The 55814-nt window shown below is 49.2% G+C and carries 70 protein-coding genes (2 of these 70 running past the window's edge); 14 read left to right on the top strand and 56 right to left on the bottom strand.

Translation table 11 applies throughout. The annotated features are described in order from the left end of the window. The 5 genes from BLW33_RS03920 to aroB form a co-directional block, all read right to left on the bottom strand. Nucleotides 1-2483, bottom strand: the 5' portion of a protein-coding gene (locus BLW33_RS03920) for a pyruvate carboxylase (RefSeq protein WP_090305360.1). 946 nt of this gene lie to the left of the window's left edge; the window shows 2483 of its 3429 coding nt (coding positions 1-2483); the start codon lies at nt 2481-2483; the stop codon falls past the left edge of the window. 183 nt (nt 2484-2666) lie between these two features. Then, nucleotides 2667-2963 (bottom strand): chorismate mutase, encoded by a 297-nt coding sequence (locus tag BLW33_RS03915; protein ID WP_176966614.1) that lies wholly within the window; start codon nt 2961-2963, stop codon nt 2667-2669. After that, nucleotides 2939-4039, bottom strand: a complete 1101-nt coding sequence (aroC, locus tag BLW33_RS03910) for a chorismate synthase (protein WP_090305392.1) — start codon at nt 4037-4039, stop codon at nt 2939-2941. The genes BLW33_RS03915 and aroC overlap by 25 nt, the downstream gene beginning before the upstream one ends. Then, nucleotides 4017-5318, bottom strand: a complete 1302-nt coding sequence (aroA, locus tag BLW33_RS03905; protein WP_090305354.1) for a 3-phosphoshikimate 1-carboxyvinyltransferase — start codon at nt 5316-5318, stop codon at nt 4017-4019. The genes aroC and aroA overlap by 23 nt, the downstream gene beginning before the upstream one ends. A 14-nt stretch (nt 5319-5332) precedes the next feature. After that, on the bottom strand, nt 5333-6403 hold the full coding sequence (gene aroB / locus BLW33_RS03900; RefSeq protein ID WP_090305351.1) for a 3-dehydroquinate synthase: 1071 nt from the start codon (nt 6401-6403) through the stop codon (nt 5333-5335). A 254-nt stretch (nt 6404-6657) separates the two neighbouring features. On the opposite strand from aroB, the gene BLW33_RS03895 reads away from it, so the two are divergent. After that, nucleotides 6658-7254, top strand: coding sequence for an HdeD family acid-resistance protein (locus tag BLW33_RS03895; RefSeq protein ID WP_090305348.1), 597 nt, complete (start codon nt 6658-6660; stop codon nt 7252-7254). Nucleotides 7255-7267: 13 nt separating this feature from the next. Further along, nucleotides 7268-7756 carry a MarR family transcriptional regulator gene (locus BLW33_RS03890; RefSeq protein ID WP_090305345.1) on the top strand — a complete coding sequence of 163 codons (489 nt, stop codon included), beginning with the start codon at nt 7268-7270 and terminating at the stop codon, nt 7754-7756. Nucleotides 7757-7815: 59 nt separating this feature from the next. On the opposite strand, the gene BLW33_RS03885 is transcribed toward BLW33_RS03890, so the two are convergent. Genes BLW33_RS03885 through BLW33_RS03875 form a run of 3 tightly spaced genes read right to left on the bottom strand, consistent with a single transcriptional unit; the run spans nt 7816 to nt 10610 of the window. After that, nucleotides 7816-9153: an HdeD family acid-resistance protein gene (locus BLW33_RS03885; protein WP_090305342.1), complete on the bottom strand. Its 1338-nt coding sequence runs from the start codon at nt 9151-9153 to the stop codon at nt 7816-7818. Nucleotides 9154-9187: 34 nt separating this feature from the next. Further along, entirely contained in the window at nt 9188-9943 is a 756-nt protein-coding gene (locus BLW33_RS03880; protein ID WP_176966613.1) for a class B sortase, read from the bottom strand. Between the two features lies 1 nt (nt 9944). Beyond that, nucleotides 9945-10610, bottom strand: coding sequence for an HAD hydrolase-like protein (locus BLW33_RS03875; RefSeq protein WP_090305337.1), 666 nt, complete (start codon nt 10608-10610; stop codon nt 9945-9947). A 177-nt stretch (nt 10611-10787) separates the two neighbouring features. Here BLW33_RS03875 and BLW33_RS03870 point away from each other — a divergent pair, with 177 nt between their 5' ends. The 3 genes from BLW33_RS03870 (at nt 10788) to BLW33_RS03860 (ending at nt 14349) form a co-directional block, all read left to right on the top strand. After that, on the top strand, nt 10788-11693 hold the full coding sequence (locus tag BLW33_RS03870; RefSeq protein ID WP_090305334.1) for a PLP-dependent cysteine synthase family protein: 906 nt from the start codon (nt 10788-10790) through the stop codon (nt 11691-11693). 159 nt (nt 11694-11852) lie between these two features. Continuing rightward, the gene (locus BLW33_RS03865; protein WP_090305331.1) at nt 11853-12425 is read left to right on the top strand and encodes a LemA family protein; all 573 of its coding nucleotides are present in this window, start codon (nt 11853-11855) and stop codon (nt 12423-12425) included. A 16-nt stretch (nt 12426-12441) separates the two neighbouring features. Next, complete coding sequence (locus tag BLW33_RS03860; protein ID WP_090305328.1) at nt 12442-14349, top strand: DUF2207 domain-containing protein; 1908 nt, start codon at nt 12442-12444, stop codon at nt 14347-14349. 253 nt (nt 14350-14602) lie between these two features. Here BLW33_RS03860 and BLW33_RS03855 read toward each other — a convergent pair whose 3' ends face one another. The 45 genes from BLW33_RS03855 to BLW33_RS03650 form a co-directional block, all read right to left on the bottom strand. Further along, a complete protein-coding gene (locus BLW33_RS03855; protein ID WP_090305325.1) occupies nt 14603-15517 on the bottom strand; it encodes an N-acetylmuramoyl-L-alanine amidase in 915 nt (304 codons plus the stop codon). Between the two features lie 2 nt (nt 15518-15519). Beyond that, a complete protein-coding gene (locus tag BLW33_RS03850; RefSeq protein WP_090305322.1) occupies nt 15520-15855 on the bottom strand; it encodes a phage holin in 336 nt (111 codons plus the stop codon). After that, nucleotides 15856-16164: a hypothetical protein gene (locus tag BLW33_RS03845; RefSeq protein ID WP_090305319.1), complete on the bottom strand. Its 309-nt coding sequence runs from the start codon at nt 16162-16164 to the stop codon at nt 15856-15858. A gap of 68 nt (nt 16165-16232) precedes the next feature. Further along, nucleotides 16233-16379 carry a hypothetical protein gene (locus BLW33_RS14075; protein WP_176966612.1) on the bottom strand — a complete coding sequence of 49 codons (147 nt, stop codon included), beginning with the start codon at nt 16377-16379 and terminating at the stop codon, nt 16233-16235. Nucleotide 16380: 1 nt separating this feature from the next. Further along, nucleotides 16381-16725, bottom strand: a complete 345-nt coding sequence (locus BLW33_RS03840) for a hypothetical protein (RefSeq protein ID WP_090305316.1) — start codon at nt 16723-16725, stop codon at nt 16381-16383. Between the two features lie 10 nt (nt 16726-16735). Then, entirely contained in the window at nt 16736-17137 is a 402-nt protein-coding gene (locus tag BLW33_RS03835; protein WP_090305313.1) for a gp53-like domain-containing protein, read from the bottom strand. A gap of 9 nt (nt 17138-17146) precedes the next feature. Then, the gene (locus tag BLW33_RS03830; protein ID WP_090305310.1) at nt 17147-17374 is read right to left on the bottom strand and encodes a hypothetical protein; all 228 of its coding nucleotides are present in this window, start codon (nt 17372-17374) and stop codon (nt 17147-17149) included. Nucleotides 17375-17378: 4 nt separating this feature from the next. After that, nucleotides 17379-19262, bottom strand: coding sequence for a hypothetical protein (locus BLW33_RS03825; protein WP_090305308.1), 1884 nt, complete (start codon nt 19260-19262; stop codon nt 17379-17381). A gap of 15 nt (nt 19263-19277) precedes the next feature. Continuing rightward, entirely contained in the window at nt 19278-19529 is a 252-nt protein-coding gene (locus BLW33_RS03820) for a hypothetical protein (protein WP_090305306.1), read from the bottom strand. 12 nt (nt 19530-19541) lie between these two features. Further along, nucleotides 19542-20711 carry a siphovirus ReqiPepy6 Gp37-like family protein gene (locus tag BLW33_RS03815; RefSeq protein ID WP_090305303.1) on the bottom strand — a complete coding sequence of 390 codons (1170 nt, stop codon included), beginning with the start codon at nt 20709-20711 and terminating at the stop codon, nt 19542-19544. Next, entirely contained in the window at nt 20702-21313 is a 612-nt protein-coding gene (locus BLW33_RS03810; RefSeq protein WP_090305301.1) for a hypothetical protein, read from the bottom strand. The genes BLW33_RS03815 and BLW33_RS03810 overlap by 10 nt, the downstream gene beginning before the upstream one ends. A gap of 11 nt (nt 21314-21324) precedes the next feature. Continuing rightward, the gene (locus BLW33_RS03805) at nt 21325-22173 is read right to left on the bottom strand and encodes a phage tail family protein (protein ID WP_090305298.1); all 849 of its coding nucleotides are present in this window, start codon (nt 22171-22173) and stop codon (nt 21325-21327) included. Next, nucleotides 22166-25000 carry a peptidoglycan DD-metalloendopeptidase family protein gene (locus BLW33_RS03800; protein WP_090305295.1) on the bottom strand — a complete coding sequence of 945 codons (2835 nt, stop codon included), beginning with the start codon at nt 24998-25000 and terminating at the stop codon, nt 22166-22168. Before BLW33_RS03800 ends, BLW33_RS03805 begins: the two co-directional genes overlap by 8 nt. After that, complete coding sequence (locus BLW33_RS03795) at nt 24997-25203, bottom strand: hypothetical protein (RefSeq protein WP_176966611.1); 207 nt, start codon at nt 25201-25203, stop codon at nt 24997-24999. The genes BLW33_RS03800 and BLW33_RS03795 overlap by 4 nt, the downstream gene beginning before the upstream one ends. Before the next feature lie 104 nt (nt 25204-25307). Continuing rightward, nucleotides 25308-25814 carry a hypothetical protein gene (locus tag BLW33_RS03790; RefSeq protein ID WP_090305289.1) on the bottom strand — a complete coding sequence of 169 codons (507 nt, stop codon included), beginning with the start codon at nt 25812-25814 and terminating at the stop codon, nt 25308-25310. 17 nt (nt 25815-25831) lie between these two features. After that, nucleotides 25832-26416 carry a hypothetical protein gene (locus BLW33_RS03785; protein ID WP_090305286.1) on the bottom strand — a complete coding sequence of 195 codons (585 nt, stop codon included), beginning with the start codon at nt 26414-26416 and terminating at the stop codon, nt 25832-25834. Nucleotide 26417: 1 nt separating this feature from the next. Continuing rightward, complete coding sequence (locus BLW33_RS03780; protein WP_090305283.1) at nt 26418-26786, bottom strand: hypothetical protein; 369 nt, start codon at nt 26784-26786, stop codon at nt 26418-26420. Continuing rightward, nucleotides 26779-27261, bottom strand: a complete 483-nt coding sequence (locus BLW33_RS03775; protein WP_090305280.1) for a hypothetical protein — start codon at nt 27259-27261, stop codon at nt 26779-26781. The genes BLW33_RS03780 and BLW33_RS03775 overlap by 8 nt, the downstream gene beginning before the upstream one ends. Before the next feature lie 4 nt (nt 27262-27265). Further along, nucleotides 27266-27592, bottom strand: a complete 327-nt coding sequence (locus BLW33_RS03770) for a phage head completion protein (RefSeq protein WP_090305277.1) — start codon at nt 27590-27592, stop codon at nt 27266-27268. 1 nt (nt 27593) lies between these two features. After that, on the bottom strand, nt 27594-27911 hold the full coding sequence (locus tag BLW33_RS03765; protein WP_207647800.1) for a phage head-tail connector protein: 318 nt from the start codon (nt 27909-27911) through the stop codon (nt 27594-27596). A gap of 42 nt (nt 27912-27953) precedes the next feature. Further along, a complete protein-coding gene (locus BLW33_RS03760) occupies nt 27954-28967 on the bottom strand; it encodes a N4-gp56 family major capsid protein (protein ID WP_090305271.1) in 1014 nt (337 codons plus the stop codon). Between the two features lie 14 nt (nt 28968-28981). Beyond that, on the bottom strand, nt 28982-29596 hold the full coding sequence (locus BLW33_RS03755; RefSeq protein ID WP_176966610.1) for a phage scaffolding protein: 615 nt from the start codon (nt 29594-29596) through the stop codon (nt 28982-28984). Nucleotides 29597-29990: 394 nt separating this feature from the next. Next, nucleotides 29991-31355, bottom strand: a complete 1365-nt coding sequence (locus tag BLW33_RS03750) for a phage minor head protein (RefSeq protein ID WP_090305264.1) — start codon at nt 31353-31355, stop codon at nt 29991-29993. After that, nucleotides 31330-32778 carry a phage portal protein gene (locus BLW33_RS03745; RefSeq protein ID WP_090305261.1) on the bottom strand — a complete coding sequence of 483 codons (1449 nt, stop codon included), beginning with the start codon at nt 32776-32778 and terminating at the stop codon, nt 31330-31332. The genes BLW33_RS03750 and BLW33_RS03745 overlap by 26 nt, the downstream gene beginning before the upstream one ends. Before the next feature lie 11 nt (nt 32779-32789). Further along, complete coding sequence (locus BLW33_RS03740; protein ID WP_090305386.1) at nt 32790-34052, bottom strand: PBSX family phage terminase large subunit; 1263 nt, start codon at nt 34050-34052, stop codon at nt 32790-32792. Further along, nucleotides 34036-34479, bottom strand: coding sequence for a terminase small subunit (locus BLW33_RS03735; protein WP_090305389.1), 444 nt, complete (start codon nt 34477-34479; stop codon nt 34036-34038). The genes BLW33_RS03740 and BLW33_RS03735 overlap by 17 nt, the downstream gene beginning before the upstream one ends. Nucleotides 34480-34542: 63 nt before the next feature. Then, nucleotides 34543-35103: a hypothetical protein gene (locus BLW33_RS03730; protein WP_090305259.1), complete on the bottom strand. Its 561-nt coding sequence runs from the start codon at nt 35101-35103 to the stop codon at nt 34543-34545. Then, on the bottom strand, nt 35087-35983 hold the full coding sequence (locus BLW33_RS03725) for a hypothetical protein (protein ID WP_090305257.1): 897 nt from the start codon (nt 35981-35983) through the stop codon (nt 35087-35089). The genes BLW33_RS03730 and BLW33_RS03725 overlap by 17 nt, the downstream gene beginning before the upstream one ends. Before the next feature lie 137 nt (nt 35984-36120). Beyond that, entirely contained in the window at nt 36121-36621 is a 501-nt protein-coding gene (locus BLW33_RS03720; RefSeq protein WP_090305254.1) for a DUF1492 domain-containing protein, read from the bottom strand. Next, complete coding sequence (locus BLW33_RS13970) at nt 36618-36812, bottom strand: hypothetical protein (RefSeq protein ID WP_143032581.1); 195 nt, start codon at nt 36810-36812, stop codon at nt 36618-36620. Before BLW33_RS13970 ends, BLW33_RS03720 begins: the two co-directional genes overlap by 4 nt. Further along, nucleotides 36793-36984, bottom strand: coding sequence for a hypothetical protein (locus tag BLW33_RS03715; RefSeq protein WP_090305251.1), 192 nt, complete (start codon nt 36982-36984; stop codon nt 36793-36795). Before BLW33_RS03715 ends, BLW33_RS13970 begins: the two co-directional genes overlap by 20 nt. Further along, nucleotides 36971-37189, bottom strand: a complete 219-nt coding sequence (locus BLW33_RS03710) for a hypothetical protein (RefSeq protein ID WP_090305248.1) — start codon at nt 37187-37189, stop codon at nt 36971-36973. Before BLW33_RS03710 ends, BLW33_RS03715 begins: the two co-directional genes overlap by 14 nt. Further along, nucleotides 37189-37530: a hypothetical protein gene (locus BLW33_RS03705; protein ID WP_090305245.1), complete on the bottom strand. Its 342-nt coding sequence runs from the start codon at nt 37528-37530 to the stop codon at nt 37189-37191. The genes BLW33_RS03710 and BLW33_RS03705 overlap by 1 nt, the downstream gene beginning before the upstream one ends. A 156-nt stretch (nt 37531-37686) precedes the next feature. Continuing rightward, nucleotides 37687-39072 (bottom strand): SNF2-related protein, encoded by a 1386-nt coding sequence (locus BLW33_RS03700; protein WP_090305242.1) that lies wholly within the window; start codon nt 39070-39072, stop codon nt 37687-37689. Further along, nucleotides 39069-39386, bottom strand: a complete 318-nt coding sequence (locus BLW33_RS03695; RefSeq protein WP_090305239.1) for a PDDEXK family nuclease — start codon at nt 39384-39386, stop codon at nt 39069-39071. Before BLW33_RS03695 ends, BLW33_RS03700 begins: the two co-directional genes overlap by 4 nt. Nucleotides 39387-39708: 322 nt before the next feature. Next, nucleotides 39709-42132 carry a virulence-associated E family protein gene (locus BLW33_RS03690; protein WP_090305236.1) on the bottom strand — a complete coding sequence of 808 codons (2424 nt, stop codon included), beginning with the start codon at nt 42130-42132 and terminating at the stop codon, nt 39709-39711. 2 nt (nt 42133-42134) lie between these two features. Next, entirely contained in the window at nt 42135-44102 is a 1968-nt protein-coding gene (locus BLW33_RS03685) for a DNA polymerase (protein ID WP_090305232.1), read from the bottom strand. Between the two features lie 42 nt (nt 44103-44144). Further along, complete coding sequence (locus BLW33_RS03680; protein WP_090305229.1) at nt 44145-44945, bottom strand: DUF2815 family protein; 801 nt, start codon at nt 44943-44945, stop codon at nt 44145-44147. 13 nt (nt 44946-44958) lie between these two features. Beyond that, nucleotides 44959-46107, bottom strand: coding sequence for a DUF2800 domain-containing protein (locus BLW33_RS03675; protein WP_090305226.1), 1149 nt, complete (start codon nt 46105-46107; stop codon nt 44959-44961). Beyond that, the gene (locus BLW33_RS03670) at nt 46104-46604 is read right to left on the bottom strand and encodes a hypothetical protein (RefSeq protein WP_143032580.1); all 501 of its coding nucleotides are present in this window, start codon (nt 46602-46604) and stop codon (nt 46104-46106) included. The genes BLW33_RS03675 and BLW33_RS03670 overlap by 4 nt, the downstream gene beginning before the upstream one ends. After that, nucleotides 46601-46981 (bottom strand): hypothetical protein, encoded by a 381-nt coding sequence (locus BLW33_RS03665; RefSeq protein WP_090305220.1) that lies wholly within the window; start codon nt 46979-46981, stop codon nt 46601-46603. The genes BLW33_RS03670 and BLW33_RS03665 overlap by 4 nt, the downstream gene beginning before the upstream one ends. A 145-nt stretch (nt 46982-47126) precedes the next feature. Then, on the bottom strand, nt 47127-47309 hold the full coding sequence (locus tag BLW33_RS03660; protein ID WP_090305217.1) for a hypothetical protein: 183 nt from the start codon (nt 47307-47309) through the stop codon (nt 47127-47129). An 83-nt stretch (nt 47310-47392) separates the two neighbouring features. Then, entirely contained in the window at nt 47393-48373 is a 981-nt protein-coding gene (locus BLW33_RS03655; RefSeq protein ID WP_090305214.1) for a hypothetical protein, read from the bottom strand. After that, nucleotides 48370-48519 (bottom strand): hypothetical protein, encoded by a 150-nt coding sequence (locus BLW33_RS14070; RefSeq protein ID WP_176966609.1) that lies wholly within the window; start codon nt 48517-48519, stop codon nt 48370-48372. Before BLW33_RS14070 ends, BLW33_RS03655 begins: the two co-directional genes overlap by 4 nt. Continuing rightward, entirely contained in the window at nt 48516-48707 is a 192-nt protein-coding gene (locus BLW33_RS03650) for a hypothetical protein (protein ID WP_090305212.1), read from the bottom strand. The genes BLW33_RS14070 and BLW33_RS03650 overlap by 4 nt, the downstream gene beginning before the upstream one ends. A gap of 116 nt (nt 48708-48823) precedes the next feature. On the opposite strand from BLW33_RS03650, the gene BLW33_RS03645 reads away from it, so the two are divergent. Further along, nucleotides 48824-49015 (top strand): hypothetical protein, encoded by a 192-nt coding sequence (locus BLW33_RS03645; protein ID WP_090305209.1) that lies wholly within the window; start codon nt 48824-48826, stop codon nt 49013-49015. Nucleotides 49016-49027: 12 nt separating this feature from the next. On the opposite strand, the gene BLW33_RS03640 is transcribed toward BLW33_RS03645, so the two are convergent. Further along, nucleotides 49028-49216: a hypothetical protein gene (locus BLW33_RS03640; RefSeq protein WP_090305204.1), complete on the bottom strand. Its 189-nt coding sequence runs from the start codon at nt 49214-49216 to the stop codon at nt 49028-49030. 125 nt (nt 49217-49341) lie between these two features. Here BLW33_RS03640 and BLW33_RS03635 point away from each other — a divergent pair, with 125 nt between their 5' ends. After that, nucleotides 49342-49509: a YjzC family protein gene (locus BLW33_RS03635; protein WP_090305201.1), complete on the top strand. Its 168-nt coding sequence runs from the start codon at nt 49342-49344 to the stop codon at nt 49507-49509. 167 nt (nt 49510-49676) lie between these two features. Here BLW33_RS03635 and BLW33_RS03630 read toward each other — a convergent pair whose 3' ends face one another. Next, complete coding sequence (locus BLW33_RS03630; protein ID WP_090305198.1) at nt 49677-49907, bottom strand: helix-turn-helix transcriptional regulator; 231 nt, start codon at nt 49905-49907, stop codon at nt 49677-49679. Between the two features lie 162 nt (nt 49908-50069). Between BLW33_RS03630 and BLW33_RS03625 the strand changes: the two genes are divergently transcribed. From BLW33_RS03625 to BLW33_RS03595, 7 genes are all read left to right on the top strand, one after another. Then, nucleotides 50070-50768, top strand: coding sequence for a LexA family transcriptional regulator (locus BLW33_RS03625; protein WP_090305195.1), 699 nt, complete (start codon nt 50070-50072; stop codon nt 50766-50768). Nucleotides 50769-50816: 48 nt separating this feature from the next. Beyond that, complete coding sequence (locus BLW33_RS14500; RefSeq protein ID WP_341456143.1) at nt 50817-51716, top strand: hypothetical protein; 900 nt, start codon at nt 50817-50819, stop codon at nt 51714-51716. A 78-nt stretch (nt 51717-51794) separates the two neighbouring features. Further along, the gene (locus tag BLW33_RS03615) at nt 51795-52121 is read left to right on the top strand and encodes a hypothetical protein (protein WP_176966608.1); all 327 of its coding nucleotides are present in this window, start codon (nt 51795-51797) and stop codon (nt 52119-52121) included. A 126-nt stretch (nt 52122-52247) separates the two neighbouring features. Next, the gene (locus tag BLW33_RS03610; RefSeq protein WP_090305189.1) at nt 52248-52433 is read left to right on the top strand and encodes a type II toxin-antitoxin system HicA family toxin; all 186 of its coding nucleotides are present in this window, start codon (nt 52248-52250) and stop codon (nt 52431-52433) included. A 34-nt stretch (nt 52434-52467) separates the two neighbouring features. Beyond that, on the top strand, nt 52468-52887 hold the full coding sequence (locus tag BLW33_RS03605; protein WP_090305186.1) for a type II toxin-antitoxin system HicB family antitoxin: 420 nt from the start codon (nt 52468-52470) through the stop codon (nt 52885-52887). Nucleotides 52888-53050: 163 nt separating this feature from the next. Further along, a complete protein-coding gene (locus BLW33_RS03600; RefSeq protein ID WP_090305183.1) occupies nt 53051-54103 on the top strand; it encodes a tyrosine-type recombinase/integrase in 1053 nt (350 codons plus the stop codon). Between the two features lie 383 nt (nt 54104-54486). Next, entirely contained in the window at nt 54487-55530 is a 1044-nt protein-coding gene (locus tag BLW33_RS03595) for a uroporphyrinogen decarboxylase family protein (RefSeq protein WP_090305180.1), read from the top strand. Nucleotides 55531-55599: 69 nt separating this feature from the next. On the opposite strand, the gene BLW33_RS03590 is transcribed toward BLW33_RS03595, so the two are convergent. Beyond that, nucleotides 55600-55814: the final stretch of an SEC-C metal-binding domain-containing protein gene (locus tag BLW33_RS03590; protein WP_090305178.1), read on the bottom strand. It continues 292 nt past the right edge of the window; only the last 215 of its 507 coding nucleotides appear in the window; the start codon falls outside the window, past its right edge — the gene reads right to left on this strand; the stop codon is at nt 55600-55602.

Raw genomic sequence — 55814 nt, 5'->3', positions numbered from 1 at the left:
ATTTCCAGCTTGTAGATTTCGGTGCTGCTGGAGGTCATCCCGGATTCAAACTTACTGTAGACGGGGCGAATGCCTGCCCAGTAATCCGAAAGCTGCTGGAGGTCATCCTCGTTTAGCCCGGTATCGTGGGAGGTATGGGCCAGGGCTGCCACCAGGGAGTTCAGGGAGGGCTGGGCTGTCAGTCCACTCATTCCAGAGAAAGCGGCATCGACAATGTCTGCGCCACCCACAGCTGCCATGATATTGGCCGCAACGCCGTTACCGGCAGTGTCGTGGGTGTGGAAGCGGACGGGCATCTTGACTTCTTCCTTCAGAGCTCGGATTAAGTTCCGGGCGGCTACTGGCTTACAAAGGGCGGACATATCCTTAATGGCTAGGATATGGGCCCCGGTCTTTTCGATTTCGTGGGCCATTTTGATGTAATAGTCCATGTTGTACTTGGTTTTGCTGGTATCCAACACATCCCCGGTGTAGCACATGGCTACCTCGGCCACTTTGCCTGTCTTTAAGACTTCTTCGATGGAGACCTTCATGCCCTCCATCCAGTTGAGGGAGTCGAAAATCCGGAAAACATCGATACCGCTGGCAGCGGATTCCTGGATAAACTTACGCACCACGTTATCGGGGTAGTTTTTATAGCCCACAGCGTTGGCCCCGCGGAGGAGCATTTGGAACATGATATTGGGGATGCGCTTTCTCAGCTCATCCAGACGGCGCCAGGGGGATTCCTTGAGGAAGTTATACGCCACATCGAAGGTCGCTCCACCCCACATTTCCAGGGCGAAGAGATCCCGGCCCAGGTAGGCGGTTTCCTTGGCAATCTTAATCATATCCCGGCTGCGCACCCGGGTGGCCACCAGGGACTGATGGGCATCCCGCATGGTGGTATCCCCCACCAATAGGCGTTTTTGACCGTGAATCCACTCTACCAGACCTTCTGGTCCCTTTTCGTCCAAAATTTGCTTGGTCCCTGTTAGGGAGACGTCTTCGGGAATCACTGGGATATCCGGTTCTTCGAAATCTGGTTTTTCACCCAGGGTTTCATTAACCACCATGTTCCCGATATAGCGAATGGCATTGTATTCCGGGCTGGTGGTTTCCTGGATATTGAACAGCTCCGGATGGTCGTCGATGAATTTGGTGTCGCAATTTCCTTTTTTAAATTCCTCATGCTCCAGGACGTTGATCAGGAAATCCTTGTTGGTTTCCACCCCTTCTACCTGCATTTCCTTTAGGGCTCGCAGGGCCTTTCTCCGGGTATCGTTAAAGGTCCGGGAGTAAGCGGTGGATTTCACCAGGAGGCTGTCGTAGTAGGGGGTAATTTCTGCCCCGGTAAAGCCATTCCCGCCATCTAAGCGGATACCGGCCCCACTGGCTGTTCGGTACACATCAATGGTACCGGTATCGGGCATAAAATGCATTTTGGGATTTTCGGTGGTGATGCGGCACTGGATGGCATATCCTCTGGTGCTGATTTGATCCTGGCTTTTAACACCCACTTCATCAGAATCCAGGGGATAACCCTGGGCCACCAGAATCTGGGATTGGACCAAATCGATGCCAGTGACCAGCTCCGTGACGGTATGCTCCACCTGAATCCGGGGATTCATTTCGATGAAATAGTGGTTCCCGTGCTTGTCCACCAGGAATTCGATGGTTCCGGCACTGCGGTAGTTAACCGCCTTGGCCAGACGCAGGGCATCATTACAGATGGCCTGACGCTGCTCTTCGGTGATGGCTAAGGATGGGGTAAATTCGATGATCTTCTGATGACGGCGCTGAATGGAGCAATCCCGCTCGAAGAGATGGACCACGTTGCCGTAGCGATCCCCAAGGATCTGCACTTCGATATGCTTGGGCTCTTCCAGATATTTTTCCACAAAAATAGTGCCGTCCCCAAAGGCCTTGGTGGCCTCACTGACTGCGGAGTGGTATTCCTTGAGGAGGTGCTTTTCCTCCCGGACGATCCGCATCCCCCGGCCACCGCCGCCAGCGGCTGCCTTTAAAATAATGGGGAAGCCCGCCACCTTGGCGAATTCTTTCGCTTCCTCATCGGAAGTAATGGGCTTTTCCACCCCGGGAATGGTGGGAACATTGCAGGATTTCGCCATAATCTTAGACTGAATCTTGTCCCCCATTTGTTCCATCATGGTGTGGGTCGGTCCAATAAAGGCGATGCCGGCTTCTTCGCACTTCCGGACGAAGACTGGGTTTTCAGACAGGAAGCCATAGCCTGGATGGATGGCATCCACATCCTTTTTAAGGGCTAAGGCAATAATTTTATCCATATCCAGATAGGCTTCCACAGGGCCGCCGGTTCCGGCGATCATGTAGGATTCGTCCGCCTTGGTCCGAAATAATGACATTTTATCTTCGGGCGCATAGATGGCCACGGTTTGGATTCCCAATTCCTGGCAGGCCCGGATGATTCGGATGGCAATCTCACCGCGATTGGCGATGAGTACCTTTTTAAATTTCTTCATCTTCGTTTCTCCTGATTTGGTTATAGTTTGCTTGAATAAATATTTAACATCCATTATAAACAAAACCCCTCCAAAAAGAAAGGGGTAAATGACATTCTGCGGGATGAAAGCGATTGTAAATTTTAAAAAGTTCTTCTTGAATCCTGTTATTTTTTATACAAATTGGTCACTCATGACCCCGCCTTATTCCGCACCATGGCTTTCATTGTTCTTTTTCTGAGTTTCAATCCACTGGGATTGAACCCTCTTACTCTGGTCCATGATAAAGTGAAGAAACTCGATGTAACAATTTTCAAATTCTGAATCTGTAAGAAACTTAAGGTTCTTCTCTACCACAGCTGCTTCCCGTTCAGAATCGAATATATTCTCATTATTATTGTATTTATATTCAGCAATAGTCATCACTAAGGCCATGCGCTGTTCGTACAAAGCGGCCATCTGTCGGTCTATTGCGTCTATTTTGCTTCGAATGGCATCCATTTTTCTGCTCCCATTAATGAATCTAAAATGCATAAAGCCGTGACTGCCTCCACCACCGGACAGGCTCTTACCACGATACAGGGGTCATGCCGACCGGAGGTACTATGCATGACCTCTTCCCCCGCTGCGATATCCACGGTATGCTGGGTGGCGGCAATGGAGGGGGTTGGCTTAAAGGCTACCCGGAAGACCAGGGGCATCCCATTGGTGATGCCGCCGTTAATCCCGCCGTTGTGGTTGGTGTGGGTGACCACCTCACCATCCTCCAGGTAAAAGGCATCGTTCATCTCCGAGGCCCGGGCCGCGGCCATGGCAAAGCCAGTTCCAAATTCCAGGCCCTTGACGGCTGGCACCCCAAATAAAATGGAAGCCAGCCGGCTTTCCATGGTGTCAAAAATAGGATCTCCCACCCCGGCGGGTAAGCCGGTGACAAAGCCCTCGATGATGCCGCCAACGGAATCCTCCTCGGCCATGGCATCTAAGATTTCATCTCGCATAGCAGCCTCTAAGCGGCTGTCGTATATGGGCAGCTCCGGGTGACTAAAGGTCATCTGTCCATAGGCCGCCACCGGAAGCTCCACTGCATCCGATACGCCACCAATGGCCACAATCCGGCTGCCGATGCCTACCCCTGGCTTCCACTGGGCCAGGACCTGTTTACACACTGCCCCGGCGAAGACCATGGGGGCGGTGAGCCGCCCGGAAAAATGTCCTCCCCCCCGGTGATCCTGGAAGCCCTGGTAGCGCCTGAAGGCAGTATAATCCGCATGGCCGGGGCGCAGGACATTGCGGTTGTAGTCCTTAGATTTAGTGTTGGTATTCGTGATGATACCTGTAAGAGGCGTCCCTGTGGTGCAGCCATTAAAGGTGCCACTGATGATTTCCACGGCGTCGGCTTCCTTCCTTGGTGTAGCCAGGTTTTTTCCACTGGCGGAGCGCCTAGCCATTTCCTTGGCGATTGCTCCCTCGTCCAGGGTAATCCCCGAGGGCAGCCCATCAATGACAACTCCCACCGCCGCACCATGGGATTCTCCGAACACGGATATTTTAAGATTATTTCCCCAGGTCGATCCCACTGGCTGCACCTCCTTTTTCATTCCATACCTCCCAGAATTCCGGGTAGGATTTTTTCACACAGTCCGGACGGGTCAGTATAATATCCCCATCACAGGCCACACTGGCCACCGCCGTGGCCATGGCGATGCGATGGTCGTTAAAGCTGTCCACCTGGCCGCCATGGAGCTTCTCCACCCCGATGATGATTAAACCGTCCGGGGTTTCCGTTACTTGGGCACCCAGAGTGTTTAACACCTCTCTGACAGCCGACAGCCGATCCGATTCCTTATAGCGTAGACGCTCGCCTCCAACGATTCGGGTTTCCCCCTCAGATAATGCCGCCAACACCGCCAGTACAGGCACCAGATCCGGACACTGGGCCACATCGATGGTGGCCCCTCGGGTGGCCCCGGGAGTGACGATCACACTCCCATCCCTCCGAGTGATTTGACCGCCCATTTGGGTGATGATATTGAGAATCGCCCGATCCCCCTGACAGGAGTCCTGGGGTAAATCCAAGGCTGTTAAGCCCTTTCCTAAAATGCCCGCCACCAGCCAAAAGGCCGCCTGGGAATAGTCTCCCTCCACTCGGAAATCCCCGGCACGGAAATGTTGATTCCCGGAAATGGTGAAGCGCTGATAATCCTCGTGCTGGATGGTGATGCCGAAGCGCTTAAGAACCTCCAGGGTAATATCCACATAGGGGATAGACTCCAGGGGTGTGGTCACTTCAACGGTGGATTCCCCAGGCAGCAGAGGCAGGGCATAGAGCAGGCCCGTAATAAACTGGGATGAAATATCCCCCCGGACCTTAAAGACCCCAGGGTATAGCTGTCCACTAAAACGAAGGGGTAGGGTTTTGCCCTCCGCCTCTAAGACATAGGGAATGCCCTGGGCGTTAAACATCTCAAAATAGGGTTCCAGGGGACGCTCTGCCAAACGGCCCTTTCCCACCACCCGGGTATCCTGGGCCTTTAAAGCCAGAAGGGGAATTAAAAAACGCAGGGTGGAGCCGGATTCGTTACAATCGAAGGTTTTCCCGACGGCATTGCGCTCAGAGGCCCCGGTAATGGTAAGGGTGACCCGGTGGGGTTCCTCTTCTTCCATGGTGATAACGGCCCCCAGAGCCTCCATGGCCTGGCAGGTTGCCCGGATATCCTCGGACAGCTGAACATTGCGGACGGTACTGGTGCCCTCCGCCAAGGCCGCTCCCATGACCATCCGATGGCTGACGCTTTTAGAAGGGGGGATGACAATGCATCCCCCCGGTGTTTGTGATATGATTTTTTGTGCTTTCACGATTGATCCTGTCTTTATGCTGTAAAAAGCTGGATGGCTTTACTTTTATGGATTTTTACAATCTCGGCCTTGCCAATTTTCGGCATGACGCAGAGATTTAAAACATCCCCCTCCATCTTTTTATCCGTATCTAAAATTTGGCGTACCCGGTCTAAATCCATCTCCGGCATTTCGTAGGGCAGACCATAGGTGTCGAAAATAACGGCCAGGTTTTCCAGGGCCTCGGGATCGGTAATCCCTTCCCGAACGGTCATTCGGGTAATATTGTACATCCCAATGGCCACCGCTTCCCCGTGGGAGTAGCTGCCGTAGCCAAAGTAGGTTTCAATGACATGGCCGATGGTGTGCCCGAAGTTAAGAATGCGCCGCAGGCCCGTTTCCTTTTCGTCATGCTCCACCACATTGCGCTTGATCTGTACGCATTTTGCCACAATGTCTTCCATGTCCTCCAAGAGATCCTCCTGGTACTGATAACCCAGCAGACGCACGAAGAGCTTTCCAGAGCTGATACAGCCATACTTAATGACCTCTGCCATCCCATCCATAAGGAAGTGATCATCTAAGGTTTCTAGAAATAGAGGGTCGATGATAACGCATTGGGGCTGCTTAAAGGCCCCCACCAGGTTTTTTCCGCTGGGGAGGTCCACCCCGGTTTTTCCGCCCACGCTGCTGTCCACCTGGGCCAATAATGAGGTGGGCATCTGGACGTAGTCAATCCCCCGGAGATAGGTCGCCGCTGCAAAGCCGGCAATATCGCCAACGACGCCGCCCCCAAGGGCGACAATGAGGTCGGACCTTGTCACGCTGTAGGCCACCAACTCATTGTAAATGCCTTCCACGGCCGCCAGGTTCTTGTTGCCCTCCCCGGGCTCCATCACAATACTGTAAACATTGCCTCCAAAACTCTTCATTTGCTTTTTAACGAGTCCCAGATAGTGTTTACCCACATTTTTATCGGTAATGATGACGATATTGCGGTACTTGCCAAACAAGCCATCCATTTCATGAAGGCGGTCCTTAATGCCCCGTTCGATGAAAATATCGTATTGATGCTCTTCTCCGGTGGTACAGGTTAATTTCTTCATCTAACTATACAACCTCTTTTCTTGATTAATTCACAAATGTGTAACTGATGTATACATAGCCTATTTTACTAGTATTCTACTATTAACAGTGCGCTTTTGCAAGGCTTCTGGGACAGCTCAATTAAAATAATCTGCAAAAATTTCTTTCTTAACAATTTCCCCATTCCCCTATTCTCCTTATGTAAAACATTTGCAATTTCCAGCTGAATCCAGTATGATTAAGGTAAATACATAATAGAAGGGAGATCGTTATTATGAATAAAAACAACGGTCCAATTGGAGAATTAGAAGAAGAAGTGTTATCAACTATTAAACACTGGTGGGTGATTCTCATCGTCGGTCTTCTCGCCATTGGCGTCGGTATCTGGATGTTATTCCGCCCTGGTTTGGCCTATGAGGCCCTTAGCATCGTCTTTGCCGTATCCTTCCTCATCGGCGGGATTGGCTCCTGCTATTTTGCCATTGCTAACCGGAAGAACACTCCAGCCTGGGGATGGAATCTGGTCTGTGGACTCCTTATCTTGGTCCTTGGCATTATCCTGGTGACCTCCCCTGGGATGTCAGCCGGCACGCTGATTTATTACGTCGGTTTTGCCATTGTCTTTGGTGGGTTTAATACCATCGGTTTGGCCTTTGCCCTCAAAAACGCGGGTAGCAGTAGTGGCTGGGGATGGAACCTCGCCCTTGGCATCATTATCATTATTTTAGGATTCATCCTGATGTTCTCACCACTTCTTGCCATTTTAACCATCGTCATCTGGAGTGGCATTGGCTTCATTACCTTTGGCGTTTCCTGCTGCGGTGCGGCCTACCACCTGTCAAAGGTAAAAGGAATCATGAAAAAAAGCTGAGGCCTGAGGGATCATGAAAAAAGAGAAGAAAAAGAGTAAAAGTAAAAAAAACAAGGAAAAACCGGTCGTTATTGTTCCGGAAACCGTGGTCCTTCGGAATAATTTTACGGATTGTGCCCTTAAACTGGCGACCCTGATGGAAATGCCCCTGCGCTTTGATGGGGATATTTATCTCTATCCCACAGAGGCTAAAACCCTGGAGGCTCTGGCCGATGCCGGCAGCCTCAACCTTACGGATCTCTCAAAAAAGATGGGTGTCTCTAAAAGTGCGGTTTCCAAAACCGTTGCCAAACTCCTGGATAAGCACCTGGTGGATAAGTCCACCCTAGGCCGAGCCATCCAACTGAAAGTAACAGACCGGGGACAGGCTTTTCTAAACCAGCTGGACAGTCTCTGGGCCGAACGTTTTATCGCCTTTGATACCAAGCTTGCTGATCTCTCTGAAAAAGAAAAGCAGGTCTTTAACAAGGTGGTGCTGGAACTTTATGAATATTTGCAGTAAAACTCACAAAACATCCCAAAAGCCAATGGCTTTTGGGATGTTTTGCGGTTTATCATTCTTTATATTACAGGCTCTTCTGTAATGGTCTCCTTGGCATACAGCACCCGCTCGTACACCTTGGTTCCCGGGGCCTCCAGCTCCTGCATCAGGAATTCATAATAGGCACCGGGAGTGACGATACCGGGAATGGCCGGTTTATCAAAACCCGTTCCCTCAAAGATGGAATCGGCCACCTTAACGCAATTGGTATCCACTGCAAAATAAGTTCGAAGGGTTCCCTTGGTAAATTTATAGAAGGCGGCTTGGTTCCCCTTGTAAATGACATCCGCCACATCGTCATAATCCCCTTCCGGGAGGAGGCCTTGCTCCGCCAGCTGGGTATCGCAATACCAGGGCACCATGTTTTCCTTCATTCTTTCAAAATTCCTTGCAATCTGCTTAAGCTCTTCATCGCTAAAAGCCACCTTGAAGGCATAAAGTACTTTCTCATCATGGTGGGTAGACTGGTAGAGATACCGCTCTCTGTTACAGCGGAATAGAACCCCATCGCTAATGGCTCCCCCTAAGCGATAGCTGTGGCCATCAAAGTTCCCGTAGGAGATGGCCTCATCCCCTAAAATCAGGTCGACATGTCCAAAGGATTCCATGAATTTCTTGGACAGATGAATAAGGATCTCCACATTGAAGGGATTGAGGGTTTTCTTCTCTGCCACGGTGATATTCTGGCTTTGCAGGAAGGCATTGGCATCTTCCGAAGCAATTTTATCATCATAGTCCTTGAGCAGCTTCCGGGGCAGCAGGGCCCCCACAATACTGGGTATGGCAATGCGCAGCTTACGCTGCATCTTCTTGGCTGCGGCAGACATGGCCAGCTGAGTTCTCTCTTCATTAAAGGTATCGAACAGGATGGTGATGCCGTACCAGATAATATAAATCCCAGCGACAATGCCAAAGGCCAGTATATTGGCGTAGTGGTTTGCCAAAAGAAAGAGTCCCAGGAGTAAGGTGATGATCCCTATAACAAAGTAGGCCCCATAATTGGGTGCCCCATCCTTAAAATAATTGAAGGCTGAGACTAATATCGCCACTGCATTGAAGAGGGTCCACACCGCAAAAACCAGAGGAATCCATCCCCCCAGATCCCAACGAAAATAAAATAGGATGGCTGCGGCAGCCAGCTCCACCACCGTCTCCAGGACCTGGCCCGTATTGCTCTTGTGCCGATTGATAAAGGCACCAACACCATTAATCACCGCCATGACCAGGATACCAACACTGATGATAACCGCCAGGGTATCCAGGGATTGGCGGGGTTTAATCACTAACAGGATCCCCACTGCAATAACCACTAAGCCCGCAGCCAGTCCCATGGCTTTTTGTTGCCAGCTTTTCTCCATTATGCTCTCCTCCTATTGAATTCCTGTTTAACTTCTATTTGACCCGCTTGGCAATAACGGCCAGACGCCCGTCACTTAAGCCTGTATTAAAAATACAGGTGGACAGGGTAATGATTTCATCCCCAGGTGCCACCGTCACATCAGTTTTGACAATACTGGCATCCTTCAGTCCCTGATAATAGGATTGAAATTGCTCCTGATCCGGGAAATCAATCTGTCGGTAATCTGTTTCCGCTTCCACCGTCAACACGGCAAAAATGGCCCAAGTGCCATCTCCTCCCAGCTCTGGGGGACGGTTGTAGGTAATGGCCCCATTCTTTTGGATAAAGGTGGGGTCTTTCACATAATTGAGGAGATCATCGAACATGACCGGGACCCCGCTGCGCATGGTGCTGTGTCCATAGACCACACTGTTTTGACTTTTGGGGTCCCACTGGTAGTCCATATCCAAAAATGGCGTTCCCCGCTCATCGTTGCTGCTGTCAAAAGCGGTGTACAGGTATTTGTTATTGTCCTTGGTCTGAACCACCGGGGTATCGATATTGGTGCCATCAATGGTAAGCCATCCGATGGTTTCTGGATTTTTTGCCCTCAGCGCATCCCAATCAATGGTTTTATCCGCCTTGGTGACCTGCATTTTTAAAATGGGTGTGTTGTTGGGGAAAAACTCTTTATATAACAACCAGGCCGCTGTCCCTAAAAGGGCAAGGACCACCAGTGCCACCACAATATCCATGATGACCCGGCCCGCCTTACGCTTCTTTTTAGGGGCCTTATCTATTTTTGCCATATTAATCTCCTTTAATCCACTGAAGCAGGGCGCCGTAGGAATCCACCACGGCAGTGGCTCCGGCTGCCACAAATTCTTCTGTCGTTCCATTGCCCCAAAGAACGCCGACACTGTCGATGCCCACATCCTTGGCCCCTTCAATATCCGTATACCGATCCCCCACCATGAGGGCGGTACTCCAATCCCCGGGTTCCGTCAACCCCTTGTCAAGGAGAAAGGATTTAATAATGTCCGACTTCACACTGCGCCCCTTTTCTGGGGCATAGCCATAGACATCCTCTGCCGTCAGGCCAATCCCGGCGTTTTCCACAATGGCCCGGGCACTTTTTTCCCCTTTGTTGGTACAGACCCCCACTGTGCAGCCCAGGTTAAGCAGCCTGGCAATGGCTTCCTCTGTTCCATGAAAAAAAGGATCGCCGTACATCAGGCCCTTTTCCACATAGGCCTCCTGATAATAGGCATACCCACGCACCACGTCTTCCGGACCAAATCCAAAATGATCCCCCAAAACTTCCTCAATGGGTGGGCCGATAATGGGTGCTGGATTGGTGATAATGGGTTCAGGGTGCCCCAGTTGCTCCAGGGCATATTCAAAGGAACGCCAAACTCCCTCCCGGGAATCCAGCAGGGTTCCGTCCAAATCAAATAGGATACAATCGTAGCGCATGGCTGCCTCCTTCTCTTGCTTAAACTGCCTTCTTTTTCCTCATTATAATATAGTCTGCTTCCGGTGACAAATCTTTATACAGAAATTCTTCGTCAATTTCTGTAAACCGTTGTTTTTATGCGGGGCTTTATACTATAATAAGAAAGAAAGATATTAATATTTGAAAGGATTTTGACTTTGAACACACGTGTTTACAACCATATTTTAGAGACTATTGGCTCGACCCCCATGGTCCGAATCAACCATTTATGCCCGAACCCCAACGTTGAAATTTTAGCCAAGGTCGAGGGCTTTAACCCCACCGGCAGCATTAAGGACCGCATTGCCCTGAAAATGATTGAACAGGCCGAAGCGGAAGGGGTCCTCACCACGGATAAGACCATCATCGAGCCCACCAGCGGCAATACCGGTATTGGTCTCGCCATGATTGGCGCTGTTAAGGGCTACCAGGTAGAAATCGTCATGAGTGAGGCCGTCTCCATTGAAAGGCGGAAGATGATCCAGGCCTTTGGAGCCACCGTCACCCTCACCTCCCCTGATGAAGGAACCGACGGTGCCATCCGTAAGGTCCGGGAGCTGGTTGCCCGTTATCCGGATAAATATTTCAATCCCGATCAATTCAGCAATCAATACAACAAGCTGGCCCATTACACCACCACGGCCGAAGAAATCTGGGAGCAGAGCCAGGGTAAGGTATCCCATCTGGTATCCTCCTTGGGGACTTCCGGTACCATTATGGGCATTGGCATGGGCCTGCGCCACCACAACCCCGAGGTAAAAATCGTCGAGGCTCAGCCGGTGGTGGGCCATTATATCCAGGGTCTTAAAAATATGGAGGAGGCCATTGTGCCTGCCCTTTATCAGCCCGAGGCCATCGACGAGCACATCATGGTAGAATCTGAAATTGCCTTTGATTACGCCCGACAGATTGTGAAAAAAGAGGGAATTTTTGTCGGTATGAGCAGTGGCGCGGCCATGTACGCCGCTGCAGAGGTGGCTAAAACCATTGATTCTGGCCTCATTGTAGTGATTTTCCCAGACCGGGGAGAAAAGTATCTCAGTACAGACTTATTCAAGCTTTAAGGTTTTTCTGGATATTTTAAAGTAATCGTGATATTATCATCTCAAAATCAACCTTTAGGTTGATTAAAATGGTGGTTCACTGTCGTATACTAAGAACCATCGGACCTTCCGAAACAGAGTGTCTGCTTCGGATATTTCAAACCAATTGGAGGTTTTATAATGAACGCCATTGCTATTGTCGTCATCGTCCTTGTGGCGTTGATCGTCCTGATCGGCCTGTGGTTCATGGGGACCCACAATACCCTCGTGAAGCTTAAAAACCAGGTGGAAGAAGCCTTCTCCACCATGGATGTGTATCTCAAAAAACGTTATGACCTCATTCCCAACCTAGTGGAAACCGTGAAAGCCTATGCTAAACACGAAGGGGATACCCTGGAAAAGGTGGTTGCCGCCCGAAATGCTGCCATGGGTGCGTCCAGCGGTAATCTCGATGATAAGCTCGCCAAGGAAAATGTCCTTTCCGGCACCTTAAAAAGCCTTTTTGCCGTAGCGGAAGCCTATCCGGATTTAAAGGCCAATACCAACTTCATCGATCTCCAGGAGCAGTTAAAGGCAGTGGAAGAAGATATTGCCAATGCCCGCAAATACTATAACGGCTCGGTGAAGAACCTGAATAATAAGATTGAAATGTTCCCATCCAGCATTGTCGCGGGGATGTTTGGCTTCACCAAGAAGCCCTTCTTCGAAATTGATACCCCTCAAGAACGGGAAAATGTGAAGGTATCTTTCTAAAAAAAAGGAGTATCTTATGAGACAAAAACGATTCCTACTCCTTGGCATCCTGGCGGCCTTTATTCTATTTTGGGGCAGTACTGCTTTTGCCGCAGAATACTACACCACACCGGATTATAAGGTCGATATGGCGGTCAATGAAAACCACAGCTACGATGTCACGGAAACCATCACCGTCTCTTTTACGGAACCACGCCACGGGATTTATCGTTATATTCCCCAAAGCGGCAGCTTCTACCGGGAGATTGACGGCAAAGGGGTTGAAAGCACCTATAATGCCGTTATCTCAAATATTCGGGTGGATGGCTATAATTATGACACCGATACCGAAAACGGAAATCTCGTCTTAAAAATAGGCGATTCGGACACCACCGTCGATGGAACCCAAGTCTATACGATCCATTATACCTGGGACCCCGGTGATGACAAAATTGATGGCTTTGACGATGTGTATTTTAACATCCTGCCCTACCAATGGCCCACTGCCATCGACCATGCCGCTTTTACTGTCCATATGCCAAAGGCCTTTAATGCCGGGGATGTCAATGTGTATGCCGGCAGCTACGGTGCCACCGATGGGAATGCCATCAGTTACTCCGTGGACGGAACCACCATCACTGGTGAAACTACTAAGGCCCTTACCGCAAACCAAGGGGCTACCCTGAATGTCCGTCTGCCCCAGGGCTATTTTGTCGGTGCCCGCACCGGCCTGGAGGGCGTTCCCTTTATCTACGGATCCTGTCTCATTGGGCTCATCGCCGGAGGAGTCCTGTACTTTCTCTTTGGTCGGAGCAAAAAGCCAGTGGAGGTGGTCAATTTCTATCCCCCCCATGACTTTACACCACCTCAAATTGGTACCATCATCGATGGACGGACAGACCGAAAGGACTTAGTTGCGGTCATTATGTATCTGGCGGATAAAGGTTATATGACCATTGAAGAAACCAGCAAAAGCACCTTTACCTTCCATCAACTCAAACGCCCTGGCGCAAAGGATGAACCAGATTTCATCCGTGAAATTTTTACGGGAATTTTTCCCTCTAAAGCATCACAGTCCGTCACCTCGGAATCCCTTAAAGGAACCTTCTATGAGTCTGTCAATGCTGCGACTGCTATGGTCGAAGGCTTCTTTACCGCTCCGGAGCATCAGCTTTTTACTGCACAATCCAAGATTGCACGGTTTGCAGTGGCCGCCATCATGGTCATCGTGATGGTGATCTTTGCCGGTGCTCAGACCTATGCCTCCGAAGGTTCGCTGAATCTCTTTATCCTCGCCTTTATTTTGGTAATTTCTGTCGGCTTCCCAGCCGCTAGCTTTTTATGCTTTTACAATACGGCGATTATTAACAAAAAGAGTTACAGTGGTGGTAAGCGTCTATTGATCAGCTTACTTTGGGCTGTACTGACGCTCATTCTTATCTCCCTATCCATCGTCATGAACAGCCTGCCCGCCAGTGTAGCTTTGGTCGCTTACGGCACGATTATGGCACTGGGTATCCTCCAGTTTTACACCTTAAGCCGAACAGAAACTGGAACCCTTTGGTATGGTGAAACCCTGGGCTTTAAGAACTTTATCGTCAATGCAGAAGCCGATCGAATCAAGATGCTGGTGGATGAAAACCCCAGTTATTTCTTTAATATCCTGCCCTATGCCTATGTTTTAGGAATTACCAATAAATGGGCAAAGAATTTTGAAGGTTTAACCATTGAACCGCCAACCTGGTATTATGGCTATAATACCTTTAATACCTTTGACTGTCTCCTATTTGCCAGTATGCTAAACCACAGCATGCGCAGCATGGCCAGTGACCTCATCACGGTTCCCTCTAATTCCGGAAGCGGTGGTTTCGGCGATGGCGGCTTCGGTGGCGGTGGCGGCTTTGGCGGCGGCGGCGGCGGTGGCGGCGGTGGTGGCAGCTGGTAGGACCGCCAGACAACGTAAAACGGCCATACCCCGCATTTGCACTTATGTTAAGACCATTTAGGATTTTTCTGGATTGATTGAAAATGACTATGTGATACACAAAAAACATACAAAAAATATACAATTATTTTTTAGTTAACCTACAAAAAACACACAATTTTAACCCCGGTCAATCGCCGGGGTTTTGTTTTTAAAATCATTTGTCTGCCTACTGCAATAAAAAAATCCCCCAGCCGAAGCCAGGGGAATCTACTTATGAATTCAACCACTTCTGGAACGCCAAAACAGACACCGGCCCGATGTAACCATCGGCTGGTACCTTCAAAAACGTTTGAAGCTTAACCGCAGATTCGAAGCCGAACCAGCCATCGTCATTTGCTCCAATGAGCCTTTGCAGAGCTGAGATAAAGGGGGACCCATCGCCATTATCCCATTCAAAGGTTCCGTAATCCTCGCAGATGTATTCCCGACAACTTTCAAGCTGACCGCTGATAACTCCATCCACTGGGGTTCCGAATTTATTCTGGGCCTTACTTGTGGTATCACTTCCCCACTTACCATCCTCTTCAATTTTTCCAGATGATTCAGGTTTGTTTTCGGGTTTAGATGGTGCGACCACTACAGATCCATCCAACTCTTTATAATTTTCGCCTGCTCTGTCCATGATACCGTATGCGATACAATTCCCAAAAAATCTTCCGTTGTCTTTCAAAAATTGTCCGTCATCATCAATGGACCCTGCTTCAAAAATCGTCGCTTCCATTAAGGTGCCCGTGACTTCGTAGTCATCCTGGTATCTATTGCCTTTGTCGATATAATCCATTCTGCTTGTTACAGCATTTCGAATATCCGCTCCAAGAGCCGCTCCGGCGTCGGAAACATAGAGTGCAAACATTCCAGATTCAGCTTTTTCCCAGTCTAGATGGATTGATACGTAGTGGGTGCATCCACGTTTATTCGCAGATTCAACACATTCGATGATGTTCATATCGTTTTCCGGATAATCTGTAACATAATCTTTCCCATTACTGACAAAAACTTCTAAAATTCCACCAACGATAATTTTGGCAATGTCCGCCTCAACATTGTTTTCCCAGACTGTTCCAGGATCCCATTTATTTTCAGTCGTGACTCCATGACCAATGGCGATAAAAGGTTTAAAACCCATGGTTATTTACCTTGCCTTTCCGCAACCTTGTCCGCTGTTTTTGCCAATATGTCCGCCAAATCAGCGTTACTATAATTCCTGGCCACAACTGCCTCGGCTTTGTCATTAATGTCCGTTTTGAGCATGGTCACCTTGCTGTCAGCAACCCCGGGTGTTGATGTGTCGCTTAAGATGCCGATGGACACCAGCACCGACAGGACGCCGGTCAGCATCACGTTGAGGGGCTCCCACTCAAAGGCTAGGCCAAATTGTCCACAGGCGTATTGGATGACTAACCCAAGGATGGAGATGATCCCCATCCAAAATGCACCGCTTTTTAGTCTTAGTTTTAAATTCATTTATCCTTCTCTTTCCTCGGGGCAATTTGTCCCGGCAATGGCATTAATCCGCTTGTGGGCCTGCTTTGCGCTTGCCTCCACGGCTGCCAAACGCTGGACCAGCTCAAAGTATCGCTCGTCCTGCTTTTCCAGTTTGTGATTGATATCCTCAATCCCTTTTTTGAGATAACCCAGGTCTGAGGCGATGGCCCCTTCCTGGGCACCGTCCTGTTTACTATCTTTTTTTGTGTTGGCCATATAGACGGCATAGCCGATTAATCCGCCGGCAATGGCACAAATGAGATTGATGAGTACAGGGTCAATGTTCACATGGTCGCTCCTTTCGATGATACGGCAGGCCCCGAAGGGCCCGCCTCAATAAAAAAAGACCCTCTGGTCTACACTGCGGCCTGACGCCGTTCAATTTCTGCGATGGTTTTTGTCCGGATAAACGCCGGTACCATGGGCACGCCTAAACGTGTTGCATCTTCCTGGGTTAGGGCACGTTCGCTGGCTTCGACTAAATCTGCATACAATACTGCCATTTTATACACCTCCTTCCACTTGGGATTCGATAAATTCCGCTAGGGCTAATTGGAGCTCTAGTTTGTCTGCTTCTTGTTTTTCGATGGCTTCGGCTAGAGCTAGTTGGAGCGGTTGGATCTCCGACGGTTGCGTGCTAATCGGCTCGGGTACATATTCTTCGATGTACCCAAACAATCCGCTTTGAGTATCGGGGGTAGCCCGCATCCTAAACACCTTTCCTTGTCTTTCCGATTCAAAATATTTGTTATAATCGGCATCCGTTATAGGGACATCACTCTCGGTTATCGTATGTATACCGTCAACGACAAAACCGATATAGTCTCCTGCTGTTCTCAAAAAATACATGTTTTACCCCCTACCATCCAATTGCAAACCAGTGGATCTCAAAATTTATGTTTGCATTCAAGTTATTCCCAATCAAAGAAAAACTATTTAAGCCGTACCCCACCATCCAAACATTTTTGTTGAGTACGTCAGTGTATAAACCGTTAAGATGCTGCCGGTTAAAAACACAAGCAATATCATTTGGAAACGCGATTGGAAAGGTAATTGTTTTATTAAGATTACCAGAACCATCAACCACACCTGCGGTTACACCCCATTGGATAATCAGTCCTCCAGGCAATTTTTTATATCCAGATGCTGCCAAACTTTGGGCAAACCCGCTCTTAATCATATCATCCGATATCTCAGGTAGAATCTTATCCCAATCCGTCCCATTAAAAATTTGGATTGGTCGTTTAATATTTGATGCCATTTTTACCTCCTATATCCAAATATCCCCTTTCCGGGGATTTGCTGGTGCCGTCGTGCTGACGGTCACTGTATTGCCGCTGGCTCCTGTGATTTTGTCGTCTACCTCATCAGCAGTGTAATACCGGTCGTCGTGAGTGTGTGAGGATTTAGCCGCCCCAATCTCTGCCGGTGTCGGCTTGTCATTTTCGTGATAAATCCTCTTACCGTTGTGGGTGCATTCAATCCCTTCGCTCTTCATCGCATCACCCCGTCACCGTAACTCTGTACGCACCAGACGCCGGTGCAACCGCAAAGAGCAGGGTCACCACATTGGTACTGGTAATCTGCATATCGCACATCACCACGCTGTAAGGCGTGGCCGCCTCTCTGACGGTTACCGTCACATCCTGGGTGCCCAGATTGTGGGTCACGGCAATACTGGTTGCACTGCCGTTGCCAATGGCTGTGGCATACTTTTTAGGCTTTGCATTCCACGCCGTCTTTTCGGCGTCCGTCGCAAAACGGTGGGAGGTGTCCTCGGTAATCATCGTGGCCGGGTGGGTGCTGGGATGGCTATAGTTGGTAGCCCCCGCTGCTATCCCATCCAGCTTGGCTTTGTCAGCGGCGCTCATGAGCCCCGCCACCGATGCCGTGGCCACCACATAGGTGGTGTCTTGTCCCGGGATACCTAATCCCGTGATATCGGCCTTGCCCACGGCGGTTGCCGCAGATACATGGCCCAGACTATCCACTGTCACTTTGTATAGCCCAGCTGCCTTTGCCGTATACTCGGGATGGCTGTATGCATTAGCTCCGGCCGCGATGCCATTGAGCTTGGTCAGCAAGGCATCGGTAAAATCATTGGACGACAGGCTTTTGCCGGTCACCTTGTCCACCTTGCCAGCAATCAGGTTAGTCATGGTTGCCGCAAAGTTGGGGTCATCCCCTAGAGCGGCGGCAATCTCGTTGAGGGTGTCCATGGTCCCGGGGGCGGAGTCGATGAGGTTGGCAATGGCTGCCGAAATGGCCGTTGATATAGCCGTGTTGACCTGGGCTGTCGTCGAGCTGTTGTCCAGCTTGACCTTATCGGATGAGCTCATGAGCCCGTTGGCGGCTTGAGTGGCTACCACATAGACCGTGTCTTGCCCGGGGATTCCCAGGCCGGTGATGTCGGCTTTGGTTGCAGCCGCAACGGCCGATACGTGGCCGGCGGCATCCACTGTCACCTTGTACAGGCCGGACGCCCGAGCTGTGTAGCCGGGATGGGTATAGGCATTGGCTCCTGCCGCAATACCGGCAAGCTTTGCCTTGTCTGCCGCTGGCATGAGTCCATCCGCTGACGCTGTGGCCAGCGGGATAGGGTCCGTGCCGCTTGTCAGATGCTCATCGGCATGGATGGGGTACGGCTCCACGTCGATGAGCTGCACATATCGTGCCAGGAGGATATCCCCCTCCTCCAGTGGTAACTTGAGAGCAAAGGCCGTGGTGGATGTCTCCGTGATGATAGCGCTCTCCAGCTTGATGCCGTTGAGATAGACCTCCAGGGCCCCGACGCCACGGTAGTAGCTGCCGCCGGTCAGCGTAAAAGCTGTCTGGCCTGCTGTAGCCACAAAGCGCTGCTCTTTGATGATATACCGGTCGGGATTTGACGCTACGGACAGCACACCAGCGGAGTCAATGGTGACATTGTCCCCGGCTTTAATGCCGCCAAGTTGGGTTGCTGATGCCACCGGCGGCGTGTAGGTGGCAGGTTTGCCAGACACGCCAGACCACGGCACGGTATCAGCCGAACCGGCACTGGCCGCCTTAGCGGTCTTACCCAGGTAGGCGCTGTCATGGTTGTGGGTGGTGTCGGACTTGCCGCCTAGCTTTGTAGTTATCTCCGACTCCGTAAAGTACCGGTCGTCATGGTTATGTGCCGTTGCTGGATAGGTACTTGGCTTGCCGGTGATGTCATCCCATGCCAGGCTATCCCGGCCGATTTCCTCCCAAGCCGTCCCGTTGAATCCGTAAAAGTTATTATCGCTCGTATTGTAATAGATCTGCCCGCCCACTGGACTCGATGGGGCCGTGGCTAGGTTTTGGATTCTTGCGTTTAACAGTTCGTTTTTGTTTAAGTCGATGCCTGTCAAAAATGGTATTGCCAAAAAATCACTCCTTTCCTAATTGAGATAGGCCTTTCCGCTAAAGGCACTGCCGAAGGCGATGGTCACCGTGTTGTCGTCGATATACTCCACGTCCCCAATCACCACACTGCCCGCGCTGTCCACGATGGTGACGGCCGGATACCGACCCAAACCATGGGTGATGGTCCAGGTGGCCGATGGGGCGGTTTGGTTGTGGATGGTGGTCTCGACTTTGCCGGGTGGACCGGGTGGGCCGATGATGCTGCCCAAATCGATGGTCGTTGCCATGGCTGCACCTCCTTAATTATATGTGGCGTACAAATGACCGTCCTCGCCAACGTGGAAGGTTGGGGTTTTGCCGTCGGTGCCAGGGGGGCCTTTGGTCGTTGCCGTCTGCACGGCGGTATCCCGCTTGATGGCCTGATAGATGGTTTTAAGCGGACTGCCAAACTCCACCTCAAGGGTTGCGCCGTCCTTTTCCCAGGCCTCCTTGACGGATATAATCTGCTGGTCCTGTTGGATGCCAAGCTCCGTGTCTAGGATACTCACAAAATCCCCGAGGTCCCAGGACGTCTTATAGCCCGACGGGTCCACCGATGCTTGGTAAGAGGATACCTTTGGATATTCTGCAAGCTTTGCCTTCCCTCGGTCGGCCAGCGTCACATCACTATCCTTTCCAATATCCCGGGCATCCACGTAGACCTCCCGGCGATCATAGCCAGTGAGCTCATCACCCAGCAGCACGATTTCCCGGTCGGCCTCTTCGCCTTGCCCGGCGACGTAGGCCATATTGCGATAATCAGCAATGGATTGGGTCAGCACCCGCTTTTCAACGTTAGAAAATTTCTGCGAAAAGACGGCCCATCCATTGCCGGCCGTATTGTTGTAAGTCCGGTCCACCCCGGTGACGGTCTCAAAACGCAGCTTTTTCCCGGCGTAGTCCAGGATAACCCTAGTCCCAATCTGGGATAGCTCCGACAGCTTGGCCAGCTCATCCATGAGCACGCCGTAGGTGGATTGGTAACTGGTGGTACCCCCACGATGACCCGATGCGGCCATCACTAAATTAGGATATTTTCGGCCTGCCTTTGTTGGATTGGCTGCATTTTTATCCACCAATCCATGCATGATATCCTCAATATTAGTGTTGTAGGTGTCATATCCTGCCGCCGTAGGCAAAATGTTCCGAGCCTTAAGCAGTGACCGCAGGCACCGGCCACTGACGGTGATATCTTTGAGGTCGTAATCATCAAACTCAATGGTCTCAATAATACCGCTACGCTCACCGTCTGCATCCAGCATGATGCGTTGACCAAGCTCTAAACCTGGTACCCATTCTGATAAATGAAATTCGAAAGTGCCACACTCACGCCAGTGGCGTTTGAACCACAGGGAGGTGTAATAATCGATACGGTCCAGGAACATCAAGTCCTCATTAAGTATGTTGATATTCGGTTTTTTTAAATCCATATGCTGCCCTCCACGGCGTCTGTCGGAGCCGTCTCCTGGATATAAATCTTTCGCACCCCTTCCTGTGACTGCATGCTGGAATACATCGCGTCAAACTGTGCTTGCATGGATTCCAGCATTTCGGTCATCCCAGCTAAATTTTTTGGCCGTAGCAGCCCACAGACCGTTTGGTTGGCCCGCTCATCCACCACAGTAATGGCACCAGCCGATGTGATGGTTACCTTGGCCAATGACAACTCATAGGTTGAGCCCGTTGTGACCAAATCCGGTGGTGCGGATGCGGTGCCCTGCTTGAGGGCGATGGTGTCCGCTGAGCCTGTACCGGAGACATCCACCCGGGCGATGACCCGATAGATCATGGAGCCGGTTCCGGGCTTGGTTGGCGTCAGCGTGATGATGCTGTCTGATTGCAGCCAAAAACCTTTGGCGTAGGCTGCCCCTGGCGCTACTTTTACCGTGCCACCGTCTGCCGTTACCTTGAGGGTTGGACTGCCATCGGCATCCGTGCTGACACCATTTTCAAATAAGCGTTCATAAAATGCCGCAAAGGTGGCGGCGCTGTATCCGGTGGTTCCGTCCCGGAATCCTGCTGTTATTGCCATATTTTTACCTCCTAGATTCCGGAATACCGATTTTTAAAGCTGATGGACACATCATTCGGGCTGGTCTCGCCGGAAGTGTACTCCAACAGATTCGCCCCGGGCATCAGCTCAAAAAACGTACTCTCAATATTAATCTTATCGTAGGCATCGGTAAGGATGCCGTTTTCCTCGATTTTTACCGACTGCTTTTTAAATCCGGTCGTAATGTGTAACACCTGGTCAGACGTCAAGTCCTTAAGCACCTCAATATATTCCCCGGTGGTGTGGTTGATGACCTTAGGGTTTACCGCCGGGCCTTTAAAGGCGATGGACAATGGCGCGGGCTCCTGGCCGTCAACTACGATGTTAAGTTTTGTTTCTCCTTTTTTTCGAAAGGATATCGGGAAGACCAGCGGAAAGACCAACCCGCCAGTCCAGAAGGTCAGCTCCAGGGTGTTGACCGCCGGATCATATAGGTATGGGTCATAGGCAATCAAGTCCACCGTTACGTCGCAATATAGACTGATACTGTTTTTGGGCATGTCAATCCCCGTCTCCGGCTTGCAATATAACTGCCTGCGGACCTCACCGTCACGATAATCTAAAATTCCGCCAACCTTCGGGTTAAACACCCGGATGATGTTATCTCGATAGGTGAGGTAATCCTCACGGGTATGACATTTCAGATGGAATTTTAAAATAACCGGCCGCTCCTTATAGGCCGACTGGATATAGGTCATCCCATCCTGCCGAGGGGATTTAGATGTTTCGTCCTCGACGCTGGTCGATTCCAAGCCCGTGATGCTCATAAGCGTTAGGCGATCATCTCCGCCAATGTCGAGGACTGCGCCGCTATCGTTGATATACTTAATTTTATGCATCGGCTAATCCTGCCTTTCTGAGTGCACGCAATGTCGCCCGTTCGGTTTCACTTGGAGATGGATTGGGGGTGTAGTTGTTGGTTTCGATTTTTAGATTAGTTCCCGTGATTCCAGCAGCCTTCAACGCCGCAGCCACAGCCGTGCCAATCTTCGCTGCCAGTCCATCCTCGTCACTGCTCCCACCTGTCATCCCGAGGATTCGGCCGGATTCCTTCCACAACGCAATGCCCCGGGCACGGTTGTTCTGCAATGGGATATTCGCTTCCTTCCCCGCTTCCCCGAACACGCCCCAAGTCGGCCTGTCGACAATCCCGCCATTTGCAAAGGCATAGAAATCCATGGGATCTACCATCTGGCCATTCACAAACACTGAATAATGGATATGCGGCCCGGTACTATTGCCGGTGCTGCCAACATAACCGATGACTTGGCCTTTAGAGACCGCCTGGCCAACAGACACAGCGACACTGCTCATATGACCAAAGAGCGTTTCAAAGCCGCCGCCCATATCCAGCTTTACAGCGTTGCCGTAACCACCATAGCCACCAGCAATCTCTACGGTCCCAGAAGATGGTGCGTATATCGGTGTTCCGTAGGCCGCCCCGATATCAATCCCTTGGTGGTTCGTACTGCCGATACCCCCGGGGGATTCACGATTCCCGAAGTAGTCTGTAATCTCAGTGGTATCCGATGGCCAGATCCAGCCAAGCGAACTGCCGACCCCAGCACCACCACCGAATAATCCGGTCAGGTCAATGCCAAGGGTATTTTTCAGGAAATCCAGAGCGCCGGAACCCATTTTAGAGAAGAATCCCATAATGGCATCCGTGCTGCCCTTGAATTTCTCCTTCATCCATTCAACAGTGTTGTCCACCCACTGGGCGAAGTGGCTGTTCTTCCAGCCATTGACAAGACCTTGGACCATGTGTCCGGCCATGTCAGAGAACCACGTCGATGGTGAATGGATGCCAAGGGCTTCGCAAAAGGCATCCTTAATGCCGTTAGCAATACCGACGATGGCATCCTTCGCCCCGGTGATCATGTTGTTCACGCCATCAATGAGGGACTGAATCATATCCTTCCCGTACTGCAGGAACTTCCCTGGGAGACCGGTAATAAAATCAATTGCCCCTTGGAATCCGTCAACGACTGTCGCCATCAGATTTCCTAAAATGCGCTGGGTCGTGTTGATGATATTATTCCAAGCCGTTGTAATGTTATTCCAAATGCTGGTTAAAAGATTGCTAATCGTTCCAACAATACTGCCCCAGATAGCCGAAAGAAAAGCAAAAATGGCATTCATAACGGCTGATATTGTGCCCCAGATACCATTCCAGATATTCACCACGGCATCCAGCAGACTTTGGAGAGCTTTCTTCCCAAACTCCATGGCACCATTCCAGTCCCCGTTAAACAGGGCAAAAACCATCCCAACAAAATTGGCAATGAAGGAAAACAAATTTCCGATAGCTGTTAAGAAAGGGGCCATACCGATGATGATATTGGTGAATGCCCCGATAAAGTATGTCGCAAAGTTCTGGATGATTGGCAGAATATACATGGCCAAGAAATCCCCAACCTGCTGCAGCACAGGCCCAACCGATTCCCAGAACTGCCTAAAAGCAGCTTTTGCCGGCTCCAGGGCTTCAGAAATCCGCATGAATGCGATTTGCACTTGCTGCCGAATTCGGAGAAACACCCCAACAACACCAGCCCTAAACTTCTCGCTGTTTTTCCAAACACCGATGAGAATGGCTGCAAATGCTGCGATTCCGGCCGCTACGGCCGCAATTGGTCCGAGTACAGTACCCAAGGCTGCACCCATTCCACCCGTGGCGGTTGTTGTCCCAGTAATACCGCTGAGTAGTCCGCCAGTGCCAAAAAGCTGCGCTATATTTTTTATAGCACCCGCAACGCGGCCAGCCACCAATATCAGCGGCCCAAGCGACGCCGCAAGCCCACCAGCCACAACAATAACTTTTTTAACCGGGTCGGGCAGCTCCTTAATCTTATTAAGCAGCTCCGTCCCTTTTTGAATCATCGGCGTAATAACCGGAAGAATAACCTGTCCGAACGCTGTTCCAAGTTCTTCAAGGGTCCCTTGAAATGTCCGCAGGCTATTTGCTGTACCGTCCGCCGTTCGAGCATAATCACCCTGGGCATTCTTTGTGGCGTTCATCACATAGGCATAACGTAGCTGAACCTGTTCAGATTGAGTCATTTCATCGGTTGTTTTGCCGAATCCATTCGCCAGTGCATAAGCATCTAGGTTCGTCTGCGTCATCACAACGCCAACCTGCTTCAGGCTCTCTGTCTCTCCGGTGAATACACCATTAAGGGCCGTCATTGCCTGGTCAACGGGAATGTTCTTAAAGCTTGATAAATCCCCAGCTAAACCACTCATTGAGACTGACATATCAGCCGCCGCATCCTGGGGTAGCCCCATACTCGTCGCCATATCACCGAATAAGCTAGCCATATCCAGTGCCGTCCCTTTTGATATTCCAAAGGTTTTTAAGGATGTTTCGGAAAATTCCACAACCTTTTGGGCACTATTCCCAAAGGCAACGTCAGTCTTATTCAGAGCTTCTTCGTAATCTGAAGCAAGCCCGATAGCTTTTTTCCCAGCTATCACAAGAGGAACGGTCAGCGCTGCGGTTAATACACCACCGGCGACCGTCGCTTTTTGTGCAAAACTCCCCGCCTTCTCCGCAATCGTATCAAACTGCGAAGCGAGGGTTTTGCCCTTATTCGTCGTTTCGTCGATATCCTTATCGGCGGTCCCCTTATTAATGGCAATCTTGCCAACGAGTTCAAATATCGTCATGCCCACTGATTGCTCACCTCCTTAAGGTTTCCGCCGGACATCTGCTTGAGTACATCATTGCTGCGGGTAATAATTTGTTCCACCGGCTCGATTGGGCCAGATTGCAGGCCGGCCTGCATGAGCACTTCGGCTTTGTAATCCTCAAAGCTGACCCCTTGGACATTATGCATCCAATACTGATACAGCCGGTCGTTCGCATCCATCTCATAGACGTCCACTACCGCGCGGCGGAACCGGCCCGCCTCGAGCATTGCGTCCAAAAAAGCAAAAGGATCTCCGTATCGGGTGAACAGGAGATCCCCAAACTCTATTTGATTTTGTCCAGCAATTTCGAGGCAGCCTTGAAAAAATCCATAAACTTATCGTCCTCGACGATGCCCATAATCATCTCAAGGTACAGGGCAGGGTCCAGTGTGGGTACATCTTTAATATCCACGCCATAAATTCGTGAGATTAGCCGATTGATATAAGTCTCACACTTCCAAAGGTTGGTCATCACGATATCGGCTACCTCGATCAACAGGCCCAGGCCAACCTCTTTAAACTCCGATTCTGTCGGACTGCCAATCTTTGCCACATTGCTTAAATCAACAGCGGCGAAGGCGTCCTTAAACTCCTTCAGGCCAATATTTGAAATAATGCTGGTCATCAAAAACAGGTCAGAGGCCTGCAAACTTCGGATTTTTAAGAGCGATTCTTCTGCCACTCCAGGCGCCACCCTATCGGCAGCCGCTTCAATCTGTGCGGCCACCGCCTGGGCATCCGCTTCATTCTTGCGATTAATTAAGTCATCCATTGTAAAAGTATCTTGCATTCTTAATTCTCCTATTCTTAAACGCCTGTACTGTAAGAAGCATTGGACGCATAAATCTTGACAGGCAACTTATCAATGGCCTCCGACGCATCAGCCCGGGGCTCGAAGGTTAGCGTGGATACAGATGCCTCATTGTTCTTTGTAGCGATTTCCATGCCTGATGTACAAATTGCATTCTCCAAAATAACTGTAATCGGCGTATTGTCCGTCTTATATCCAACGATCGCAATGTTTTCCAGATAATCCCCCGTTTCCACCGTGCCTTTCATTTCGATTAAATCAAAGCCAGCAGCATCCGACGTGCCATCCATCCCGAGGATAGCCAGCTTCATGGTATCCTTATTCAACTCAATCAGATTGACCTCGAGGGTAACTTCCTGACTTTTAATCGAATCCAGTCCTTTCAGTTTTACTGTAACACCGTCAATTTCCGGTGAACTTAGTTCATTTTTAATACTGAGCTTAGACCCACCGCTGGTTGCGCCCAAGACGGTTCCAGACCAGACATCTTCGGTACACTTTAAATTTTTATAGACGACCCCTGCCCCAAAGAGGATACTCTTCGGAGTCGTTGCCGTTACGCCATGCTTTGCTAAAGTCATGTCATACACTCCATTTCTTCACACTAATTGTGATATCAATTCGTTTCAGGTCCGGGGCGCCCGTAGACACCGACTGAAACCCGCCATAGGAAAAGCAAATGGTGCTCCCGTCATCATCAGTGACGGTCACGCCATGTTTAAAATATTGTTTGATTCGCCCCTCAGCCTGAGCCAGAGGCAAGGCCTTGCCCTTGCTAAACCCCGTTAGGATGATGGTCAACTCCTCCATGCCATCCTCAGACACCACAGGGGACCCCAGGATTTCGTACACCCAGTATGGGTATGACACGACCTGGGTCCAAGTTTGATATTCACAAGGCACATCCAGGATTTCCATCATCACAGAAAAGGCTTTGGCAACATCAATCATTTAAACCACCGAACACTTCCCTAGCCCGGGCTTCTGCTTTTGGCTTTATCACCTGGAAGGCCTTCGTCATAGCCAAGGTTGGCTTCTTGCCCCGGGTGAAAGCAAACTGTTTACCCTCAAACTCCCGTATTTTGAAATGGTACTTCTTTGCCATACCCAGGGAGATTTCATTCTTTCCACTGCCGATTGGTATCCACCAGCCGCCCTTTCGACCGTTACCCTCCACGGCATACTCCCCAGTGCCTTTTTCTTCCCAGACGGCGTTTTCCAGAGGTGATCCGACATAAGCCACCCCAGAAGACGCATCCACCTGATAATCGAAGGAGCCGGCGGTCTGTCCGGTATTACGCCGGGAGATGGAAGCCGTCTGGGATGCTATTGCACCGGCTACTTCATGTAGCCAGGCAATGCCCGCCTTATTCAGTTCACCCTTAACCTCGATGCTCAAATCTTTAAAATCAACACTTGATACCATGACACTACCCCACTTTCTTCAGATAAAATTCCAGCTGCTCATGGAGCGCCATGGGGTCATCAATGTACAGCACATCAAACTCAACCCCTCCAATGGCCATCCGAAGGTCGTGGGGGTCAGCAGCCTCCAGCACCTGGTAGTCACAGATAAATACATGAGTTGATTCTGCCAGCTTGGTTTTGTACTTCTCGTACTCTGAGACCTCTCCGGTATAGTCTAGCCACCCCAAAAGGTCAGCCACCGGCGCCCAGGTATGCTCCGATTCGCCCAGGACATTCTTCTCCCCGGCTGTCCGTTTTTGCAGTTTTGCCTGGGTATTTCCACCAATCATGTCAAAACCTCGCCTTCATGTAGGGCTTAAGGAACCCGATTAGCTCCGCCGGGTATCCCAGTCCCGCATCCGTCCCGCCGCCATCGGCATAAGTCACCGAATGCCGGCTGATGCTCTCTGACTTGATTCCAGCCTTTGACCGGGTGGTTGCATCATACACCAGCAGCTTGATGGCACCCTCCACAACATCGGGAGGCCAGAAGACCTCCCCCGTTGTCCTGTCCAAAAAAGTGTTATGCGTATACCCCTTAATCGCCGATTCCACGGCTGCAATCTTCCGGGCAAGTGCTGCATCGGAGGCATCCTTAAAACAGGCCATACCCCTTAATTCGGATAATTCGACAATCATTGCCGACTACCACTACATCTTGATATGGGCCATAACCACCTTGGACTGATTGGTCAGAGCCACACCATAGATTCGGTCTGCCGAGATATCCGTCTTGCGTGCTAAGGACACCCGGTCCGTTTCAACATTCGTTTCCCGCTTCAGGAAGATGGTCAGTGCTGCCGCTTCATCCTCTGTTTCAGCATCATTTTCCAATTTAATGATGGGGCATTCGTAGTAAGTGTTAGCACTCACGGCAGAAATTTGCTTAACATAATCGTCAACCTTTGCCGCTGCCAAAGTTGCCTGGACGGTCGTCAGCAGAATTTCATCGGACCCGGGAGATGCAGCAACGCACTTCTTTGCCCCGGTATCCGTAGACTGGCAGAAAACATAATGTGCAGCAACGGCTTCATTTCCTGTCACTTTCTTAGATGGCACAATCCGAGTCCCAGCAATCATCCCAATTTCACCATTCATGATGACGCTGTTGTTGTACTTATCCGCAGAAATAAAGTTTGCATCTTTACGCAGCTGGGTGAGCTGCTTGGGATTGACGAACATTACTTTGTCCGACTGGACCTCTTCATCGAAAATATCCACTGCTTCGACAATGGGGTTATAGCCAATAATAGCGGCACTTCCATCGTAAACCAATTGCGCATCCTTCAGCGCTGCAATAGCGTCATTATCCACCTTTGAAGCGATGGCTTTCGCCAGCTGGTTATTGGTTTCCCCAACAGGATTCCCGTAGCCGGACAGCACGGCCTCGTCCGTGATTTCCACGGCCTTCATCGCTTTCTTGATTGTGAATGTCTTGGTGCTGGTCGCCAGCTTGACCGTCCCACAGGCCACGCCTTCAGCCACGTCCTCGGCATCCCCAATGTAAGCATAACTCGGCACCGTTACCGTATCCCCGGGCTGCCCCGCCAGAGTGGCGTCCAGCCGTGCAAATGGGGTCACCACAATCTTCTTACTCACCTTTGCGGTAATCATATCCGCCATAACCTGAGGGTTAATCAGGTCAGATAACATCGTCGTTGACATTATAATTCCTCCTATTATTCATTATTTCCAGTCAAGGCCTTGTAGACCTCCGGCTGTTCCCGATACAACTTGTTCCGTTCGTTGTATCCCATTTTGTCAAAAGCTTCCTGGGTAATCCCACCATTATCAGGATCATCTCCTTCTGGAAGCTTACCGTCCTCATATTTCCGTTTTGAGGCTTCCTTGAAAAACTCAGGATGCGCAGTCTTCTGGTCCTTAATCAGATTATCAAGGCCTTTAACCTTTCCGTTATCATCCAGGCTTAATTCCTCAGCACCCTCCTTAATCTTGTAGGAGATATAATCCACGTCCTTCACCCCAGATTCCAGCAGCGCAATCTTCAGGGCGTTATCCAGACGCTCAGAGGCCAGCTCTGCATTTAGCTTCGCCACATCGGTCTCATAGGTCTTGATTTTCCCCTGCAGCACCTCATTGCCTTCGGTGCTGCCCTTTAAGTCCGTGATGGTATCATTTGCCGCCTTCAGCTCCTTCACCTTCGTATTGTAGTCCTCTTTAGGTACCGCATACTTCGGGAATTCCGTTTTTGAAAATTCTGCCTGAAAGCCTTCAGCGTTAAACGCCCCATCATCACCCGTGTGCTTCTCAATTAAACTTTTCAACCATTCCATCGTCATATCCTCCATACTTTTTTATTCCGGTCAGTCCCGGTTGGATTTGCTGATATACTCCAGCGGAGTAAATTGACATAAAAATAAGACCTTTTAACGCCGTGTCCAGGGCAATCCATTTAGAACCGATTAATACCGACTTGCGGGACCTTGTATCCCAACAAACTTTTTAATTCGACTCAGAAACCTTGTCATTGCTACCTCCAGTACTTTTTTACATAAAAAAACCACCCATCTCTGAGTGGTTACATTTTCTCTATAAAAAGGGCATTTGGCAGGCGTACCATTCTCCTGCGTCTCTCGGGTTTTCCCTGTCAAGCCATCGGCGTGTGGACGGGTACGAAGTCTTCCACCTCAAATGCCCTTTCTTTGTACTAGTATTATATCACTATTGCTATTTCTTGTAAAGAATTGTCTTATTTCTTAACAAACGGCTCCATTCTTTATTGTTAATCTTCATGAACGTAATAATCGAATTTTTGAAGGCAGGATTGTCTGTCGATGTCTGAAGTCGAAGAATTGTTTTAAACTGTTCTCCGTCCGCGTCAAGAAACTCTTTTAAAACCAACGCTGTGCTGGGCTTGTTCGATTCTATGATATAATCTGGCGATTCGACAACTTCTTTTAAGAACATATAGTACCGCTCATAGTCATTGGGATGCCCATCCTTAATATGCTGGATACGCTCATCTGTTATAATAACCTCATCCGTTCGGATATCCGGCGTTACAACGCTATAAATTGATTTATCAATCTTGCCAATAGTATGCACTTCAATTTTTCCACTTTCTTTTGATTCGTCAATTATAGCATTTTTCATTGCACCTGTCTGCTTATCCTCACCAAAAAGCTGTAAGTTCATTTGCAAGTAGTCCTCTTTCCACGCCTTATAGCTTTCATCCTCAGTGCTCACAATCTCCCGGGCATCCTGGTCCCGCTTGAGCCGTTCACCTTCCAGGGCCCATCGTGGCTGCTGTAGCATCACGCATCGGCAGTGCACATCTTCATTGGCCAAACCAAAGTGCCCTGGAGCCATGGCCTCATGACCATTCACGGTGAATGGCTCATCCAGCTCCCGGATTTGGCCATCCAGGATCACATGATCCGGCCGGGTCTTCCCGTCCATGGTAGCATCCCACATCTTCACGATGTCGGCGCCCGCATCCCGGGCAGCGTGCATACTATCAAGCTTTGCCTCATTTTGCACCCGGTGACCCTCGGTCCTGGCAATCCGGTAGGCCCGCTTGAGCGATGCCTCCGTCACATTGGCCAGGTTGATGGCAATATCCCGATAACTGAGATTCTGAGATAACCCCCGGGACATCTCCGCCACAACATCCTTTTGGAGCTGGGCCACATCATTGTACAGCCGTTTCGACAGCTTCACGCTCTCGGTCGGCCGGGTGACTGAGGATGCCACCTGGTCCTGATTGATTGGCAGGACCATCTCGGTACCGTCTCCAGAAATATCATACAGCGTCCCAATGAATCCATCCTCATAGCACAGCTTCAGATAATCATTCACTGTCTTGACATTGCCCGATTCTAAAACACCTAAAATCGCCTTGATTTGCCGTTCAAGATTCCGCTGGTATTCCAGACGGTAAATCTTACTTTGGGTCAGCTCATCGGCCATCAGCTCCTTAATCCTGGCCTTTACGTCAGCCAGAGCAACCGTATAGTTGTCCTCCAACGCTTTCAGGGCGGCCTTCTCGTTATCGAGGAGTTGTTTCTCAACCTGCTTCTGGCGCTGGTTCATCAATCATCCCTCCCAATGCCTCACTGGCTGCGTTGATATCTAGGGCCGGGTCGGTCAAATCCACCTTATCCTTGATATCCTCATAATCAAGGTCCAGGATATCGCAAAGCGCCTTAAGGACCGTATCCCCGGGAAGCTTCGTCGCCGTATTCAGAAGCGTGGTAATCTCGGTTTGCTTCGTCTGGGCCTCAGCAAGCTCAATCTGGGCATTATCGGTCTCATTGGTGATGATTTCATGGTCAAACTCGATGTTCACATCATCAACCGTATAGCCCGTATCATTAGCCTTGTTGATTTCATCCAGCACAATCTGGATCACCTGCTTTAGGAAGGCCTTTAACCGAAGCTCCATCTTGCTGCACTTCAGGTCCAGCAAGGCATAACGGCTTTTGATGACCACATTCGTGACGTTACCGTCACCGACGGCAGCCGCATTAAAACCCATCCCGAATCGGTAAATACTCTTTTCGTCCAGCTCCATCTTCGCTTTTCTGGCTTCGTATGGCACCGGAACCGTCACCTGATCAACACCGCCATCGTGGTCAACCCCGATATAGTGCTTCACCTTCACGTTTTCAATGAGTTCACCAACGTCATTGCCCTCGAAACCACGCACAACATACAACGTCTCTGCCGTATCCTGGAGATTATTGGACAGCCCGCAGCTCATCAGGTCATAATCATCAATCAAGGCCTTGATGGGTTTCAGGTCAGTAAATTTCTTGCGGTTGTTATCCAGCCTGAAGAACGGGATATACCCAAAGGATTCAGAGAAATACTCCCCATCCTCTTCATATGCATAGTGCGGCTTCGGGTTAATGGCAACCGACTTATCCAGAATCAATCGGCCTTCGTCCTCCTGGGTGTAATAGGCCACTTCTTCGTCACTCCACACCTGGATGCGCTTAACCATCTTCCCTTCGATGTCAATGCGTTCCATGTAGTGGTAAATCACATAATCCTTTTGGTCTGAAGTGTACCGGCCATCTGCTTCCACAACGGACAGCCCATCCACCGCATTGAATTTGAGCTGGCCATCCCCATTTCGAAAAGCGTACATATACGCAAACCCATTGACGGAGCAATAGGTCAGAAGCTCATGGGTCTCTGCGATGAAATCATCTCCGAAGTAAGTCTTGATGTACTTTTTTAGGGCCTCGTCCTCGGTTTTGATAAAATCTCCACCCGACAGGATATACTGGACCTTCTGATCCACCAACTCGGGAAAAAACGCATGGGGAATTTTAATGTTCGCCCGATGCTTATCCTCAACATATTCCCCAGCCTCATTCACATAGAATAAGCGGACATTCAAAATATCATTCTCCGCCTCGTAGTAGCGCTGGCCCTCCAGGGCGTGACGCTTTTTCTGACTCCCCCGGTCCTTCTCAATGAGGGTCGTTATCTCATTTTCTTTTAGCATGGTCACACCTCCTAGTAGAGCCACCTGTTTTTCTGAATATATTGTTCCATGGCGTAACGCATGGCATCCATTAGATGATTGAAGTCATCAATGGGGCGATTGATTTTATTCCCAAATTTATCCTTATCCCAGGTATAGTTCCCAATCTCAGTGATGAAATGCACACACCGGGGATGGATGATGATTTCAAACCCCTGAATAAACTGGATCCCATTCATGATGGAGTCCTTCCCCTTCTTGGCGGGCCGGATTCGATGAACCCCGAGGCTTCGAATTTCATCGATGCTCTTGGGTTCCGCAGAATCGGCAGTAATCCGTTCTTTGGCAAAACCCATTCCAGTGATATTCTCAGCAATCCTGGCATTCGATAGTCCTTTTTCGTACATCTCATCAAAGACATAAATCTTACGAGCATCTAAATCAACCATTCCCGCAAACAAAGCACTGGGGTCATTGGTATAGCCGAAGTCAAGGCCGAAGGCCGAATCGAGATGCTTTTCAGCCAGTAGCGTTTGAAGGCTAAAGGCCTCTTCTCGCCAATTCTCATAGACCAGCCCATCGACGATGCCCCATCCCCCAAGGCCAGCCACAGCATAGCGTCTGGGATTGTGGAGCTTCATCGTCTCAAACACCTTAAGGTCGGCAGCATCGAGCCACTCATTGCATTTGTAATTCGTTGTGATGGCCAATACATCCGGGTCATTTTCTGTTCCATCAAAAAAACGGCCCTTCAGCCAGTGATGTTCGTTCCATGGGTTGAACGTCAGCGTAAATTGTTTGAACAGACCATCTGGTACCTCGCCACGGATTGATTCATCAAGCATGTTGAAATCATCCTCTGAGGTAATCTCATAGGCCTCCTCAATCCAGCACCAGCACAACACCCCTTTTTCCACCGTTATGGATGTGACTTTGAGTGGATCATCTAGGCCCCGGAAGTAAATTTTCTGCCCGGTGGGCCGATATGTCATCTCTAGCGGGCTTTCTTTAATGACCCAAGCTTCCGCTGCCCCCAGGCGATTAATGGCCCACTTAAGCTCTGTAAAGCATGAATCTTTCAGGGTGCGAAAGACCTTTCGGACCACCAGCGTATTGGCAGCGGCATACCTTTCTTCCATCATCCGGTAGATAATATTTAAAGCCGTCGTCTTCGATTTCTTGGATGCCCGACTGCCCTTAGTCACTCGGTAACGCCCTTGGAATCGCCAAAACTTACCATACCCTGAGCCAATAATCTCGGGTAGGTATAGTTTAGGCTTAGTCTGGGATGTCATCTTCGCCATAAATAATCACCGGCCCAATACCCGCCACATCCACTTTGTCCGTGAACAGGCTATACCGCTTGCCCAGAAGCTCCGCGGCCTTCAACCGTTCCTTCTCGTCCGGATGCTTAACCATGCGAGCCGCAGATGAACAGCCGTCACCCGTTCCTTCAACAACGACAATCTCCGCCACACTTTCACCGCGCATGACGGAGGTTAGATACTCCATCACCTCCTGGGCCTCAGCCGTCTTAGCGGTTCGGATTTTTTGGAGTTGCTCGTCAATATAAGCTTTAACCTTAGTATTTCTTAGCATCTTAGATGCATTTACCGCAGCAGTCATATCCTTTTTTACCGATGGATACGCAGCCTTGTAGGCACGTGTACCATTGAGATCAATGAGGTATTCATCACAAAACCGTTTCTGTTTTTCAGTCATGCCCACAAGACCACCTCCTTTCAGGCATTAAAAAAGCGCCGGGTTGGCGGCGCTTGAATCAAATTACATTTTAAAATTTGCTGAATAGATATATAGCACCGCTCTCACCAATATTGCGAGAATACTTAATACCAAAAAAACATAAAAAAAAAGAATAGCGTAATCCAAGTAATTGTTTTCTACAATTGCTCTTATAAAACACACCACAAACACAAAAACCAATGAAAAAATTTCTAAACAAACTGTTACGACCATTGCAATTAAAATATATCTATACACGGTCAGCGGTTTTTTATCAACAATTTTATCCCCACAGTTTTTGTTATACGCGCCTTTTTCTGGATTTGCAGTAACAATCGCCATTGCAGAAATACTGAACCCAATCAATATCGCTAAAATGTTAGGTAAAATTTCACATAGCTTTGAGATTGCCAAAGTAACAATCCCGATTTTATTAGAAATGATTGTCACGACTATTGCAACGATTATAGGACATAGTATATCGAACATTAGCTCTTTCTTATCATTAGCTTCAAAATAATCAGAAAAAGGAATTATCCAGTCAGCATAAATAAATCTACCTATCGTTTTTTTGCTTTCACCAATTTTATTCTTCAATTCCAATCACTTCTTCCATTTTAGCAAATAATGTAAAAGAATCAACTAGCCCTCGTTGCTTATCAACTTCAGCTGTAACAGATTCTATTCTTTTGAGCAATTCGGTATCCAACACTATATTCGACCCGGCTTCACTCTTCCCTCTTATTTTCATTCTTCTTATTGTTCTTTCTTTTGCAATAAAATTATTTTTTATACTCTTTATTTTATTTTTTCTTAAGGATTTTCCTTTGTTTACCTTATAAGTTAAAATTACTTCATCTTGGATTGTTTCATCTACTCGGTCCATAATACCAAGGTTGTCATTGCCCAACAGCTCACTCTCTAGGAATAAATCTACTGCACAAACTCTGTTTAGTCGTTCAAGTTGTTTATCAAAGTCATCCTCTGGTATAATTGCCCATTCTATTCTATATTTAGGTGAAACATTCTTTTCTTGTAAAAGCTTTTTTAAGTATACATTTAAGTAATTTTTAATTGCGTTTATTCTCACTCCTGCATTTCGCTCTTCCAATACAACAAATGCTTCTGTTGATGTTAATTCACACAACAGATGAGTCTTCTCTACTTCCCCTTCATCGAGTTTCTTATCACTTTCCCTTTCAGCTCCTGTAGTAATTGACTTTAAATTTGGAGAATGATTATATTTACTTGACCCCATAATAATCTTTACTAGATTACGATTATCTCGTTTATAATATTCAAAATCATACAGGTAAACAGCTTTATTAGATGCTTTAATATTTTGTATTATATCAACTTCTGATAAATTGTGAATATAGGTCAACAAATCTACAAAACACTCCTTATCGAAGAAGAATTCATCCTTCCTATACCATTGAAAGTCTAAAGAATAAAAACCAATATTTCTATTTTCAATGCTCATCTTTCCCTCCATTGTGTATTTGCAATAATTATACACCGTTTCCAGCCAAAAGAAAAGGGCACCCTCGGGTAAGGGCACCCACACAATGGAGTAGAACTTCAGATGATTTTCTACACTACCATATTACAACACTTCCACTACTCATCATTACTCATTTTCAAACTAATCAAAGCCCGATTATGAATTCTGCATAGATGCTGGTACGAATACCCCATCTTAACGCAAATCTCCTCAAGGTAAAGCCCATCACAGTATTTATAATACAGCACCAACTGCTCCCGGTCGTCCGCCAAGGCTTTAATGGCCTGCCCAATATCCCGCCGCAATTGCAACGCCCGATCAACCATATCCTGGATATCATGGTCCAAAGCCTCAATCTCCGCCACGATATCCTCCATGGATAGCCCTCGGCCACCCCGGATGATGACCGGAGCCATGGCATTCCGCCGACGCTCCTCCTTGGTCATCTTTTCCTGGTCGCTTTTCCCCCGGTACTGGAAGTACGTCGGCCGCTGGGTGATGCTCGTTGCCCGCTGCCGCCACCGTTCCTGCTCAGCCTTCATCCGTTCAATCCGGTTCTCTGCAATGCGATACCGCATCAGCCAATGGACCTTTGCTTTCCGTTCTTCTCCTGTCATTTACACCTCCACGATGTACACGCCTCATTGTCATCCAACACCTCAAAGCCATCTGCTATCCGGTTGCTGTATGGGATCCGCATACACCGTCCATCTACATGATGGCCACACGTCCCGCAACGCTTGTCCGGCCGGGTTATCCCCTCGGCCAGCTTGTAGGCATCCAGGTCCTCAATCTTGATAACGTCCATACACCACCCACACAATCCAGGCAATCACAATGGCCACACCAAGCAGTACCCACAGCATCTGCGGCCATCCAAACGCCAACGCAATGGCCAGCCCAGTCCCAACGCCTACCCCAATGATGGACAGCAGGCATCCGATGGCCAGGCAAGTGATGATTGTTTTAATCTTGTTCATGCGCCACCTCAGGGTGCTCTTTACCCCACTCTTCAACGCGCTCAACATACCCTTCTGGGTTTTGCCCAATCGGCCCTTCCAAGGCACACCCCTGGTCACCACCTAAAAAACAAATCAACGGACAGCTCCCGTCACACCCCAACCCCCGGTAATGGTACATCCGACATGCCCGCACTGCCGTCTTCACAAATTTCACAGCATCCATTATTTGACCTCCATCGCAAATTCTGCCGCCACCAAATCCAACTCAGCAGCGATACACCCATTGTCATCCAGGCGGTAAAAGGCTTTTATGTTCCAGCAATCTTCCCACCGTGCTTTTTCGAACCAGGACGTCACGGCTGCTAGATCGCTGCCGGCTTCAATTGTGCTTTGGCCGCCATCCTGCCACTCTAATGTCCACGGCCACGGCACCACATACACTGTGGTGCGAGTCTCAACGGTTGGCCAGCCGCCGGAATAGGCTTTTACCGCCCAGACCCCAACAACAAATAGTGCAATGGCTACCAGTATCGCAACCATTTTATATTTTCCATTCGGTGTCATTGTCCTGCCCTCTTCTCGAATCGCGTACACCCTTTCACATTACACCCGCGACTTACACCCTTCATTAGGATGTAATCACAGGTAAAAATACCAGTACCGGCGCCACCCGGAGTCCTGCTATATTTACACTTCTTGCATCGATCGTTATTGCATTGATTATCCTTTGTCTTCATCCGATTTCACCTCCTTAATTCGAGCCTTCAAGGCATCCAGCAATGCGTCTTGGGCCCAGCACTTATGATTCAAGGCATCCATCACCTGTTCATCCATACCGCCCTGGGTAATCAGATGGTGGATAATGACCGTTTCCTCTTGCCCCTGCCGATGAAGCCTTGCATTGGCCTGCTGGTAAAGCTCCAAAGACCAGGTCAGGCCAAACCACACGACGATGTGGCCGCCGGCCTGTAGGTTCAGTCCATAGGCCGCACTGGCGGGGTGGGCCAGAAGGACGTCCAGCTTCCCGGTGTTCCAGGCTTCGATATCCGCCGGGGTCTTCAGCTCCCCGATCCGTAGCTTCTGCTTGGCCAAGGCTTTCTTTATCCGATCCCGGTCATGTCGGAAACTGTAAAACACCAGTAGGCTTTTACCTGACGCCGCTTCCACAAGTTCCCGTAACGCCTCCATCTTGCAGTCATGGATCTCATAATCCTGACCATCCTCATCGTAGATAGCACCATTACACAGCTGCAAAAGCTTATTACTAAGCACTGCTGCCGTGCTGGCATCGATGGTGGTTTCGTCCACCGACAGCAGCATGGTCCGCTCCATTTCCCGGTACCGGGCCATTGCTGTCTTATCCAGATAAACCGGGATGGTGTTGTCCATCCGCTCAGGTAGGGACAGATAATCCTTGGCTGACAGGCTGATACAGATATCCGATATCGCCGCTTTGATGTTGTCCTCACTGCCATCCCCCGGCTTCCAGCTGTAAATCCGGTCAACCCCACGCTGATCCGGCTGGAAGTAGGTATCCCGGTAATAGCCCAGGGTCTTTCCCAGGCGTTCACCCTGGTCCAGCAGATACACCTGGGCCCAAAGGTCTAACATCCCATTGGGGGCCGGTGTCCCGGTCAAGCCATACAGCCTTCTGATATGCGGCAGCACCAGGCGCAGCTTCTTGAAGCGTTTGGACTGGCTGTTCTTAAAGCTGGACAATTCATCGATGACCACGCAGTCAAAGGGCCAGGCATTTTTGTAATACTCCACCAGCCACTGGACGTTCTCCCGATTAATTACCCAGATGTCGCCGGGTGTATTCACTGCCCGGATGCGCTTCTGCTTGCTGCCCAGCACCGAGATGATCCGCAGCATCTTCAGGTGGTCCCATTTTCCGGCTTCTCTCGTCCAGGTATCTTCGGCCACACGCTTTGGGGCGATGACCAAGGTCCTGCGAATAGCAAAGCGATTATACCGCAGGTCGTTAATGGCCGATAGGGTGATCACCGTCTTACCCAGGCCCATATCCAGGAAAAGTCCCAGATGGGTTTCCCCCAGCATCCGGCTGATGCAATACCGCTGATAGTCGTGGGGCTTAAAGATCACAAGCGCTGCTCCTTCCAGCGTACACCTGGACAGCACCCCTTTGCAATATCGGCCAGTACCTCTTTGATTGACGCTTCCCGGTCAAGCAGGTAAACCCGACATCCTAGCTTTAACAGGCGGTTTAATTGCAGCACCTGATTTCGGGTGGGCTTTTTCCCTTCCTGCTTCATCTCCACGAATCCCACCTTCCCTGCCGGCAGGATAACGATCCGGTCCGGCACTCCGGTGTTTCCCGGGGACGTCCATTTATAACACCGACCGCCCTGGCGTCGGGTTTCCTCCCTCAACAGCCCTTCCAATTCTTTTTCCAGCATTGTTTTTGCACTCCTTCCATTATCCAGAAATTTCATACTTTTTAATAATATTTAAAATGCGGGTTACACTTGGCACAATTTTTTCCCTTATATACCTATACGTATAGCGTATATATATCCCTTTTTTATATTTATATATATATATAAATATAAGTGTAGACAATGTAGATTGGCGTCTAATCCCCCCTACTTATTGGGTTTTGGCGAATACACAATCTGTATCGATTTCTTACCCTAAGTGTAGAATCTGTAGATGGTGTAGTAACTGTAGGCATCCCATTTTAGGGTCAATCTGTAGCCGTGGCTACAGATCATTTTTGTATCAGAGGCACACTTCAAACCCCCTTTGCTGCTTATAAGGGGCTCCAAATCGGGTGGGCGTCTTAAATTTTTTACAGACCTTAAGTCCCATCAATATACCGTTGATATCCCGGGTATCCCGCTGCGTCAAATATTTTAAGTCGTTGTTGAAGCACTCACACCAAACCTCAGCGGCACATATCCGGTCCCTGGGAATCCGTTCTTCCAAACCTTCTTGCTTCATGCCCTGGGCCCAGAATACGCGTCTTGCCTGTAAGTCCCGTCGCATCCAATCCGAAGGCAACGGCTTTGAAATAAAATCAAGAATCATGCTCTCCCTAGGATCTACATTCTTGTGGGCTTCCTGGGCTTCTTTTGCCCCTTCGGCTTCTTTGTTTTCCAGATAGAGCTTTTCCCCCTGGGTGTACAAAATACCGGCCTCTGCCCAAATTTGATCCACCTCATCGGGTGTTAAATCGGTAAACACGCTTTTAGTGGCGTTTTCGCTGTCCACATTCACCGGCCAAAAACGGCGGTTTCCTGTTCGATCCCGAAGGAAGTCATCCTCATTGGTCGTTCCAAAAAACACACATCCCCGGGGTAAGGCTTCTGTCCGGCGGCCATAGGGTGCCCGATAGATATCATCTTGCTTGGATAAAAACTGTTTGATGGTGCCCATCTCAGATTTATTAAATCCTTCAAGCTCCCCAACTTCAATAATCCAGTAACCTTGTAAAAGCTCACAAGCTTCTTTCCCCTCAAAGGTTCGCAGGCTGTCCGAAAACCAAGCCCCACCTAATTTCTTGAAAAAGGTACTCTTCCCAATGCCCTGGGGCCCAGTCAAAATTGGCATATTGTCAAACTTCGTCCCTGGACGCCAAATCCGTGCGACAGCGGCCACCAGCGCCTTTTTTAATACCGCCCGGGTATACGGGGTGTCTGCCGCCCCAAAATAGTCAATCAGCAAGGTTTCAATCCGTTGAATACCATCCCAAACCAATGGCGCTAAATACTCCTTGATTGGATTTCGTCTATGCTTCTTAGCGTAAAGAGCCATAGCATCTAAGATTTTCTGCTGCCCGGTTAGCTCATACATTTTTTCTAAATAGTGCCTCAGCCCAGCATCATCCGAGTCGTTCCATCCCCTTGACCGATAGGGACCGTCTTCAGAAACCTCCCAGGGTAGCCGAGCCACTACCGTTGCCCGGTTAGCGAATTCGTCATGGTAAAATCGCCCGGAAAGACCGGGGTCGTTTTCCATGATAATAAGGGCGTTATCGATGGTTTTTAGTGCGACGCCGTCTTTGTTTGTTTTAAGCTTAACAAGCCACTCTGTCGTGTTTCCCCGGGCTTGGAGTTCAATTCCAGCAAAGTCTTTTGCCGCTTCGGCGTGCTTCTCTTGTAAAACAAGTGCCTTGACCTGAGGATCTTCCACACACAATTCCTTCATGGCTGTAAAACTCGGCATAGCCGCTGCGGGTGTCCCCTCCTTGGCTCCGTCATCCATATCGGAAAACTTATGGAGGCGAACCAGGTCAAAGGCATTACAGAGCAGACCGCTGATGGGGTCCGTGGCATGGTGGGAATAGATGAACTTCCCGCCATCGTATAAAATGGCCCCGCCGACGGTGGACCCATCGGTGAAGGTATACCGCCCGGGGATATCCGTTGGGGCATAAGTCCCCGGTAAAAACTGATCCATGGCCGCCGGCACATCATAGATCCGGCAGAAGGCTCCGACGACGCCCTTCTTTTCCAGGGGATCACCCTGGCGCTTCGCCCGCTGCTCCCGGACCTTGATGGCCCCGGGGATTTCGGGCCACTCTGCAACGCTGTGCCAGTCCTCATACATGGACAGGATGCCTGCGCCGGATAAGAAGGGGTTGTCTGCATAGGTATAGACGTACTGGCTACCCATATCCACGGATACCGAGGGCCAATACATGAGCCGGCAGACGTCAAAGGTCGTCTGGTCCAGGATGGACATATCCAGATAGCTGGATATTTTCCGGGCGATGGGTTCATATTCTTCAGCAGCACAGGGTTTATCTAGCGGGATGACGATGCGCAGTCGGGGGGCGGCCTCTTCGTGCTTTCTGGTAGAGTAAATGACATAGGCACAGCCAAGGGAGGATACCGCCTGTAAAACGGCACCGGTTCCCCCTGCGGGAATATTGTCGGCATCCAGGGTGATGAGGCAACGGTCTAAGACCTTATCACTTTTACGGCGGTTCTCCCGGAGACGGCCGCCGACGAATCCCCCGACATCCTTTAAATCATCCTGCTGGTTCTTACGCATGGATTTATAAATGGCGAAGCTTTCCGGCGTGACCTTCGGCGTTGCCAGCTGGGCCACGAACTCCGACCACAGCATTTCCTGGGGGTACCAGTACACGCTGCGTCGGCTGGGCCCCGTCGATATGGTTATTTTCTGATCATTAATCATGGTTAATCCTTCTTGTAATAGGGGCTTAAGAACCCATCCGCATTCAGCGGTAAATCCGGGGCCCAGCTTGGTGACTGGCACATAATTGTTTCGATACGGTGATAGCATTCGACGGCAATTTGATCCGGTACTTCCAGGATGATTTCATCATGGATGTGGAACCGAATGGCATACCCCGCCTGGTAGAGTCGGTATAGGGCATCCGCCAGGCAATCCCGGGCCACCGCCTGAACGATGTTTTCCGTCAGTTTCCCGCCATAGGTCGGGATAAGCTCCCACTTCTTCGTCGTTTGGTTCTGGCCCTCAAACTGGACCTGCTTGCGGCCCCTATCCCCGGGAACCACCACCGGGTTGGGATAGAACATCTTTCGACCGGACGGTAAGGTGATAAAGAGATTGTGTTCATCCCTGAAAAAGGTTACGCCGCAGTTCAGGGTCACCGGCTGGCAGAATTCCACACAGCCGATGGCCGCATCTTCCACCTGGTACCAGAAATCCCGGATCCGGGGATTGGCTTCCCGCCACCGTCTGACGATGTCGGGAAGTTCATCTTCGGATAAACCCATCTTAAGGGCTCCCATCTGAATCAGGGCACCTTGAGCACCCTGGTATCCCAGGGCCAGCTCCGCCACCTTTCCCTTTGCCCGTAGCGCATATTCCGGATTCCCCTTGGCAATTTTCTCCAAGGGCACCCCGAACATGGCCGAAGCCGACGCTTCATAAATCTTGCCATGGGTCCGGAAGACTTCCATTCGCCATTCTTCCTTCGACAGCCAGGCAATCACCCGGGCCTCAATGGCGGAGTAATCGGCAATGGCGAATACATGGCCAGGCGATGGCACAAAAGCGGTTCGTATCAGTTGACTTACGGTATCGGGGACATTGCCATACAAGAGCTTGAGCCCCTGGGAATCCTTCTTTTTGACGAGCCCCCGGGCCGCGTCCAGGGATGCGATGTAATTACGGGGCAGGTTATGGACCTGGATGAGCCGACCGGCCCAGCGTCCGGTATGGGCGCCGTAGAATTGCAGCAATCCCCGGACCCGTCCATCAGCACAGCAGGCACTATCCATGGTGTAATATTTCTTGATAGACGTTTTGGCCAACTCCTGGCGGATACGCAGGCTTTGCGCTGCCTCGGGATAATCGTCTTTAAAAGCGTCGATTAAATCGGGCAGGATGCCTTTGGCCAAAGACGGGATGACCCGTCCTGTGGTTTCTTCCAGCCAGGCTTTGTGCTGGCTAGGGCTGTTAGGATTATCAAGCCCTGTAATCTGCCGCATATCGGCCATGAGCTCTTCGGTGGTTTCTTGATCGATGGCAATAGCTCCCTGGACTAAATCCTGATCGATTTCCACACCCTGGCTGTTCATCCAGATATCCATGACCCATAGCTGCTGTTCATGCTCTGGCAGTGGGTAGGCATCCAGGCGTTTTCTGATGGCCTTCTCCACCACCACATCCTGTTCGCAATAGTTCTTAAAGAGCTCCCATTGGTCCGGTTCGTGCTCCGGCAGCGTCCGGATGTAGGGTTTGTTCTTTGTCGGCTTTCGCGGTACACAAAACTTCCGAATCAAAGCAGCCCCCTGGCGGTCCTTCTGCTTATCCTTTGGGAATCCCAGGGCCAGGGCAATTCGCCCCAGACCTGCCGGATAACCGGCGTAGAGTCCCTGGACCATGGTACAGGACCATTGTTCCAGGGGCGCTTCGTAAAACTTATTGATGCAGTACCATTCAAAGGCAGCGTTATAGGCCGTCTTTTTAACCCCCGGATCCTTCAGCGCCCGGATGACCCGGTCCGGCAGCCGCCGTCCCTTTTCGGTTAGGTCAACCACTACCACGGGCTCATCGTCAAAGCTGAAGGCAAAGAGTAGGATTTCAAAGTCGGGGGACTGCACATATTTGTATAAGCCGCTGCTTTTAATATCCACGCTGGAATAGGTTTCAATATCGATGCTCAGTTGTTGCATAGCCCCTCCTTTATGGTGCTAAAAGGCCCCGGAGGGCCTTACTCATAGTCCTAAAATATCGGTGCCCGTCGGCGCCGCTGTCGGATAAACCGGCTGAGGTGCGGCGGGGTAAATAGGGGCCGCCTGCCCTGGATAGGCAGGCTGCGGTGCTGTGGGAATCCCCTGCTGCGGATAACCCGGTACCGTGGCTGGCGCTTGTCCCGCTTGTGGGGCTACCTGTCCCGGATAAACTGGAGGCTGTCCCGGTGCGTAGCCGCTTTGGGTCAGGGGCACCCCCGGTGCTGCGGAGGGGGAACCACCGGCAACCTGGATATTCCCAAAGTCATCGGATGCCTTCGTCCGTCCACCGGAGAGGGGTTCCCCGTCCCGGGTCTTCCACACGTTACCCAGAGAACAGCGAATGCCATTGCGGCCATGGTTGTAGGCAAAAAATGCGACAGATACATAACCATAGCAACCGGAGTAAAACTCATTTTGCCCAGTGGCAGGATGCCGGTCCTGACCCACGACTACCTCAGGCGGGTAATCGGGATAGCTGGAAGCGGTCAGCACATAGTGGCCGGCGCATTCCGGGCCAAAGGCTTCCCCATTGGGGCGGGTACCGTCCCCATCATAGATGGGAGAGGATACCATGGCGGGCATGGTGCCATTCCATTTACTGGACACCCCTTCTTGTTTGGCGGCTTCAATGGCCTGGAAGGCCTGCTGCACCAAAGCGGCATTGCTTTTGGGAATCAGGATGGTGGTCGAATATCGGGGACCCTGGTCCCCCTGTTGGCTGGAATAAGGCTGGAATACATGGACATAGCTAAAACGGACTTCGCCTAATACAATATTACTCATTGGTTGTTACCTCCTAAAATGGGACCACAAGGTCCTTGAAATCATCTTCGGCCGACTTTGGTGTAAAGGGTGGCCGTTTATCCGTTACGGGTACCAGGGTGGGCTTTCCCTGGGGTTTGACGATGTCAGAAGACAATACTTCCTCAAAGGCTTTCTTGCCCATCAGCTTTTCAACGGCGGTTAGGGTGATGGGGCTGCGTTCATACAGCAGCGATTCCGCGTACCCCTGGGCCATGACCTTTTTAAAAGCGGCATCAATATCGGCAAAGGCCCGGTTGCTCCGTCCCTCCACCACCTTCATGCCGGGCATCTCAGTACCTTTAAGGGCTTCTGCCAGGGCGTAGGCTTTTAACTGCTTCTGGTAGCCCACCAGGTCCTCCAGGCGATTTAACATGGCCACAATCTCTACGGGGGCCATCAATGCTGGATCTTTCTTCTCTGCCTCCTGGAATTTCTGACCATAGGCAGTGCAGACCGGTTTTGCTTTACAAAACTTGCAATGCTCTCCCGGGACGATTTCTCCCGTTCCAGAATGAGCCATGGCGGCTATCGGCTTAACCGTATCCGCCCAACCCAGCAGCTCCTCCAGGGTGTAGATATACTCAGAGTAGTTATCCATCCGAGGCTGGATGATGCAAGTCGTCACCGTATCGATGGGATATAGCAGCTTATAGGCTTCATAGGCCCCCAGGGCATACAGCTTTAACTGGCTATTGTCCTTGGCAGACACTTCGACATTTTTTCCATACTTCAGATCAATAACCCACATCTGGGTCCCGGACAAGATGACGCAGTCTGCGGTACCAAAGCCCTCAGGCACCCAGGCGGAAAAGTCCACCCGTTTTTCAATGCCCACCATGGGCGCCGCCGGGGCACCATAGGTGATCTGCTGGATGCGGTCAAGATAGGCATCGGTATGGCTATCCATCTCCGGCGCATACAACTCATTTTTCTTTAGGGCATTCAGCTTCTTTGTATATGCCGATTTAGCCATGGGGGTATAGTGCTTAGTGAGCTTTAGTTCGGCCATGGCATGGGCCAAGGTACCTTCTGCAGCATAGGTGCTCGTGGTATCCGGATACCGGGCCTCCATCCGGGCCGATGGCGGACAGGCCAGCCAACGACTGGAGGCACTGGCCGACAAAACGGCATGGGTCGTCATACCGTAACCCCCATTTCTTTTAAGCGGGCAGCCAGTGCCGGGTATTGATCAGACTTGACTTCTGTCAGGTAGGTTGCCCCAAAACTTTGAAGCAATGCCTGTAGCTCCGCCTGCCGGCCGGCATCGATCAGGCCAACCATGGCCTGCTGGAATTGTTCAATGGTATAGGTCGGTGCCACAGCCGTCACCGGCGGCGGCGTAAGGGGGGTAGTCGGAGCAGGCGTAATGGATGGTGCTGCCGCGGGGGGTGTTACGGGCGCTACCTGCTGGATTGGCGGTACCGGTGCAGCCGTTGTGATCGGCATCTGCGGTGCGGGTGCTTGGGCGAGGTCCACCGGCAGTGGATTAACCGTCGGAGCCTCCGTCGGGAAAGTCTGTTCCATAGTGGCTACCGGAACAGGCTGGCCACTTCCCAGGGGCAGCCCACAGGTCATCTTTGCCCAGGTCTGCATTTCTTCAATACTGTCAAACACACAATTAATTTTCATCTTCATCATAACTCCTTCTCTAAAATAGTGATGGTATCCTCGATATCCTTGATAATCTTCTCTTTGGCCGATGCGGTAAACTTCTTCCGCTCACGGATGCTGGCAGACAGCTCTTTGAGGGCTTCTGCAGCTTCTCTGGCCGTATCCTCCCAGAAACGCATTTCCTCATATAAAGAATCTAGTTCACTTTCACTGTCTTGCTCAGCCTCAACGTCAGTCTGAAGGGCGTGCCACACCCACGGCCCGCACCGTTTGCTAACCACATCCTCTAAATCTTGTTTGGTCATGACGTACTGTGTGGTATCCTCGAGTGGCCCGAAGAGCAGTTCGTAGGCCTCAATGTTAGGGTAACCTTTAAAGGCGATCACTCCGGGTAATCCATACATATACCCTCGCCTCCTTTTTTTGTTTGTTCCAGCTCTCTTTTTAGAGCTTCAATCGCTAAATCCAGGGAAATTCCCATGAAAGGATGCCGCTCTTTCAAAAAGATCATATCCCGGATAGCGATGGTAAGTTTTCGCTTTTTAGTCATTACTCGCACCGCTCAAACCGATCCTGGATCCAGTGCTTCATTTTATTTTTGGCCAGCACTTTCGGGGTTTTTTCGCCGCCCCGACGGGGCATCCCCTCATTTCGCTCCACCTCAGAGCGATCATCGAATACCGTTCCATGAGGTGGGACATCCTGGATTAATCGGCTGTTTTTTCGTGTCATTTGCTTTTTCCTCCATTTCGTCGTATAATGTTGATAACTATTTTTACCTGCACCCTTCGGGAGTCCTACGTCCCGGGGTGCTTTTATTTAGGAATATCCTCCCATCCGACTCCAATATAATCTAACACCTCACCCCACCCGACATCGTACATCCAATAATGCCATTCTTTAGGGTTGTCCTCTCTCAATCGATCAAACCGATGTGGACGCTTTTCCAGGTGAATTCCAAATCCGCACATTGAGCACCCTGTTCTTTGCGCCCGGGTGGTTCTCAGCGTTCCGTCTGGATCACGGACAATTTCACCATAAATCTTTGGCACCGGAACTTCTAAATCTAAGGCCAATTGCAATAAATCTTGTCTGCTAAAAATCGCAAACGGTGCTGATCGTGTGACTGTTTTCCCATAATAATTGCAACCATTCCTGACCAGTGCCATTTCACGTTGACCGCCCTCAGATGCCATAAGCCCTAAATATGGACTGCTTTTGTGTATTCTTGCCCAATCATTACATGGTTTTTCTTTGAGGTAATAGCAGCATTTATTACTGACTAAAAATGGTGCTGTCTGATAATCTGTTCCATACTTATCATTTTCCGGACCGCCAAAGAGATTCAACCACTTTTGAGGCAATCGCATTCGGGTTCCTTTGCGATAACCGCCTTGCTTTCCGCAATCTCCAGTTATGATTGCGTTTCGGACCGTTTTATTTTTATCGGTTGGATTTTGCAAGAGTGCAATTTTTCCAGCCACTTGTTTACTGATCACGGGGAATCCAAACTCTTTAAGTACAGTCGCTTTGCTTTTTATTGCCTTGAGAGGGACTATCCCTAAATCCTTATGGATCTCCTGGATGCTTTTGTCTTCGAGTTGGCTCACACTAATTGCCGGTACGTCAATTCCAATCGATCTTAGCCATAAAAGCAATGTGATGCTATCCAATCCACCGACACTTACGTGGCAACTATCAACGGCATCGTAAAATTCCCACGCTCGTTGCTCCGCATGTTTTAGCTTTGCCTCGTATGGCAATGATTGTTTCTGTCTAAATTCCTGTTCATTCATCTCACAATATCCTCCCAAACCCACACCCCACCGGGTGCCATCACGACCATCAGCCACTCCCCACCAATCGCCGGGGTGCTGCGTGTCCAACAGACTGCCAAGTCCACCACTAGAGCAGCGGCCGTGGCGATAATATATTTCTTCATGAATCATTACCTTCCATGTACTTAATTACCTTGTCTCGATAGATGTAGTAGGTGTACCGTGTCTTACCTGGACGTCTCAGGGCCACACCAATATTAATTAGATTTAATTGCATGGCGGCCCGGATGAAGTCACAGGTCGCCCCCATCATTTGTGCTGCTTCTGGGACAGATATCCGTTCATTTTTCAATTTGCTCACCTCCTTTCCGAGTCTTAAGTCGATTGACAATTGCCTAACCCATCCTCCCCTGCTATACTTAAATCATCACCATGCTTGGTGAAATCTAGGGAAGGAGGAATACCAACATGGATAAAATGCCTTTCTGCATTGATAAATCTTGTTCTCCAAAAAAGATTACAATGTTTTATGGCGATGATGCCCCCGCAGGTTTGGATCGTCATGAATTTCTTGTCGAAACAGATTTAAAAGATGCACTTTTAAAAGCTGCTTCAGAATTATATCCATCTGAGGAATTCGTATTCGGCGAAGGTTTCTAAGCACCAAGCCAGTTATTTGACGATGTTGAATGACTGGCTTTTTTCGTGCATCTTACACTGAATTATGTCTTCAATTGTCAAAAGATCTCCGGCACAACAATCAGATTCGCTTAATGCCTTAAGATCCTGATTTGCTTGGCGATAAATCATTCTCTCTAACCGTTTCACTCGGCGCTCTAATTCTTTGATCTTCTTTTTCACTGCTTCCCACCTCCTTTCAAAACCTTAAATTAAAATTAACACCCACACGCACACTGGACTATATATTGTAAATATTTACCGATTCTGATAGAATCAATTCAACATATAGAAAGGAGGAGCTGACAATGGGTAAAGACTTAATCAAGCCAGGTACCGACAATCAAACACCTGGCAAATACCGTGAAGTCGGTCCACGTGGTGGACAAGTGCAAAATCCGCGCATTGTTGATATCGACCAAGGTGATCGACTACCGCCGACTCAGGAATCCGGACGTAAATGGGAAAGACTTTAAACATCGAAGCCGCTACTACTAACAGCGGCTTTTTTTAATGGGTATTCGCTTTCTCCAAAAGCAGAAACTCCTTCCAAACAAATTGATTTGCAACCACGATTCGACATATCGTACATCTGATTCAATGTATGACGAGATATAATGATGCACTTCCCCTCACCTCCTTTCTAGGCCTTAAGCCGATTGACAATTCGATTTTCACTCTCGAATTTGAACAACTCCTCTAAAGGAAATCCTGGCTCAATAGAATTACGTACTTTATTGGCTTCATCCCACGAAAAACTGGTCTTACCTTGGATTTTGTTATAGATGGTTTTTTCACTTACACCAAGTTCCTCAGCCAAATCCTTTTGCTTAACTCCATGTTCTGCCATTTTCCCGATTAAGACACGGTACATTTCAATCCTCCTTTCTGACCGTTAACGGTTATTTTCTTATATAATAAACCCGTTAACGGTCTATGTCAATCGATTTGTGAAAATTATTTACCGTTGACGGTATTTTTTTGCTTGACACAAGAATTATGAGGGCGTATTATACAATCAAAGGAGAACGACAAAATGGGTATTGAAAAAATTAATGAATACAAAAAAGCCCTTCATCTAACCACTGAAGAGCTTTCTATTAAATCCGGTGTTCCTATGGGCACTCTAAATAAAATTTTAAATGGTACAACAAAAGATCCAAAACTTGAAACATTAAAATCGCTTGCGCGCGTTTTAAGATGTACATTAGATGACTTTGATGATTCTGATAGTGTGGATGTTTTTTCCATTGAAGAAAGAAAACATATCTTAAAATACCGTGACCTCGACCCTTACGGTCAGGATCTCGTAACAACGGTCCTCAACAAAGAACACGAACGATGCACCAGCCAGCCAGAAAGCGACCGTGTCAACGAAAGTGAACTTCCCCTTTATCTATTACCGACCTCAGCAGGGACCGGCGTTTTCCTGGACTCCGATGATTACGAGCTACGTACTTTTAAAAACGCACCACACGATGCAAATTTTGCCGTTCAGGTATCTGGAGATTCCATGGAACCAGAATATGAAAGTGGGGATATCGTCTATGTTAAACAGCAGCAAGATCTCCGGGACGGACAAATCGGCATCTTTATATTTAATGGCGAAGGTTTCATCAAGGAGATGGACCGACAAGGGCATTCTCTTATTTCACTCAATCAAAAATATTCCCCCATTGTCGTCACAGCTTCCGATGATCTACGGATTGTTGGGAAGGTGTTGGGGAAGGCATAGATTCAGTAATGTTTCTGTAGACGTAAAAAAGAAAGGCGTAGATTCTAAATGAAAATTGGTATGCGTAAACCATCAATAAAAAAATCGATTAGTGCCCGAACTACTGGAAGAGGGAAGCGTGCAATAAAACGAACGATTAACCCCGCTTATGGAAAGAAAGGCATGGGGTGGGTAAACAATCCTAAAAAGGCAGCTTACAACAAAGTTTACAATAAGACTACAGTGAGCTATAAAGACCTTGGTAATTCAGGAAGTACTAAAAACAAAACAAGCACCTCAAAATACGCATCGGTAAAACCAATTCCAGTAACAAGACCAGAAAAGAAAAAAACCGGAGTGCCTTGGTTAATCTTTGGCGTTTTATTACTCATAGGATCTTTTGGATCTCTTCCATCTTTTGGCCCGTTTGCGGTAGGGTTAGTTCTTGGCGGGTTTCTGCTGTGGAAAGGACTTCGCATTCGAAAAGCAAATAGCACCATCTCCGCAAACACGGGCAATGACCAATTAGTAGGTTTAAAATTGTTACTCATTCCAGATTTAGCTGAACAGAACGTCAGCTATAACGAATTATTAAATATGGCAATGGAACAAGCAGATAACCGAATCCGCATTTCCAAGGATTGTGTAAAAATCATTAATGAGACTTCCAAAATTGATGTCTTCTTTGACAGATTTAATCTTCTTATTAATAACCTGCAATACCTCGCACTTCTTGAAGACTATCTTAGCTACACGGAATCGAACCCGACAAGTGATTTAGAATCGCTACTGAAGGAAAAAGCAAAAATAGTAAATCGCTTTTTCGACCGCGTTTACGCAGATGCAATGACCCTTAAAACAGAAACTGGGCGAAAGAACAGAATTGACAAATTTAAATTGGAACTTACAAAGTATAATGATTTCTTGAACCCAGAAAACATCACATATCTAAATTCTATGTCTGAATAAAAAAACGCTGCTTCCCTGTTGAAGCAGAAAAGACGCAAATCATTTGATTAAAAATGGCGGATTGCCGGATTTAATAATATGTCTACTCGACGTAAAAAGAAAGGAAATGTTATGGCCTTTGGAAACAAAAAAGAAGAAAAACTCTTGGCAAAACAAGCGGAACAGGAAAAACAAATTCAGGAGATGTTAAATGACAGAGAAGTTTCCGACTTGCCCGAGGAATATAGAAATGCGTCCATCAAAGCAATGCGTGGTCTAGCAGGAAATAATTTAGCTGCAATTTCAGCCGCACTAAAAGGCAACACCTCAGACATGGCTAGTCTTACATATTTAAACAGTATTACGGAGCAGAACTGGATAATCATCCGGCTCTTGAATGAAATTTCCTCAAAACTTGATAAATAAGCCCCCCTCCCCTATCCGCCCAGACAGTGTGAGGTAAACAGATAATATTAACATGCGTATTATGCGTATATTTTCATTGACTTATATACGTATTAGGCGTATAATATAGTTAGAAAGGAGGTCAGTATGAGATTTCGTGAAGCGGTTCGGATGGTTGAGGATGGCGGTTGGTACTTTGTTCGAGCGGTTGGTTCTCATCACCACTTCAAACATCCCACAAAACCGGGAAAAGTCACCATCCCAAACCACAACGGAAAAGACATCGACCCCATAACGGTAAAAAGCATTCGAAAGCAGGCGGGGCTCAAGTAGCCCCAGCCGCTTCATCATATAAAGGAGGCCAAAAATGGCTAATAAATCAGCTTATCCCGCCGTGTTTTATCCGTGGGAAGACGGACAAGGCTATACTGTCGAATTCCCTGATCTGCCAGGCTGTGTGACCCAGGGGGAAACAATGGCCGACGCCATGGCAATGGCAGAGGACGCAGCAAGTGGTTGGATTATGCTTGAACTCGAAGATGGAAACCCTGTCCCGTCCCCCAGCGATGCCAGGGCAATCACCCCAGACCCTGATATCGGTACAGATGGATTCGTCCAGTATGTCGTCATGGACATTGCTGCTTACTCACGCAAGCACGGCAAACAATCTGTTAAAAAGAATCTGACCCTACCAGCCTGGCTGGAATCCATGGCAACCGAAAGGCGCCTTAATTTTTCCCAGGTTTTGCAGGAAGCTTTGATTGAAAAGTTACATATTGCGAAGTAAATAAAAAACGCCGCTCTCCCACTGCAATGGGAAAGCGGCTTGACATACCGAGCCGGATGGCTACAACATGTCTCCAATCAAGATAATTGTACCATCCAGCCCGGGTTTTTACAACAACTCCGGGGATTTTTATACCCAAAATTAATCATTGGAGGTACAATAAATGAGATTACCGAATGGCTTTGGCAGTGTTTACCGGCTGTCTGGCAAGCGCCATAAGCCGTGGGCGGCCAGAGTTTTTATTGGAAGAGAAATTAAAGATAAGAGCGTTACCCGGAAATATAAGTATGTCGGCTACTACCGTACCAAAAAAGAGGCTATTGAAGCCTTGGCCCTGTACAATGAGAATCCATATGAAACGACAGCCGGGGCCCTCACCTTTGCTCAAGTCTTTGAGAAATGGAAAGATAACTTGCTGGAAAAATCAAGCCCCAACACGCTTCGGAGCTGGGACAGTGCTTATTATTGTTGTGAGAGACTCTATAACCTACCTTTCGCATCCCTCAAAGTCGATATCCTGGAGGATGTCATTAAAACAGCCAAAAATAAAAAAGGCGAGGATGCAAGCCTGCACATGAAGGGACGCATTAAATCATTATACAATCATCTGTATCGGTATGCTCTAAAGCACGAGATTGCCACAAAGGATTATGCCGCCCTGGTGGACTCCGTTGGAAAGGCTGAGCCAAAAATTATCAGAATTCCGTTTTCTGAAAGCGAGCGCGCCATTGTATTTGACAACCTGGATTTTCCATACATGAACATGATTGCCGTTGCTCTATACTCTGGATGGCGCCCCGGGGAGCTTGCACAGCTCAGGACGGATAAAATCAATCTTGATGCCGGTACGATGCAGGGCGGCATCAAAACCGCTTCCGGCATCAACCGTATCGTGCCGATCCATTCTAAGATCATTCCGATTATCCAGGATATTTATGACCCTGAAAAAGAGTTCTTATTCTATCGTGAGGATGGAGCCCCGATGGACTACGAGGCCTATCGAAAGCGCTGGAATAAAATCATGAAGCGTTTCAATATGAACCATAAGCCCCATGATACTCGACACACTTTCATCACCCTTGCGAAGGAGTGCGAGCTAAACGAGTATCTACTCAAGCGAATCGTTGGCCATGAGGTCAATGACATCACGGAAAAAGTATACACGCATCGTACAATTGAAAGCCTGAAGGCGGAAATTGAGAAGATAACAATATAGCACTAACCTACAAAAAACACACAGCGTGCCCCAAGACCAGGAAAACAGCGATATAGCGGCGGTAGCTGGTAGTCATCCTCACCAATCCTTCAGCTGATTACTTTAAAAAAACAAGCCCCCAGTCTCGTTACTACTGGGGGCTTCGCCCGTGTTAACACTTCTTTGAGCGTGTCAATCATTTTACAAAAACCATATATTCTTATACTTTCTTCGTCCTTTTACTCCATTTCATCCCTCTCTTTCCCATCATCCCATCAACTCCATGAGAATTTACCAAAAATATCTTTCTTTTTTCCATACCTTTGTTGTCATTTCCGGTATCCTAGGGGTAACGATGATTTTCACTTTCTTTTAAAAAAGAAAGCAGAACAAGGAGGAATATTATGAATTCAATGGAACGTGTCACTTTGGCATTGCAGCATAAGGAGGCTGACCGTATCCCAGTTTATCCACTCATTAACAGTGTCTCCCGGAAGGCCCTGGGGATTTCTTACGAAGAATGGACCAAGGATGTGCCCAAGTGTGCAGAGGCCATCCTCAAGGCCACTGATGAGGTGGGCTGTGACTGTATCAGTACCTTGGTGGATCTCTCGGTGGAGGCTGCGGACTGGGGACAGGAGCTGGAATACAGCAAAGATGCCGCCGCCCATCCCAATTACGACAATTGTTTGATTCAATCGGAGGAGGATTATGCCAAAATCGGCGTCCTCAATCCCAGGGAAACCCCTCGGATGAAAGAGCACATCGAGCTGGCCCGGCTGCTCTATGAGGGAAAGGGACAGGAGAAGCCCATTGTCGGCTTTGTCTTTGGACCCCTGGGGATCCTGGGGATGATGCGGGGCCAGGACAATCTGTATATGGATTTGATGATGTGTCCGGATAAGCTGAAAATCGCCCTTAAAAATATTGCCGACACCATTACAGAGTTAGCCATCGCCCTATTGGAGGTGGGGTGCCACGCCATTATGTTCGACACCCTCTTTGCCTCAAAGTCCATTATGAGCCCCAAGATGTGGGATGAATTTGAAGGGGTTTATATGGTGGATATCTGCAACGCTGTCCGAGATCACGGCGGCATGGTCATGCTTCACAATTGCGGCAACGGCATTTACATTAAGGAGCAGATTGAACGGATGCATCCCGTCTTGATTTCCCTCCAGCACCTCCCCCCGGATTGTGCCACCATGGCGGAGCTTAAGGAAAAATATGGCAAGGCGATTACCATTATGGGCCATGTGGAGCCCGGCTTCATTTATGCGGCCACCGAGGAAGAGGTCCGCACGGTCTGTCGCGAGCAGATTGATGCCTATAAGAAGGATGGCGGCTTTATGCTGGCCACTGGATGCGAGTACCCCGCCGCCCTGGATTTCCATTTGGCCAAGGTGATGGTGGAGGAAGCCAAAACCTACGGCAAGTATTCGAATTAACGGACTCATCCCCCACTAAAAACGCCGTTACCCCGGATTGACTCCATGGGTAACGGCGTTTTTAACAGCCTATCGGCCGCAGCATTTTTTATATTTTTTCCCACTCCCACAGGGGCAGGGATCATTTCGACCCACCTTGGGGCCGTCATTGACCACAGTGTTGCGCTTTCTAAAGTCTTTGAAAATCTCGTCCCTTTTTTCCTGGGACAGGATACCATCCCATTGGGGAAGGGTAAAGAGCCATTCTGCCGGAACAGCCAGCATATTCCAGAATAATTTTTCAA

The sequence above is a fragment of the Eubacterium aggregans genome (assembly GCF_900107815.1).
In the GTDB taxonomy this organism is placed as follows: Bacteria; Bacillota; Clostridia; order Eubacteriales; family Eubacteriaceae; genus Eubacterium_O; species Eubacterium_O aggregans.
This window is presented reverse-complemented; position numbering and strand designations above follow the sequence as displayed.

Coding starts and splice junctions, on each gene's coding strand:
- BLW33_RS03915 (WP_176966614.1), bottom strand. CDS start 2,963: ATGGATGCCATTCGAAGCAAAATAGACGCAATAGACCGACAGATGGCC.
- aroB (WP_090305351.1), bottom strand. CDS start 6,403: ATGAAGAAATTAACCTGTACCACCGGAGAAGAGCATCAATACGATATT.
- BLW33_RS03895 (WP_090305348.1), top strand. CDS start 6,658: ATGAATAAAAACAACGGTCCAATTGGAGAATTAGAAGAAGAAGTGTTA.
- BLW33_RS03890 (WP_090305345.1), top strand. CDS start 7,268: ATGAAAAAAGAGAAGAAAAAGAGTAAAAGTAAAAAAAACAAGGAAAAA.
- BLW33_RS03885 (WP_090305342.1), bottom strand. CDS start 9,153: ATGGAGAAAAGCTGGCAACAAAAAGCCATGGGACTGGCTGCGGGCTTA.
- BLW33_RS03880 (WP_176966613.1), bottom strand. CDS start 9,943: ATGGCAAAAATAGATAAGGCCCCTAAAAAGAAGCGTAAGGCGGGCCGG.
- BLW33_RS03875 (WP_090305337.1), bottom strand. CDS start 10,610: ATGCGCTACGATTGTATCCTATTTGATTTGGACGGAACCCTGCTGGAT.
- BLW33_RS03865 (WP_090305331.1), top strand. CDS start 11,853: ATGAACGCCATTGCTATTGTCGTCATCGTCCTTGTGGCGTTGATCGTC.
- BLW33_RS03860 (WP_090305328.1), top strand. CDS start 12,442: ATGAGACAAAAACGATTCCTACTCCTTGGCATCCTGGCGGCCTTTATT.
- BLW33_RS03855 (WP_090305325.1), bottom strand. CDS start 15,517: ATGGGTTTTAAACCTTTTATCGCCATTGGTCATGGAGTCACGACTGAA.
- BLW33_RS03850 (WP_090305322.1), bottom strand. CDS start 15,855: ATGAATTTAAAACTAAGACTAAAAAGCGGTGCATTTTGGATGGGGATC.
- BLW33_RS14075 (WP_176966612.1), bottom strand. CDS start 16,379: ATGGCAGTATTGTATGCAGATTTAGTCGAAGCCAGCGAACGTGCCCTA.
- BLW33_RS03840 (WP_090305316.1), bottom strand. CDS start 16,725: ATGTATTTTTTGAGAACAGCAGGAGACTATATCGGTTTTGTCGTTGAC.
- BLW33_RS03835 (WP_090305313.1), bottom strand. CDS start 17,137: ATGGCATCAAATATTAAACGACCAATCCAAATTTTTAATGGGACGGAT.
- BLW33_RS03830 (WP_090305310.1), bottom strand. CDS start 17,374: ATGAAGAGCGAAGGGATTGAATGCACCCACAACGGTAAGAGGATTTAT.
- BLW33_RS03820 (WP_090305306.1), bottom strand. CDS start 19,529: ATGGCAACGACCATCGATTTGGGCAGCATCATCGGCCCACCCGGTCCA.
- BLW33_RS03815 (WP_090305303.1), bottom strand. CDS start 20,711: ATGGATTTAAAAAAACCGAATATCAACATACTTAATGAGGACTTGATG.
- BLW33_RS03810 (WP_090305301.1), bottom strand. CDS start 21,313: ATGGCAATAACAGCAGGATTCCGGGACGGAACCACCGGATACAGCGCC.
- BLW33_RS03805 (WP_090305298.1), bottom strand. CDS start 22,173: ATGCATAAAATTAAGTATATCAACGATAGCGGCGCAGTCCTCGACATT.
- BLW33_RS03800 (WP_090305295.1), bottom strand. CDS start 25,000: ATGACGATATTTGAACTCGTTGGCAAGATTGCCATTAATAAGGGGACC.
- BLW33_RS03795 (WP_176966611.1), bottom strand. CDS start 25,203: ATGGATGCGAACGACCGGCTGTATCAGTATTGGATGCATAATGTCCAA.
- BLW33_RS03790 (WP_090305289.1), bottom strand. CDS start 25,814: ATGCAAGATACTTTTACAATGGATGACTTAATTAATCGCAAGAATGAA.
- BLW33_RS03785 (WP_090305286.1), bottom strand. CDS start 26,416: ATGACTTTAGCAAAGCATGGCGTAACGGCAACGACTCCGAAGAGTATC.
- BLW33_RS03780 (WP_090305283.1), bottom strand. CDS start 26,786: ATGATTGATGTTGCCAAAGCCTTTTCTGTGATGATGGAAATCCTGGAT.
- BLW33_RS03775 (WP_090305280.1), bottom strand. CDS start 27,261: ATGGTATCAAGTGTTGATTTTAAAGATTTGAGCATCGAGGTTAAGGGT.
- BLW33_RS03770 (WP_090305277.1), bottom strand. CDS start 27,592: ATGATTGGTGGAAATACCCAGGCAAAACTGCAAAAACGGACAGCCGGG.
- BLW33_RS03765 (WP_207647800.1), bottom strand. CDS start 27,911: ATGGCCTGTTTTAAGGATGCCTCCGATGCAGCACTTGCCCGGAAGATT.
- BLW33_RS03760 (WP_090305271.1), bottom strand. CDS start 28,967: ATGTCAACGACGATGTTATCTGACCTGATTAACCCTCAGGTTATGGCG.
- BLW33_RS03755 (WP_176966610.1), bottom strand. CDS start 29,596: ATGGAATGGTTGAAAAGTTTAATTGAGAAGCACACGGGTGATGATGGG.
- BLW33_RS03750 (WP_090305264.1), bottom strand. CDS start 31,355: ATGAACCAGCGCCAGAAGCAGGTTGAGAAACAACTCCTCGATAACGAG.
- BLW33_RS03745 (WP_090305261.1), bottom strand. CDS start 32,778: ATGCTAAAAGAAAATGAGATAACGACCCTCATTGAGAAGGACCGGGGG.
- BLW33_RS03740 (WP_090305386.1), bottom strand. CDS start 34,052: ATGACATCCCAGACTAAGCCTAAACTATACCTACCCGAGATTATTGGC.
- BLW33_RS03735 (WP_090305389.1), bottom strand. CDS start 34,479: ATGACTGAAAAACAGAAACGGTTTTGTGATGAATACCTCATTGATCTC.
- BLW33_RS03725 (WP_090305257.1), bottom strand. CDS start 35,983: ATGAGCATTGAAAATAGAAATATTGGTTTTTATTCTTTAGACTTTCAA.
- BLW33_RS03720 (WP_090305254.1), bottom strand. CDS start 36,621: ATGACAGGAGAAGAACGGAAAGCAAAGGTCCATTGGCTGATGCGGTAT.
- BLW33_RS13970 (WP_143032581.1), bottom strand. CDS start 36,812: ATGGACGTTATCAAGATTGAGGACCTGGATGCCTACAAGCTGGCCGAG.
- BLW33_RS03715 (WP_090305251.1), bottom strand. CDS start 36,984: ATGAACAAGATTAAAACAATCATCACTTGCCTGGCCATCGGATGCCTG.
- BLW33_RS03710 (WP_090305248.1), bottom strand. CDS start 37,189: ATGGATGCTGTGAAATTTGTGAAGACGGCAGTGCGGGCATGTCGGATG.
- BLW33_RS03705 (WP_090305245.1), bottom strand. CDS start 37,530: ATGACACCGAATGGAAAATATAAAATGGTTGCGATACTGGTAGCCATT.
- BLW33_RS03695 (WP_090305239.1), bottom strand. CDS start 39,386: ATGCTGGAAAAAGAATTGGAAGGGCTGTTGAGGGAGGAAACCCGACGC.
- BLW33_RS03690 (WP_090305236.1), bottom strand. CDS start 42,132: ATGATTAATGATCAGAAAATAACCATATCGACGGGGCCCAGCCGACGC.
- BLW33_RS03685 (WP_090305232.1), bottom strand. CDS start 44,102: ATGCAACAACTGAGCATCGATATTGAAACCTATTCCAGCGTGGATATT.
- BLW33_RS03680 (WP_090305229.1), bottom strand. CDS start 44,945: ATGAGTAATATTGTATTAGGCGAAGTCCGTTTTAGCTATGTCCATGTA.
- BLW33_RS03675 (WP_090305226.1), bottom strand. CDS start 46,107: ATGACGACCCATGCCGTTTTGTCGGCCAGTGCCTCCAGTCGTTGGCTG.
- BLW33_RS03670 (WP_143032580.1), bottom strand. CDS start 46,604: ATGATGAAGATGAAAATTAATTGTGTGTTTGACAGTATTGAAGAAATG.
- BLW33_RS03665 (WP_090305220.1), bottom strand. CDS start 46,981: ATGTATGGATTACCCGGAGTGATCGCCTTTAAAGGTTACCCTAACATT.
- BLW33_RS03660 (WP_090305217.1), bottom strand. CDS start 47,309: ATGACACGAAAAAACAGCCGATTAATCCAGGATGTCCCACCTCATGGA.
- BLW33_RS03655 (WP_090305214.1), bottom strand. CDS start 48,373: ATGAATGAACAGGAATTTAGACAGAAACAATCATTGCCATACGAGGCA.
- BLW33_RS14070 (WP_176966609.1), bottom strand. CDS start 48,519: ATGAAGAAATATATTATCGCCACGGCCGCTGCTCTAGTGGTGGACTTG.
- BLW33_RS03645 (WP_090305209.1), top strand. CDS start 48,824: ATGGATAAAATGCCTTTCTGCATTGATAAATCTTGTTCTCCAAAAAAG.
- BLW33_RS03635 (WP_090305201.1), top strand. CDS start 49,342: ATGGGTAAAGACTTAATCAAGCCAGGTACCGACAATCAAACACCTGGC.
- BLW33_RS03630 (WP_090305198.1), bottom strand. CDS start 49,907: ATGTACCGTGTCTTAATCGGGAAAATGGCAGAACATGGAGTTAAGCAA.
- BLW33_RS03625 (WP_090305195.1), top strand. CDS start 50,070: ATGGGTATTGAAAAAATTAATGAATACAAAAAAGCCCTTCATCTAACC.
- BLW33_RS14500 (WP_341456143.1), top strand. CDS start 50,817: ATGAAAATTGGTATGCGTAAACCATCAATAAAAAAATCGATTAGTGCC.
- BLW33_RS03615 (WP_176966608.1), top strand. CDS start 51,795: ATGTCTACTCGACGTAAAAAGAAAGGAAATGTTATGGCCTTTGGAAAC.
- BLW33_RS03610 (WP_090305189.1), top strand. CDS start 52,248: ATGAGATTTCGTGAAGCGGTTCGGATGGTTGAGGATGGCGGTTGGTAC.
- BLW33_RS03605 (WP_090305186.1), top strand. CDS start 52,468: ATGGCTAATAAATCAGCTTATCCCGCCGTGTTTTATCCGTGGGAAGAC.
- BLW33_RS03600 (WP_090305183.1), top strand. CDS start 53,051: ATGAGATTACCGAATGGCTTTGGCAGTGTTTACCGGCTGTCTGGCAAG.
- BLW33_RS03595 (WP_090305180.1), top strand. CDS start 54,487: ATGAATTCAATGGAACGTGTCACTTTGGCATTGCAGCATAAGGAGGCT.